Raw genomic sequence first — 43,929 nt, 5'->3', positions numbered from 1 at the left:
CCGGGTGCGGCAGTGTTGTGGCTGAGCGCGCAGTTCCCCGCGCCCCTTCAGGGCGCCATCACAGCCCCGCGCCATCCCGCCCAGGCCGGACACTCGCCACGGCACAACACGCCCGCAGCCGGGTGCGGCAGTGTTGTGGCTGAGCGCGCAGTTCCCCGCGCCCCTTCAGGGCGCCATCACAGCCCCGCGCCATCCCGCCCAGGCCGGACACTCACCACGGCACAACACGCCCGCAGCCGGGTGCGGCAGTGTTGTGGCTGAGCGCGCAGTTCCCCGCGCCCCCGGCGTCGCTCGTCCGCGGGGTCAGACCGTGACGCTCAGCCCTTTCAGGCCCCGGATCACAAAGTTCGCCTTCCGCTCGGGCTCGGCCGCCGGGGCGAGTGTCGGGGCCCGCTCCAGCAGTGCGGTCATCGAGGCCGCCAGCTCGATCCGGGCCAGCGGGGCGCCGATGCAGTAGTGGATGCTGGCGCTGAAGGAGATGTGCGGGTTGTTCTCGCGGGTGAGGTCCAAACGTTCGGGGTCCGCGAAGACGGCCGGGTCATGGTTGGCGGACCCGAAGAGCAGGGCGATCTCCGCGCCCCTCGGAATCGTCGTGCCGTCGATCTCGATCTCGTCCAGCACCCAGCGCTCGAAGAGCTGCAACGGGGTGTCGTAACGCATCAGCTCCTCCACCGCGGACGGCACGAGCGCGCGGTCGGCACGGAGCGCGGCCAGTTGGTCCGGGTTGCGGAACAGCGCCCACCAGCCGTTCACCGTGGCGTTGACCGTCGCCTCGTGGCCCGCGTTCAGCAGCAGGACCGCAGTCGAGATCATCTCCTGCTCGGTCAGCCGCTCACCCTCGTCATGGGCCGCGATCAGCCCCGAGATCAGATCCTCGCCCGGCTCCTTGCGCCGGGCGGCGATCAGCTCCCGCAGATACTCCGAGAACTCGACCGACGCCCGCACCGCCTTCGCCGCCGCCTCCTCGGACGGGTTCAGCTCGTACATCCCGCAGATGTCCGCCGACCAGGGCCGCAGCTGCGCACGGTCCGACTCCGGGATGCCCAGCATCTCGGCGATCACCGCGACCGGCAGCGGCTCCGCGACGTCCGCCAGCAGATCACCGCCGCCCGCCGCCACCAGCGCCGCGACCAACTCGCCCGCCAGCTCATGGACGTACGGCTTCAAGCTCTCCACCGTCCGCGGCGTGAACGCCTTCGACACCAGCCGCCGGATCCGGGTGTGGTCCGGAGGCTCCAGGTCGAGCATCCCGTGGTCGTTCAGCGTGTGGAACGGCTCATGCTCCGGCGCCGGGGCCGCGCGCCCGAACTCCTCGTGCGTGAACCGGTGCTGATACGTCCGCCCGAGCCGACGGTCCCGCAGCAGCGCCGAGACATCCGCGTGGCGCGGGACCAGCCACTGGTTCGTGGGCTCGTAGTAGTGCACCCGGCCCTTGTCGCGCAGTTCGGCGTAGGCGGGGTACGGGTCCGCGAGAAACCCCTGGTCCCAGGGGTCGAAGGCAGCCATCCCGAGACGCTAACCCGGCATCCGCCCCGCTGACCAGGGGTGCTCCTTGAGATGGCCGATGAGGGCGGCGAAGGAGGCGGTAGGGAAGGAGAGGATGGCGCGGGTGGGGAACATGGAGTCGCGTATGGCTATACGGGTGGGGAGAGCGGCGATCTCGACGCAGGTGTCGCCCTCACCGCCGTCCGAGTACATGGACTTACGCCAGTTCATCAGAGCTCCTTCGCCAGACGGTGGATGAAGTCGCGTGACGCCATGGCGTCCAGCGACGCACTCTCCACCCTACGGAGCAGCGCCCGTAGTCGGTGCAGTTGGGATTCAGCATCGATGAACGCGACGCCGGTGGGTGAGTCCCGCATTCCGGTGTCCAGTCGGGGCACAGGTCCTCCCGCATACATCATCGAGGCCCCGGAACCGGCAAAGCCGTCCTGGTCGGTAGGGATCACGCGCACGGCGACATGCCCCTGCTCAACCAGGTCCAAGATCTGCCGAAGTTGAGCACGTGAGGACTCGCGATCGGAGACGCGGCACACCAAGCGCCCGGCCGCCCTTCGGGTGCGCTGGTCGCCGCCGGGGACGCTGCGGCTCGGCGCATGGGACACGGACCCCGAGCCGCTGGAGCCGCCGAGACCGTTCGACCACCTCGCCGATGCCGAGAACGGCCGCGGCCTCGCCCTGGTCCGCGCCTGCGCCGACGTGTGGGCCGGCAGCCGCAGTCCAGGAACGGCACCCAGGGCAAGTACGTCTGGTGCGAGTGCGCCCTGGATGCGTCAACTACCCGTCGCTAATGCGCCGGGCTTGCACAACGGGCGCCACCGGCTGTGGCGCTGCGTTTGCGTCCAGCCCCGCCCCGCTGGCGCGGTATTGGGGCAGGGGGCCGTTGACTGGCCCCGAGCAGTTACGTCGCCGATGCGGGCGGTTCGGTCAGCGAGGCGATGCACGTAGTGAGCAGGCGCCGCATCTGATCTTGTTCGTTGGCATCCAGGTTGGCCAGCATGTCTTGCTCGACGCGGCGAACCGCGGCGCTGGCCATCTCGAGCTGGCGGCGCCCGCGGGCGGTCAGCTCGGTGGGCAGGGCCCTGCCCACGGGTGCCCGTGCTGGCCGGAGGACGAGTCCCTGGCGTTCGAGGGCCTTCAGGAGCACATTCATCGACTGCCGGGTGACGAAGGCGCCGCGGGCAAGCTCGGAGTTCGACAGACCCGGTCGCTGGGCAAGCAGCTCCAGGCAGGAGTAGTGGGTGATCGTCATGCCAAGCGGACTCAGCACTGCCTCCAGGGCGGAGTGCAGAGCGCTCGCGGCCGCCTTCAGCATGTACCCCAGCGATGTGTCCAGCTCGATTCCGGGCTCACCTTGACTCATGTCAGTAGTCTGACATACATTGCGGCATGTCAGAAGACTGACATGCAATGAGGAGGTAAGAATCGTGGCCGTTACCGGACCCGACTTCATTTCACTGCAGGTGCGCGACCTGGAGCGCTCTGCCGTTTTCTACGAGCAGTACCTGGGGCTGAAGCGCTCTGACGCAGGACCGCCGCATGCTGTCGTATTCGACACCAAGCCGATCGCGTTCGCCGTCCGCGACGTTGTCGCGGACGTCGACCTGGACGCGATCGCGCAGCCGGGCCAGGGGATGGCGCTGTGGCTGCACGCCCCCGACGCGCAGGACATCCACGACGCCCTCGTCGCCGCCGGCACGACGATCGTCTCAGCGCCCGTCGACGGGCCGTTCGGCCGCACTTTCACGTTCGCGGACCCCGACGGCTATCAGGTGACCCTCCACGACCGCGGCTGAGCCGGGCAGCCTGGTCTCCGGCGCGGCAGGCGCCCTGAGCGGGCTTCTCACAACGGCAGGCCAGCCGCCAGGGACACGGCAAAGCCGCTCATGCAGTGTGAAGCAGCTTTGGCGTTCGCTGCGGGGCGCGAGCGTGGTGGCGGTCAACGGCGGCGATGTCGGCCTGGCCGTCCAAGCGCAGCAGGCTGATGGCCAGGCCCCGCGGCGAGGCCATCACACGGGGCGCGTTTCCGGTCCTGACCAGCGATTTATCCTCCTGATAAGTCACGTCGCGGACCCTGTGAAGCCGGTTTTGTATCTCCCAGTGACCGCGGACACCCGGATGCGATTCATCTCCACCCTGAAGCCGTGGAGTTCCTCGCAAGAGCATGCTGAACTGAGCTGCAGGTCGGAGCCCTGGGGATCATGGTCACGCACCCAGGAGCGCACTCCCAGGAGAGCCGCTCCGTGAGGGGCCTACGACTGGCTCGGCCCAGGCGACTGTCGTACGGGCGCCGGGAGACCAACCCGGCATCCGCCCCGCTGACCAGGGGTGCTCCTTGAGATGGCCGATGAGGGCGGCGAAGGAGGCGGTACGGAAGGAGAGGGTGGCACGGGCGGGGGCCTTGGAATCGCGTATGGCTATGCGGGTGGGCAGGGCGGCGATCTCGACGCAGGTGTCGCCGTCGCCGCCATCGGAGTACGGGGACTTCCGCCAATTCATCAGAGTTCCTTCGTCAGTCGGTGAATGAAGTCACGCGACGGCCTGCGACTACCCCGGTGTCACCAGGCGGGCCTCGTAGGCGAATACCGCTGCCTGGGTGCGGTCGCGTAGGCCGAGTTTTACCAGGATGCGGCTCACATGGGTCTTGATCGTCGACTCAGCCACCACCAGGCGCTCGGCTATCTCCACGTTCGACAGGCCCTGGGCGATGAGGACCAGTACCTCCGTCTCCCGTTCGGTCAGATCGCCGTAGGCGGCCTGTGCGGTGGGGGTCAGGCGCGGGCCGTCGGACAGTTTGGAGAACTCCGTGATCAGCCGCTTGGTGACGGAGGGGGCGAGCAGCGCCTCGCCGGCCGCCACCACCCGTACGCCGTCCGCCAGTTGCCGGGCCGAGGCGTCCTTGAGCAGGAAGCCCGAGGCTCCCGCGCGCAACGCTTCGTAGACATACTCGTCCAGGTCGAACGTGGTCAGCACCAGTACCTTCGCCGTGCCGTCCGCGGCGACGATCTCCCGAGTCGCCTCGATGCCGTTCAGCTCGGGCATCCGGATGTCCATCAGCACCACATCGGGGGCGAGTTGCCGCACCCGCTCGACCGCCTCGCGGCCGTTGACGGCCTCGCCTACGACCTCGATGTCCGGCATCGCGTTGAGCAGGACCGAGAAGCCCTCACGCACCATCATCTGATCGTCCGCGATCAGCACGCGGATCGTCATGCCTCACCTTCGCTCACCATGGCGACCGGCAGGAACACCGTCACCTCGTAGCCTCCGTCGACCGGGCCCGCCGTCATCTCGCCGTCCAGCATGGAGACGCGCTCCCGCATGCCGGCGATGCCGTGCCCGGCGCCGGGCGAGGGCTTCACCAGAGCGGTCACGGGCGGCGGGCCGTTGACTATGCGCAGGCCCAACCCGCCGAGGACGTAACCGATCTCGACCCGCGCGCTCGCCCCCGGCGCGTGCCGCAGGGTGTTGCTCAGCGCCTCCTGGACTATCCGGTACGCCGACAGCTCCACGCCCTGCGGGAGTTCGCGCACCGCGCCGGTCACCGCCTTCTCGACGTCGAGCCCCGTCTCCCGCACGTTCGCAAGCAGCGCGTCCAGGTCGGCGAGTGTGGGCTGCGGGGTCTCGGGCGCCTCGTAGTCCTCCGCGCGGACCACCCCGAGGACCCGGCGCAGCTCGGTCAGCGCCGCCACCGCGTTCTCCCGGATCGTGGCGAATGCCTTCTCCAGCTCCGGCGGCGGGTTCTCCACCCGGTAGGGGGCGGCCTCCGCCTGGATGGCGACCACCGACATGTGGTGCGCGACCACATCGTGCAGCTCACGGGCGATGGTGGTGCGCTCCTCCAGCAGGGTGCGGCGGGAGCGCTCGTGCGCGGTCACCGTCTGTTGGGCGGTCACCTCCTGCTTGGCGTCGCGGCGTATGTGCCAGACGGTGACGCCGAGCAGAAGCAGCGCGGAGAGGAGCAGCATGGGGCCGATGTTCGGGCTGTAGCCGCCGCTGAGGACGGTGCCGGCCACGAAGCCGTAGGCCGCCGTCGTCAGCCACATCCAGGCGGCGGTGCGGGGGCGGGTGCGTATCGCCACCACCGTGAGCACCGTCAGATGGGCGAGGAAGCTGCCCGGTAGCCATGGCCAGTCGCCCCAGTTCGGGCTGAAGTTGGCGACTGCTATGGACGCCGGGAACGACAGCCAGAACGCTCCGACCGGCCGGACCAGTGTCAGCAGGACCGGGCCCAGGGTGAACAGACAGCACACCAGGCCCGTCATGCCGAAACCGCAGTACCCGAGGGAGATGAGCATCGCCAGCCCGCCAACCGCAGCCACCACCGCGTGCGGGGTCCAGGACGCGTACTCCCGCAAGCGGCCGGAGAGCCGTCGGGTCAGCGGGCCGTCGACGCTCATGGGGGCCAGCGGACGGTACGCGAAGGCGTCGTGGAACAGGTCCTGCCGCAGCCCGCGCAGGGCGTCCATCGCCGCCCGGACCTCCGGGCTGCGCGGCTTGTACGCGTCGTAAGGGCCGTCCGCCGGGGCGGTCTGCGTGTGCGTCGTCTCGGTCACGTACAAAACCGTAGGCCGGGCCGGGGGCCGGGGGCGTCACCTGTGAGAGGGGTCATTCGGCATCCGTCTCAGGTACTACGGGCACCCCCGCGGCCGACGGGCGGGACGGGAGGCCCGGGAGCGGGGCTCGGGGAGCGGGGGAACGGGGGGCAGTTCAGTGGGCTCCGGGACGGACCAGGCCCGACTCGTAGGCGAACACCGCCGCCTGGGTGCGGTCGCGCAGGCCCAACTTCACCAGGATGCGGCTCACATGGGTCTTCACGGTCTGCTCGGCCACCACCAGATGCTCGGCGATCTCCGCGTTCGACAGGCCCTGCGCGATCAGGGCCAGCACCTCCGTCTCGCGTTCCGTCAGATCACCCACGCGCTGCTTCAGCGGAGCGCGACGGGTGCCGCGCAGCCGGGAGAACTCGACGATCAGACGGCGGGTGACACCCGGCGCGAGCAACGCGTCCCCGGCGGCCACCACCCGGACCGCCTCGGCGAGCTTGTCCGCGGACGCGTCCTTCAGCAAGAACCCGGAGGCGCCGGCCCGCAGCGCCTCGTACACATACTCGTCCAGGTCGAACGTCGTGAGCACCAGCACTTTTATGTTCGGGTTCTCCACGGTGATGCGGCGGGTGGCCTCGATGCCGCCCAGTTCGGGCATGCGGATGTCCATCAGCACCACATCGGGGGCGGCCTCCCCGACCTTGGCGACCGCGTCCAGGCCGTCCACTGCCTGCGCGACCACCTCGATGTCGGGCTGGGTGTTGAGCAGCACGCTGAAGCCCTGCCGGACCATCTGCTGGTCGTCGGCGATCAGTACGCGGATGGGGCCGGTGCCGGTGGTCATGGTCCGTTTCCTCTTTCGGGTTCGGGATCGGGATCGGGATCGGGTGCGAGTTCGGGAGCGGGGCGGGGCGGAGTCGGGGGCGGGGGCGGAGTCGGGCGTCCGTGGTGCCGTGGATCAGTCCCGGGGGAGGAACGCCGTCACGACGAAGCCACCGTGCAGCGTGGGCGTCGCGGTGACGCTGCCGCCCAGCATGGTGGCGCGCTCCCGCATGCCCAGAAGGCCATGGCCGGTGCCCGGCGAGGGCGGAACGGGATGACGGGCAGCGGAGTTGATGATCCCCAGGTGGAGGCCGCGCGGGAAGTGGGTGACCTCGACGCGGACCGTGGAACCCGGAGCGTGCCGCAGGGCGTTGCTGAGCGCCTCCTGGACGATCCGGTAGGCGGACAGCTCCACGCCGGGCGGATAGCCGTGGAACTCGCCCTTGATGTCGGTGACCACGTCCAGGCCCGCCGCCCGCGTGTTCTCGATCAGGACGTCGAGACGGTCCAGGGTGGGCTGGGGGGCGTTGGGGGCGTGGCCCGTGCCGGGGTTGCCGAGGCCGTACGGATCATTCTGGTCCTCGGGGTTCTCGGAGCGCAGCACGCCGAGGACGCGGCGCAGTTCGGTGAGCGCCTCCAGCGCGTTCTGTCGGATGCCGGCCAGGTTCTCCTTCAGCTCCTCGGAGGGGTCCTCGACCAGGTGCGGGGCGACCTGGGCCTGGATGGAGATCACCGACATGTGGTGCGCGACCACGTCGTGCAGCTCGCGGGCGATACGGCTGCGCTCTTCGAGGAGCGTGCGGCGGGCGCGTTCCTCAGCGGTGATCGTCGTCTGTGCGACGAGTTGGGTGCGGGCCTCGCTCCGGCCGCGCAGAGCGGTGCCGACCAGGACCGGCACGGCGAACAGGACCACGGACACGAAGCCCGTGGAGGTGTAGCGCTGGGCCCCCAGAGCGCCTTGCAGGAGGTAGGTCGTCAGAGCGGTCCCGGCCAGTGCCGCGAGCGCGCCGCTCACCCGCACGCGCAGCGCGAGCAACAAGAGGACCGCCATGTGCGCCAGCAGAGTCGGCGTCCCCCAGGGCCAGTTGGGGCCCGGGAGCGGGCCCGTCGCCAGGCCGGGGCGGGCCGCCAGCGCCGTTACCACTGTGCCGGTCAGGGCGAGGCCCCAGGCGGGCACGGGGCGCCACAGGGCGAGGACGACGGCGGCGCCCTGCACGGCCCCGGCGAGCAGTCCCTGCACCGTGGAGAAACGGTAGTCACGGGCGATCTCCTCGCCGCCGGCCAGCGTGATGCCGAGGGCGACATAGCCGATGATCAGGTAGGTCAGCAGTCGGCGCCAGCGGTACCGGGAGAAGGGGGGCGACTGGGGCGACGGGGCATCGCCCAGCCAGCCGCCCAGGCCGCGCAGCCGCGCCCGGAACCGGGGCAGCGGGGTGTCGCGCGCGGGGGCGGGGGCGGGGGGTGGCTCGCGCCCCGGGTCCGGGTACGGGGTAGCGCCCGCAGGGCCGGTGCCACCCTTGTCGTCGGGTACGGGTGGCCCCTGCGGGGCGTTCTCGCCGTCGGCGTCCGCGGGATTCACGCGATCAACCCTAGGCACCGCGCGCCGCCTTGGATTCGGGGCGGCGGGGACGGTGCAGACGGATCACCCGGGAGGGGCGAGGCGCGGTACGGCGGGTCCCCTGTTCGTGGGAGCGGAACGCCGTCCAGCACACGGCCAGGGCCAGGGCGAAGACCGGGAGCCAGCCGAGGCGGGCCGCGAGCCAGGCCAGGTCGTCGGGGTGGGTGTGCAGGCCGGGCAGGCGGCCCGCCGGCAACCCCACGGCCGTCGTCGCCATGAGCGCCGTCTGATGCCAGAGGAAGATCGTCATCGCGGAGAGGTTGACCACGGCCACGGCCGCCCAGGCGACGGGGCGGCGCAGCGCACGGCGCAGCCGGTCGCGCAGCAGCAGGGCGAGCCCGCACTGGGCGAGGCCGAAGGTGACCGCCGCCAGGGTCGGCGGGTTCAGGTTGGACACCGGCGCGCCGGGGACGCCCACCATCGACGCCGGATATCCGGCCCATGCGATCAGCGCGGCCGTGGCCGCCGCGCCGCCGGTGAACAGCACCAGCCCTGCGCGGCGGCCCTCCAGCTCGCCCCGCGTCCAGGCCGCGCCGAGGGTGTAGGGCACCAGCCAGCCCGCTGCCAGGTTCATCCAGCCGAGCCAGGACGGAGCGCCGCCCAGGCCGAACCGCAGCAGGTCCACATGGAGGACGACGGCCAGCGGCCACAGCGGATTGAGCCGGGCCACGAGCGGCGTCGCCGCCGTCAGGACGGCGAAGACCAGCAGGAACCACAGTGGGGACAGGGCCAGCTTGACCAGGGTGCGGACCGTTTCGAACGGTGCGTCCAGGAGGAGCAGTGCCGTCGCCGTCACCATCCACAGGACCACCACCGCGATCACCGGCCGGAACAGCCGGGACAGCCGACGGCGCAGCCACCGGGCGTACGTCGTCCCACGGGCCCGGGCAAGCGCGTGGCTCCGGGTCGCCATATGGCCGCCCACCAGGAAGAAGACGGCGAGGGTCTGGAAGACCCAGGTGATGGCGGCCAGCCAGGGCAGGTGCCGCAACGGGCTCGCCGCGTGCAGCGCGCCGCCGTCCGCCACCAGGGCCGTGACCAGCCAGTGGCCCAGGACGACACCGAGGATCGCGAAGGCCCGCAGGGCGTCGACCGCGCGGTCACGGGAGGCGGGCGTGGCCGCGTCCACGCGGCGGGCGCCCTCGCGCAGGCCCTTCAGCGCGGCCGGCAGGAGGCCGTCACGCATGGGTCACCTCCGGCGTCTCGCCGAGGGCGATCCGGGCCAGGTTGACCAACGCGGTCGAGCCCGGTGTGAAGTAGCCGCTGTGGTCGGCGTCGGCGGCGTCGAAGACATGGGCGCCGAAGGCCGGGGAGACCGGATCGGTGCCGAAGCCGATGGTGGTGCCGAACAGCTCCGCCTTGACATGGGGTACATCCGCCATCCAGTCGGCGGCGCCGCGCGTTGCCCAGACCCGGGCGGGCGTGTGCAGCGCCGCAGCCGAGTCGGCGCCCGTGCCGGGGCTGCCGACGAGGGCGAGCGCGTCGACGTCCAGGCCCGCGGCGGCCCGGCCGCAGACCACCGAGCCGTACGAGTGGCACACCACGGTGAGGTGCGCCCGTCCGCCGGTGACCCGGCGCACGTCCCCGACCAGCGCGCGCAGCCGGGGTGCGGCCTGTGCGGCGCGGCCGGCGGTCAGGACCGTGGTGCTGACCGTGCCCGGAGTGTCGTAGCCGAGCCAGGCGAGGACGGCCGGGTGGCTGCCCGGGGGTGCCCCGCGGACCAGTTCGCCGTACAGGGCTGCCGCGGCCCGGTGGAAGCGGTCGTAGGTGTCTATGGAGGTGTCGGAGCCGGGGACCAGGACCGCCACCCGGTCGGCGTGGGCGAGGTCGCCGAAGACCTCCGTGGCCCGGCCGAAGCCGCGGCCGTCGAAGACGAGGAACCGGCGGGTGGGAGCGGCTATCGAGCGGTCCGCGGCGGCGCGGCGGTCGTCGCCGTGAGCGGCTGCCATGCGGGCGGCCTCCGCGGCGTTGGCCCGGTTCGCCGCGTACGCCTCGGACAGCGTCCGTGCGGTCGGCGGGGCGAGCGCGGCCGGGGCCGGCGCCGGGACCTCCGGTCGGGCGGCGGCGGAGAGCGGGACCACCACGGCGGCGGTGATCAGCCCGGCGAGCAGGGCCCTCACCCAGCCGGCTCCGCGCCTTCGCCGCCCTCTCCGCAACCCGACGCCGCCCGGCACGTCAGCACCCCGCCCAGCACCGCCCGACTCATCGGCACCCGGCCCGGCACCACCCGGACCTTCGGAGTCCGGCCCGGCACCGCCCGGCACATCGGCACCCGGCGCAGCATCGCCCGAACCGGAAGAGCCCGGCTCATGGGAGCCCGGACCTGCGGAGTTCGGCTCATCGGAGTCCGGGCTGGTATCACCCACGGCGCCCAGCTCGGCGGCGCCCAAAGCGACGGCACCCGATGCGACAGCGCCCGAAACGACGGCACCCGAAGCAACAACGTCCGAAGCCGCTGCGTCCGAAGCGGTGGCGTCCGGATCGATCGGCTCTCGTTGGTCCACGGCCGGTCCCGGCCCACGCCCCGCCATCGTCTTCCTCCCCGTCCGCCCGGCCATCGGGCGTTCTGACAAGGAAGGTAGAAATCGGGGCCCGTCGTTCGCGTCCCACCGGAGAGCTGTTCTCCGCCGTAGCTCTCAGGTATTACGGGTATGAGCGGGACAGCGGGACCCTCCCAGGGGCCCGTGTCACCACGCCAGTCACCACGCCAGTTGTGCGATCTCCTCCGCCACCACCGCGCACGCGTCCGCCACCGGATCGATCAGCGGGAAGTGACCCACGTCCTCCAGGAGCGTGAGGCCCACCACCTCGCCCGCCTTGGCCGCCGCCTCCGCGTACGACTCGGCGACCGCCTGCGGCACGACCACGTCCGCACGGCCCTGGACGAGCGCCGTCGCGATGCCCGTCGGCAGCAGCAGGGCCGGGTCGGCGTACGGCCTGCGCACGCTGAACTCGTCCTGCCCGCCGAGCAGTTGAAGCGCCGCGTTGCCACAGACGTTCAGCTTCTCCGCCATCGCGAAGTCCGCGATCGGGGCGAGGGCGACCACTCCACGCAGCGGAGCGGGCCGGTCCGTGCGCCAGGGGGAATCTGCGGGCAGCACATGGCGGGCCGCCGCCCAGAGGGCCAGGTGACCGCCCGCCGAGTGTCCGGTGAGCACCGTACGGCGCAGGTCGCCCTGCGGAAGTGCCTCGCGGGCCAGCGCGGGCAGCGCGTCCAACGCGGCTGCGACGTCGTCGAAGGTGTCCGGCCAGCGGCCGGCGACCGGGCCCGCGCCGCCCCCGGCCGGGGCAGGACCGCCGCGCCGGTACTCCACGTTGGCGACGGCGAAGCCGCGGCCGGCCAGGAAGTCCGCGAACGGCGTGATGTGGCGCCGGTCGTACGGCGCGCGCCAGGCCCCTCCGTGCAGGATGACGACGAGCGGGGCGCCGGAGCCCGGTGTCGAGGGCTCCGTGCCGCGCGGGGCGTAGAAGTCGATCACCTGGTCGGGGTGGTCGCCGTACGCGGCCGTGACGTCCGGATCGACGGGCGGGTGCGAGAAGGCCGACTCCTCTTCGGCAGCGGCCCGGGCTGCGGCGGCGTCGTCCGGCATGCTCCAACCTCTCAGCGACGTAACGGTTTTGGCGGACCAGGGGAGATGGCAGCCGTTGGCGGGGACGGTATCAGGCCGGTGACGTGCGGGGACACGTGGATGTCACGCTCGGTGAGGGGCAAACGGTTCCGTATCGCACGAGCCGGACAGGCGGCGCGGACAGCCGGTGTGAACCGGCACCGCCGCCCGACCCCGCGCCCACCGCACGACCCGGACACCCGGTACGCGCCCAAACGATCTACGCGCTAAGCCACCGCGCCCAGCCACCCCCGCACCCCGGACGCTACCCCGCCGCCCCCTCTCTCAGCACAGTCCCCGGCGCATTCCCCAGCACGTTCCCCAGCGCATCCCCCAGCAGCCGCGCCGCCCGCTCCACGTCCGCGAAGCCCACATACAACGGTGTGAAGCCGAAACGCAGGACGTCGGGATGCCGGAAGTCCCCCACCACCCCGCCCGCGATCAGCCGCTTCATCACGTCCCCGGCGGCGGGGCAGCGCAGGGCCACCTGACTGCCCCGCTCCTCGTGGACCGTCGGTGTCAGGGACTCGACCAGCCCCTGGGGGACGTACGCCGTCACGCACTCCAGGAAGAAGTCGGTCAGGGCAAGGGACTTGGCCCGCACCACCGCCACCGACACCCCGTCCCAGACGTCCAGCGCGGCCTCCAGGGCCAGCATGGACAGAATGTCCGGGGTGCCCACCCGCCCGCGCAGGGCACCCGGCGCGGCCTCGTAGTCCGGACGCATGCCGAACGGCTCGGCATGGGAGGTCCAGCCGGGCAGCGGGGAGTCGAAGCGGTCCTGGCGGGAGCGGCGCACGTACAGGTACGCCGGTGCGCCCGGGCCGCCGTTCAGGTACTTGTATGTGCAGCCGACCGCCAGGTCGACGCCGTGTTCGTCCAGGCCCACCGGCAGCGCGCCCGCGCTGTGGCACAGGTCCCAGACCGACACTGCGCCCGCCGCGTGCACCGCCGCCGTGAGCGAGGGCAGGTCGTGCAGCCGGCCGGTGCGGTAGTCGACGTGGTTGAGCAGCACCGCGGCCGTACGAGCGCTCAGGGCCGCCGGCACCTCGGCCGGGCTCACCGGGCGCAGGGTGCGGCCGGTCAGCCGGGCCGCCGACTCGGCGATGTAGCCGTCCGTGGGGAAGGTCGTCGCGTCGACCAGGATCTCGTCCCGGTCCTCCCCCGCCAGCCGGACGGCACCCACAAGTGCCTTGAAAACGTTGACACTTGTCGAGTCACCCACCACGATCTGCCCGGGCGCCGCGCCGACCAGCTCAGCGATCCGGTCGCCGATCCGCTCGGGCGCCGTCCACCAGCCGCTCTCGTCCCAGGAGCGGATGCGCAGTTCGCCCCACTGCCTGCGCACCACGTCCGCGACCCGGTCGGGGACGTTCGCGGGCAGCGCGCCCAGCGAGTTGCCGTCCAGGTACACGACGTCGTCGAGGACGAAACGGGAGCGCAGCGGGGCCAGTTCGTCCGCCGCGTCCAACCGTTTCGCGGTGACGGCCGGTGCGGCCGGTTCGGTGGTGTCAGACATGGGACCTCGCCGTCCACAGCTCGGGGAACACGTTCCTCTGCGCGCGCTTCTCCAGCCAGGTGACCCCGGCGGAGCCGCCCGTGCCGGGCTTGGCGCCCATCGCACGGCGGGTGGCGACCAGATGGTCGTTGCGCCAGCGCCAGACCAGCTCGGCCACATCCGTCAACACCTCGCCCAGACACGCGAGTTCAGCGTTCTGATCGGCGTTCTGATCGGCGTTCTGATCGGCGTTCTGATCGGCGTTCTGATCGGCGTTCTGATCGGCGTTCTGATCGGTGTTCTGATCGGTGTTCTGATCGCCGGAGTAGACCGCCGCCCAGGCCGCCTCGACGGCCTCCGAGGGCTCGTGGCGCAGGGACACGTCCCGCTGCAGCACCTCCCGCGGAACGGCGTGGCCGCGACGCGCGAGCAGCCGTACCACCTCGTCGTACAGGCTCGGCTCGTGCAGGGCCTTCGCCAGCTCGGCGTGGACGCGCGGCGCGCCCCGGTGCGGGACGAGCATCGACGCGGACTTCTCGCCGAGCAGGAACTCCATCCGCCGGTACATCGCCGACTGGAAGCCGGAGCCCTCGCCGAGGGCGGAGCGGTACGCGTTGAACTGGGCCGGGGTCAGCGCAGCGAGCGGCTTCCAGGAGGCGTTCAGCGCCTCCAGCTCGCGTACGGACCGCTTCAGCGCGCCGATCGCGACCGGAACTCGGTCCTCGCGCAGCGCCCGGGCCGCCGTCTCCCACTCGTGGACGAGGACCGTGAACCACAGCTCCATCACCTGGGTGGTGACCAGGAAGACCATCTCTCCGGGGTCGTCGGAGAGGGTGTGCTGAAGATGGGTGAGCACGTCCGCCCTGACGTAGTCCTCGTACGGCGTCGTACCGGCGAAGTCGAGATGCGGGGTCTCGGGCTCAGCGGCCTCGGAAAGGGGGTGAGCCGGTTGGGACATCGCTGTCTCCTGTTGTACTCCGGGTGGCGGTCCGCCCCTGCCGATGCCGACACGGGGGCCCCGGTCCCCACCGGCATCCTCCGCAATCACCCCCGCCGCGGCAAGCCAGGCCGACCCGGCCGCGGGACCGCGAGGCCGGCCGCCCTCGGGGCCGGGCGCCGGGCCACCGGTGGCACACTGCATCCATGACGACCCACACGAACCTGCTCGGCGGACCCGACCCGACCTACCTCCCCGCGAACGAGGAGGCATTCCGGCTGCTGGACGCGGAGTCCCTGCCGCCGGCCGAGGTCGCCGCGAAGCACCCGACGTTCTCGCCGGCGTGGGCGGCGCTCGCCGAGGAGGCGTTCTCGGCCGGCCGGGTGATCGAGTCGTACGCCTACGCCCGTACCGGTTACCACCGCGGACTCGACGCGCTGCGCCGAGCCGGCTGGAAGGGCCACGGCCCGATCCCCTGGAGCCACCGCGCCAACCAGGGCTTCCTGCGCTGCCTGGCCGTGCTCGCGCGGGCCGCCGAGGCGATCGACGAGAAAGACGAGACCGAACGCTGCCGCCAGTTCCTCCGCGACAGCGACCCCGAGGCATACGCGGAACTCCTCGGCTGACCGCACCACCCGACCGGGCCCGCCCACCCCACCGGGCCCGCCCCCGCGAACGGGCCCACCACCGCGAACGGGCCCACCACCGTGGACGGGCCCACCCCGCGAACGGGCCCGCCCTCGTGGACACGCCCACTACCGCGGACGGGCCCATCACCTCCCACCCTCCCGGTTCGCCCGACCGCCCCGGCCGACGACGCCCCGGCCATCCCCCGGCGTCGTCCCATCACCGTGTCGCCCCGCCTCACCAGCGGCCCCGGCAACCCTCGCAATCCCCCGGCAACCCTCGCAACCCCGGCCTCACCCCGCCCCGCCGTCTCCCATCCTCCTGTCTCCCATCCCCCCGTCCCCTGTCCCCCCGTCCCCCGGCATCGCGCCGCCCCGCATCCGCCCCGCCTCCAGGGGAGGGGTCGTGATGTTGCCGTGGGTGCGGCATTTCGGACGGTCGCAGTCCGGGGGCGGGCGGCGGACCGCGGCGAAGGCCAGGGCCGCGCCCACCACCAGGATCGCCGCGCACAGCGGCATCGCCCGCCGGAACGACGCGTCGAAGGCGTCCGGCGAGCGGTACGCCTCCGGGCCCATCCCGGCCAGCAGCGGCAGCGCGGCCACCGCGATCAGCCCGGCGGCGCGGGCCGCGGCGTTGTTGATGCCGCTGGCCAGCCCCGCCCGCGCCGTGTCCACGGAGGCGAGCACCGTCGCGGTGAGCGGGGCGACCAGGGTGACCATGCCCGCGCCCATGACCAGCAGCGCGGGCAGCACGTCCGGGAGATAGTCGGCGCCCTTGCCCACCCGCAGCATCAGCAGCATCGCGACCGCGCAGAGCAGCGGCCCGACGGTGAGCGGGATGCGCGGCCCGATGCGGTCGGCCAGCGCGCCCGAGCGCGCCGAGAACAGCAGCATCAAGGCGGTGGTCGGCAGCAGCGCCGTACCGGCCTGGAGCGGCGAGTAGCCCACCACGACCTGGAGTTGCAGCGCGGTCAGGAAGAAGAAGCCGCCGAAGGCCGCGTAGACGCACAGCGTGACCAGGTTGACCACCGTGAACTGCCGGGACGCGAAGATGTCGAGCGGCATCATCGGGTCGGGGTGGTGCTTCTCGACGTACACGAAGGCTACGCCGGCCGCGACCCCCGCCACCGCCGTGACGGCGACGACGAGGGAGCCCTGGCCGGCCTCGATCAGGGCGTACGTCACCAGGGCCAGGGCGAGCGCGCCGAGGGCCGCGCCCAGCACATCGAAACGGCCAGGAGCGCCCACCGCGCCACCATCGTCGGCCCCCGCCGCACCCCCCACTCCGGCGCCCGCCCCGCCACCCTCGGCCCCGCCCGGCCGGAACTCGCGCCCACCGGACTCGGGGACGTGCCGCACGGCGATGGGGGCGCACAGCAGCGCCAGCGGAACGTTGAGCAGGAACACCCAGCGCCAGCCGGGGCCGTCCACCAGCCAGCCGCCCAGGAAGGGCCCGACGGCCGCGCCGATGCCCCCGAACCCCGACCACAGGCCGACCGCCCTGGCCCGGTCGTCGGGATGGAGGGATGCCTGGATGAGCGCGAGGGAGCCGGGGGTCAGGAGGGCGCCGCCGATGCCCTGGAGGGCGCGGGCGCCGACGAGGACACCGGCGCTCGGGGCGAGCCCGCACAGCAGGGAGGCCGACGCGAACCAGACGACCCCGATCACGAAGACCTTGCGCCGGCCGTAGCGGTCACCCAGCGAACCGCCGAGCAGGATCAGCCCGGCCAGCGTCACCAGGTACGCGTTGACCGTCCATTGAAGGGCCGCCAGGTTCACGTTCAGGTCGCGGCCGATGCGCGGCAGCGCCACGTTGACGACGGTCGAGTCCAGCATGGCCATGCTGGATCCGAGCACCGTGGTGAGCAGAATCCACTTGCCCTGGGGCGAGGACAGCCGGACGTCGGGCATGTCCCAGGTATACAGCGAGCCCGGCCCCACGGCGGGCCGGGCTCACGGAAAACTGAGGCACCGAACGGAGCCACCAAACGGAGTCACCGAACGAAGGCACCGAACGAAGTCTCCTATCGGAGGCACCTATCGAGGTCACTCATCGGGGTCACCGGAGACGTCTCGCCGACGGCCGCCGGATGAGCCGCCCGAGCTACTTGATCTTCGTGCCGGCCGACCGCAGGTTCTGCGTGGCCTCGACGACGCGCCGGGCCATCGACGCCTCGGCCAGCTTGCCCCAGGTGCGCGGGTCGTACGTCTTCTTGGAGCCGACCTCGCCGTCGACCTTCAGGACGCCGTCGTAGTTCTTGAGCATGTGGTCGGCGACCGGACGCGTGAAGGCGTACTGGGTGTCCGTGTCGATGTTCATCTTCACGACGCCGTTCTCCAGCGCCGTCTGGATCTCCTGCTCGGTGGAGCCGGAGCCGCCGTGGAAGACGAAGTCGAACGGAGACGGCTTGCCGTACTTCGCGGCGACGCCGTCGTTCAGCTCCTTCAGCAGCTCGGGGCGGAGCACCACGTTGCCCGGCTTGTACACGCCGTGCACATTGCCGAAGGACGCGGCCAGCAGGTAGCGGCCCTTCTCGCCGAGACCGAGCGCCTCCGCCGTGCGGATCGCGTCCTCGACCGTCGTGTAGAGGGAGTCGTTGATCTCGTGCGAGACGCCGTCCTCCTCGCCGCCGGTCGGGGTGATCTCCACCTCAAGGATGATCTTGGCGGCGCGGGCGCGCTCAAGGAGTTCCTGCGCGATGGTCAGGTTGTCGGCCAGCGTCTCGGCGGAGCCGTCCCACATGTGGGACTGGAACAGCGGGTTCTGGCCGGCCTTCACGCGCTCCTCGGAGATCGCGAGCAGCGGACGCACATACCCGTCGAGCTTGTCCTTCGGGCAGTGGTCGGTGTGCAGGGCGACCGTCACCGGGTACTTCTCGGCGACGATGTGCGCGTACTCGGCCAGGGCCACCGCGCCGGTCACCATGTCCTTGCTGTACTGACCGCCCAGGAACTCGGCGCCACCCGTGGAGATCTGGATGATGCCGTCGCTCTCCGCCTCGGCGAAGCCGCGCAGAGCAGCGTTCAGGGTCTGGCTGGAGGTGACGTTGATGGCCGGGTAGGCGAACTTGCCTGCCTTCGCCCGGTCGAGCATCTCGTTGTAGACCTCGGGGGTTGAGATGGGCATCTGTCCGCTCCTTGGGTGTGCGGGTCGGCGATCTGCGTACTACGGCCCTGACCTAGACCTTGAGGGTGACGTCATCGTCGTTCCCATCTTTCCAGACATGAGCCCGTGCTCGGCGCCCCGGCCGCGCGGCCACCGGGTCGTGGTCGACGCCGTGCGTCAGTCCAGCCCCAACTCGTCCTTCGAATAGGCGAACAGGTAGGGCACGCCCGCGCCCTCCCTGATCTTCTCGGCGGCACCCGTCGCCCGGTCCACGATGGTCGCGACGGCGACGACCTCGGCGCCCGCCTCGCGCACCGCCGCCACGGCGGTGAGCGGCGAGCCGCCCGTGGTGGAGGTGTCCTCGACGACCAGCACCCGGCGGCCCTTGATCTCGGGGCCCTCGACCCGCCGCTGCAGGCCGTGCGCCTTGGCCGCCTTCCGTACGACGAACGCGTCCAGCCGGCGGCCCCGCGCGGCGGCGGCGTGCAGCAGCGCGCCGGCGACCGGGTCGGCACCCATGGTCAGCCCGCCCACGGCGTCGAAGTCGAGGTCCGCGGTGAGGTCCAGCAGCACCTGCCCGACCAGCGGGGCGGCCTCCCCGTCGAGGGTGACGCGGCGCAGGTCGACGTAGTAATCGGCTTCCAGACCCGACGACAGGGTCACCTTGCCGTGCACCACGGCCTTGTCCTTGATCTGCTGCAGCAGCGCGCCACGTACGTCCGTCATGCCGACCAGCTTAGAGGCGGCGCCAGCGCCAGGTGGTCGTGGCCTCCAGCGGCTCCAGCGGCGTGACCAGGCGCGGCAGGGTGTTGAGCCCGTTGGGCGGGCCGGTCTGCGGCTCGACGCAGACGGCGGCCTCCTGCTCGTCGTAGACGACGACCCACTGCTCCGGGCTGGTCACCGTCAGCTCCAGCCATCCGGGCCAGGTGAGCGTGACGTCGACGCCGTCGGGCATGCCGAAGCAGTCGTCCCAGGGGCCGGGGCGGGGGTCGACGCGGTTGCCGGTGGGCAGCTGGTCGGCGCCGCGCTCCTCCTGCCAGGCGGGGCTGAAGTCGAGCCGCACGTCCTCGCCGCCCAGGTTTCGGTTGAACCACGGATGCCAGCCGAGCTGCGCCGGGAAGGACGAGTCATACGTCTCGACGGACAGGGTGAGCGTCAGGGCGTCCTCGGCCAGGGCGGCGATCTGGGTGACCCGGCCGGGGTAGGGCCAGGGCTCGACCAGGTCATACGTGAGGACTACCTCGTCGGTGCCGACGCGGGCGGTGCGCCAGGCTCCGTCGCGGGCGGTGCCGTGGATGGCGTGCGGCGGGGAGTTGAGCGGCATCTGGTGCGCGGTGGCGCCGTTCAGGAAGCGGCCGTCCCTGATCCGGCCGCACCAGGGGACCATCGGGAAGCAGCCGAAGCGGTCGCCCTGCCGGAGGAGTTCGGTACCGGCGATCCGGAGCCCTGCGACCCGGCCGCCGTTGTCCGGCCGCAGGCTCACTTCCGCGTCGCCCGCGGTCAGCGTGATCGGTTCATTGCTCACGGGACGACCCTACTGGGGCGATCAAGAGTGTGTTCGTTCCGCGACGGCGGTGAGGGTGGGGTGGGGATGGGGGTTTGGGGTCGGCGACGGCCGTCAGCGGCGGCAGTCCGGGTCCGAGGCCGGGACCACCGTCAACGGCGACGGTCCGGGTCCGAGGCCGGAGCCACCATCAGCGACGGCGGTCCGGGTCCGGAGTCGGGACCACCGTCAGCTGCGGCAGTCCGGGTCCGGAGTCGGGACCACCGTCAGCTGCGGCGGTCCGGGTCCAAGGTCGGCGACGGCCGTCAGTGGCGGCGGCGCAGCGCCCGGCCGACCACGATCGCCGACGCCAGCGCGAGTGCCGCCGCGGGGGCGGCCCACCGCAGCGTCGAGTGCCCGCCGACGGTCTCCGGGGCCGGTACGGGGGCGTAGCGGCCGCGCGGCGGGGCGTGGTCCACCTCCTCCGCGCTGCGGCCGATCATCGTCCGGCGCGCGTGCGCCGCCTCGGCGGGCGGGCCGTCGGCGGGCGATCCGTCGGCGGCGGCGAAGCCCGCGGAGCCTTCCTCGTCGGCCTCGGTCTCGAACGCGGAGGCCGCGCCCTCCTCCTCGGGCTCCTCCTCGGGCCGGCTGGCGGCCGCGCCATCGGATCCCCGATCGGCCTCGGCCTTGGGCCCGTGCCCGGACCGGGGCCCGGGTCCACCGTCGGCAACGGCCCCGGCCTCGGGTTTGGCGCCGCCCGCTTCTTCGGCCTCCGGTGCGGGCCCGGGATAGTCGTCCGGTGTCGTCGCCAGGGCCTCCACGAAGCGGTTCAGCAGCCGGATCGCCGCCGAACTCACCGTGTCCGCGGGCAGTTCGGCGATACGTCCGTCCGCGGAGGCGGTGCCGTCCACGGTGACCGCGGTGCCGTCGTCGGCGTCCCGGAGGCGGAGGGTGAGGGTGAGGGCGAGCTTGACCGTGCCGGTGCCGCGGGCCTCGGTCGCCTCGCCCTCGACGGCGTACGACCCGTCGTCGCGCGCCAAGACGCGCAGCGACCCGCGGTAGGTGATGGAATGACCGCCGACGCGCAGCTTCAGCCGCCCGGCGACCGGCTCGGCACCGGCGTCCTGCTGGAGCCCGGGAACCGCCCGGGCGATGCGCGCGGGCTCGGCGAGCGCCCGCCTCAGCCGCTCGACCGGAACCGGAACCACGACCTCATGCCCCATGTCGGCTGAGCCTACCCACGAGCGACCGGTACGTACCCTCCTGCGCGCGGTCCGGTCGTCCATACCGCGGATCGTCAATACCGCGGATCGTCAATACTGCGAATCGTCAATACCGCGGATGCACCAGCGTCGAGGGCGGCACCCCTCTGATCCGCGTACGGGCCGCCGCGCGGGCGTTCGCCGCGAGGTCCTGTGGTGTCAGCGTGCGCGGCCGTGGTCCGGACGGGTCCAGGCGCAGCGGCGGCGCGGCGGGGCCCGACCCGGCCAGCACAAAACCCCAGTCGTACGGGGTGCGGGAGGCGCCCGTGGAGCGGTCGGGCCCCGCCGTTGAACCGGTGTCATGGCCGGTGTCGTGGCCGGGCACGCGGTACGGGCTGGTGCCGAGGCCGGCCGCGCGCATCGTGGCCTCCACCGTCCAGAAGACGCGGGGCCGGGCCGCCACCGGTCCCGCGTGCACCGCCAGCCGGCCGTCCTTGGCCAGCACCCGCCGGGTGAGCCCGTAGAACTCCTCCGCATACAGCTTCGTACTCGCCGTGATATCGGGGTCGGGCAGATCAGCGATCACGACGTCGTACGCCCCCGTGGGCGCCCCGCGCAGCCAGCGGAACGGGTCCTGGGTCGTGACATGGACGCGATGGTCGAGGTACGCGTGGCCGTTGAGCGCGGACAGCCCCGGGTCGCGGCGGGCCAGCCGGACGAGGCCCGCGTCGAGTTCGACGATGTCGACCCGCCGCACGTCCGGGTAACGCAGCACTTCCCGCGCCGCCAGCCCGTCCCCGCCGCCGAGGATGAGCACGCGCGCGTGCGGGCCGGCCATCGCGGGATGGACCAGCGCCTCGTGGTAGCGGCCCTCGTCCCGGCCGCCGACCCGCAGTCGGCCGTCCAGGTACAGATCGAGCGGGTGTCCGCCGGTGCCGCCGGTGAGGACCACCTCCTGGACGTCGGTCTGGACGGCCACCCGTACGTCCCCGCCGTACACCGCCTGCCGGGCGAGGCGTTCGAAGTCGTCGACGAGGACGGCGGCGGAGGCGAGGACGCCGAGCACGATGAGGTTGGCGAGCAGCAGCAGCCAGCGGGCGCGGCGGGTCAGGTCGCGGCGGAACAGGCCGAGGACCAGGGCGCCGCCCGCGAGGGCGTTGACCGCTCCGGTGAGCAGCGCGCCGGTCAACTGGCCGAGGAACGGCAGCAGGAGGAACGGGAAGGCGAGGCCGCCGACGAGCGCGCCGACGTAGTCCGCCGCGAACAGGTCGGCGACCGCGCCGCCCGCGTCCTGCCGCCGGATACGCTGGATCAGCTCCATCAGCAACGGCACCTCGGCGCCGATCAGCAGGCCGATGGCGAGCGAGAAGGTGACGAGCAGACAGCGGGGGCCGTTGGCCCACAGGCCGCCCCAGTCGCCGGTCCAGGCGAACACCGCGTAGAGCGCCATCGCGCTGCAACCGCCGACCAGGGCGAGGCCGGCTTCGACGGCGCCGAAGGCAGCTGCAGCGTGCCGGCGCAGCCGCTTCGCGGCGAGCGAGCCGAGTCCCATCGCGAAGACCATGACGGACAGCACGACGGATGCCTGGGTGACCGAGTCGCCTATCAAGTACGAGGCGAGGGCGACCAGTTCGAGTTCGTAGACGAGTCCGCAGGCCGCGCAGACGAAGACGCCCGCGAGGACCAGGAACCGTCCGGTCGTCGGCCGGACGGACAGCCGTGCGGGCCCGGCCCGGAGCAGCGGGGCACCCGGAGGGGCGGGGGCGTGCGGTTCGATCACTCTGCGACGTTACGTCACATGACGGGCACGCTTCGTCACCCACACGTGTGGAACTGCCCGCGCATGACGCACAGGGTGTTTATCCCGCCACGAAGGGTGTTTATCCCGCCACAATCGGTGCGGCGCCCGGACCGGGTTCCGCCGAGGGCATCGGCACTCGCACGCCCACCCGGGTTCGTGTGGCCACCAGTTGGCCGTCCTGCGGATACGCGTGCCAGGTGCGCCAGTGCACCTGGCCCTCGTGGCGCTGGGCGAGCATCGCCGTGAAGGCGTACGGACTGCCGGGGAAGACGCCGACGAGACCGCAGGGATGGTCGGAGACCAGGGCCAGCAGTTCCTGGGCGCGGCCCGCGAAGGAGCCGGGCGCGAGGGACTCCACGCGGGCCGCGAACTCGTACTCCCAGTCGCCGACGCGCTTGGCGACGCCCAGCGGCAGCGGCGTGCTGGATCCCGGAATGCACGCCACCGTCTCCGAGCAGGCGCCCTGCTCCTCCTCAAGGAGTACCTGGTGGGACGCGCCGAGCAGTCTCATCTGGAGCTTCGCCCCGGTCAGTTCGAGGTCGAGCGTGGCGAGGGCGGGGAGCGGCTCGCGCCCCAGCGTCCAGGCGAGGTCGGCCGCGCACGTGTCGGTGTAGGAGGTGGTGAGGGTCGTGAGCATGGGTCGGCTCCGCTAGCACACAAGGAAGAAGAGGGAGTGTGGTCCGGCACACCCCGGTCGACACCGGGAGACAGGCCACATCAGCCCGGTCGGCCCAGCCGGCCCAGCCAAGGAGTGGGCTGTCCGCCGGACGTCCGAGGGGCTGCGTCGGTGATTTAGAGGGAATCACGAACTGTGGTGCCGCCACAGCGTTTTTACCCAAGTTCATGGGGTTTCCATCCCTCAGAGGGCTCTACAGCTCAATTGTTCAACTACGGCGTACGCGGGGCGCGTTCTGGATATGGCTGAGCGCCCGTCGGATGCCTTCACCCGACGGGCGCCCGGTACGCGGCCCGGACCGCGGTTCGTGGTGCGGCCCGGACCGCGGTTCGTGGTGGTGCGGTTCGTGGTGGTGCGGTTCGTGGTGCGCGGTGAAGCTCGGCTGCCCCGTGTCAGCTGCCTCCGCCGCATCCACCCCCGCCGCCGCACGACGAGCCACCACCACAGGAGTGGCCGCCGCCGCACGAGTGCCCTCCATGCCCGCCATGTCCGCCATGTCCGCCCGAGGACGAGCCGCCCGAGTCACCGGCCCACCAACTCCCCCCGGCGTCGGACGAAGACGAGGATGAGGATGAGGATGAGGACGAACGGGCCCCCCGACCACGACGGTTCCTGACCTGCGCCCCCTTCTTCACCTGCCCGCCCGTCCCGGCCGTTGCCCCCTTCTTGTTCTTGCCCTTCTTCCGTTTGCGCGATCCGCCCGCCACGGACCCGATGAACAGGATCACGATCACCGCCAGGATGATGCCGAAAACCATGGCGCCACCCTCCTTCCGTTCCCCCGAAGCGACCCCCCGTGGGCGCCTCGCGTGCGGCGTGACTGCCGTGTGCACGAGGGATGCCCGGCCGCCCGGAAGGCCAAAGCAGAGTTGAGGAACTCCAGAGCTTCGGCGCAGGATGACCGGCATGACATCCAGCGCACGCCCACTGCTCAACCGTCGGCTCGCCGAGTTCGGGACGACGATCTTCGCCGAGATGTCCGCCCTGGCGGTGCGGACCGGATCGATCAACCTGGGCCAGGGCTTCCCCGACACTGACGGCCCCGACGAGGTACGGGAGGCGGCCGTGCGCGCGTTGCGCGAGGGCCGCGGCAACCAGTACCCGCCGGGGCCCGGCATCCCCGAACTGCGGACGGCCATCGCCGCGCACCAGGAGCGCCGCTACGGCCTGGCCCACGACCCCGACACCGAGGTGCTGGTGACGGCGGGCGCGACGGAGGCGATCGCGGCGACGCTGCTCGCGCTGCTGGAGCCCGGGGACGAGGTCATCGCGTTGGAGCCGTACTACGACTCCTACGCGGCGAGCATCGCGATGGCGGGCGGCACCCGGGTGCCGGTGACGCTCCGCCCGCACGAGGGCGGCTTCCGCCTCGACCTCGACGAGCTGCGCGCCGCGGTGACGAACCGCACCCGGCTGCTGCTGGTCAACACCCCGCACAATCCGACGGGGACGGTGCTCACCCGCGAGGAGCTGGCCGCGATCGCCGCACTCGCAGTCGAGCGGGACCTGCTGGTGGTGACGGACGAGGTGTACGAGCACCTGGTGTTCGACGACGCGGAGCATCTGCCGCTGGCCACGTTCCCCGGCATGCGCGACCGCACGGTCACCATCGGCTCCGCCGGAAAGACCTTCTCGTTCACCGGCTGGAAGGTCGGCTGGGTGACCGGTACCGCGGAACTCGTGACCGCCGTCCGTTCCGCCAAGCAATTCCTGACGTACGTCGCCTCCGGTCCCTTCCAGTACGCCGTCGCCGAGGCCCTGCGCCTGCCCGACACCTACTTCGATGCCTTCCGCGACGACCTGCGCGCCAAGCGTGATCTGCTCAGCGCGGGCCTCACCGACGCAGGCTTCACCGTCTTCCGACCGAGCGGAACCTACTTCGTCACCACCGACATCCGGCCCCTCGGCGACACCGACGGCCTCGCCTTCTGCCGCGCTCTCCCCGAGCGGGCGGGTGTCGTCGCCATCCCGAACGCGGTCTTCTACGACCACCGCGAGGAGGGCGCGCCCTTCGTCCGGTTCGCCTTCTGCAAACGCACTGAGGTACTGGTGGACGCGGCGGAACGGCTCCGCAAGGCGTTCGCGCACTGACCGCCGCCCCATGAGGCCGGTCGTCGCATTCCTCGTTGCCTGCCGTCCCTCACCCCCAGGGAACTTTCGCGCGGAGGCCGCCCGGTCACGGCCGTCATTCCGGCGCTTGCCACACCACAAGTGCCAACGTACAATTTCTTGTACGTCAAGGAGGGTTGATCGTGAAGACCATGACCTATTCCGAGTCTCGCGCACGGTACGCCGAGGTGCTCAACTCCGTCACCGACGACCGCGAAGAAGTCATCATCACCCGGGCCGGACATGAGCCGGTCGTCATAGTCTCCCTCGAGGACTACGAGTCCCTGAAGGAGACGGCATACCTGCTGCGAAGCCCGGCGAACGCCCGGCGCCTGCTCGCGTCCATCGACGAGCTGGAAAACGGCGGCGGCACCGTACGCGAGCTGGCGACCGACGCATAAGGGCCGCGAGTTGAAGATCACCTTCTCCTCCCGCGCCTGGGAGGACTACCTGTGGTGGCAGCTTCAGGACCGGAAGGTCCTGAAGCGCATCAACACGCTCATCGCGGACACCGCCCGGAACGGCAACGAGGGCATCGGCAAACCGGAACCGCTCAAGCACGGGTTCCAGGCCTACTGGTCGCGCCGCATCAACGACGAGCACCGACTGATCTACAAGGCCACCGAGGACGGCGTCCTGATCGCACAGTGCCGCTACCACTACGAAAGCTGACTCGGGGTCGGACACTTCGAGGTCTTCCGGCCCGTCGGCACGTACTTCATCACCACCGACATCCGCCCACTGGGCGAGAAGGACGGCTTCGCCTTCTGCCGCACCCTGCCGGAACGCGCGGGCGTCGTCGCCATTCCCAACGCCGTCTTCTACGACCGCCGTGGGCAGGGTGCGCCCTTTGTGTGATTCGCGTTCTGCGAGCGGACAAGCGTGCTGGAGGAGGCGGCGGCACGACTCAAGAGCCTGGCCGCATAACAGTCGAGGCTATTCGGTGTCCTTCGGATGCCGCGGGGAGGCATACACAAGGACCACAGTCGAGGTGTCCGGGCTGACCAGGTAGCGGACCCGGCCGCCGCTGGTGATCTCGTACTCCCGCTGCTCCAGCTCAGAGCCCTTCCATTCCCTGGTGGCGTGCCTGCCTCGGAGCTGGTGCCGGCGGTTCCAGTTGGACCGCGACAGCGGGTCCGCACGAAGGGTCTCCAGGCAGCGATGCGCGTTCGGCAGCGCCACCCGGCACAGTTCCTCCCAGCCGTTCGCGGCCTCTGTCGTCCCGTGAGCGACGTTCCAGCCGCTCAGCGGAGGGACGCTGACCCGATCGCCTTTCTTCGGGCTCACTCGTGCACCTCGACGGGGCCGAGGTCGATGTCGCCAAGCGGACGGAGCGCTTCCCTGAGCTGGTCCGGGTCGGCGTTGATGCGGGCGGTTGCCTGCCACGAGACGATCGCTCGGTGCACAGCCTCCCTGGCGCCCAGTTCAGCGGCATCGGACAGCGCGCCCAGAAGCTCGACAGTGAATTCCCGGACCTCTTCAGCGTCCAGATGGCGCACCCACGGGAACACCTCGGGCAGCGCGAGCAGAAGCGACTTGGCACCGTCGTCCTGCTTCATCAGGGCAAGGAACAGCCGGGACGCCGTAGTCAGGTTCTCCTCGGTGCGCTCTGCGTGTATGGCGGTGGTCAGCACCATGTCGGGCGCGTCTCGGTGCGTGACACGCAGGCATCCCAGGGCGGCGGCCCTGGCGGCGATGCCCTTCGGGTTCCGGGACAGATCGGTGAACGAGACAGATTCCGAGTCGAATGCCGAGTGCACGATGCTCATACTCAGACTGTATTCTGATTTTTCTCTGATTTCGAGCGTTGCCGGGGGCCGAGTCGGTGCGTGGCAACGTTCTCGTTGCGGCGTCGGCGGGCGGCGGTGACCATCCGGCACGGGGATCGGGCGGGTGAGGGCCGGGCCCAGTTCTGTCACGTCGCCACGCCGATGGCGGCCGAAGCGAACCCACTCGGGCGCACACTGCTCGCGTCCCCGGGCTCACCGCTGCAAGCTGCGGAAATGTGAGCCACGCCAGTTCCACCCTCGCCCCTGCCGCTGCCGCGGCGTCCCAGGAGCCCGGTCCCCGGGAGCGCGCCCGGACCCGGCTGTCCCCCCTGACGGCGAGCGGGGTCGCGCTCGGGGTGTTCGCCATCGCCCGGCTCGCCGGGATCGCCGTGCTCGCCATGGCCGCCTGGGCCAGGGACCAGCAGCCGCTGGCACTGCTCGGCCGCTCCTGGGACTCCGTCTGGTACCTGGGCATCGCCGCGCACGGCTACGGCCGCACCCTGTTCTTCGAGCCGACGGTCATCCACAGCGACCTGGCGTTCTTCCCGCTGTATCCGGCCCTGGTGCGGGTCGTGACGGCCCTGACGCCGCTCGGCGGGGGCGCCGCGGGACTGCTGGTGTCCTGGGCCGCGGCCGGGATCGCCGCCTGCGGCATCCACGCGGTGGGGGCCCGCCTGTACGGGCCCGGCGTGGGCATCACGCTGGTGGTGCTGTGGGGGCTGCTGCCGCACTCCGTCGTGCTGTCGATGGCCTACACGGAACCCGTGCTCACCGCGTTCGCGGCCTGGTCCCTGTACGCCGTACTGGCCGGGAACTGGATGTGGGCGGGCGGCCTGGCCACGCTCGCCGGGTTGTCCCGGCCCAACGGCATCGCGGTCGCCGCGGCCGTGCTCGCGGCGGCGGTCTGTGAGGCGTACCGGATCCGCCGGCGTCGCGGCCGGTTTTCCCACAGGCTGTGGACGGGCGCCGCGGTCGCGCCCCTGGGCTGGACGGCCTATGTGCTCTGGGTGGGCCGGCGCAAGAGCGACCTGCTCGGCGGGTACTTCGAGGTGCAGCGGCTGTGGGGGTCGAGGTTCGACCTGGGGCGCGGCTCGCTGCACTTCGTCCGGGGGCTGCTGATGCAGGGCAACCGGCTGGTCTTCCCCATGGTGCTGTTGATCATGGTGGCGGCGGTCCTGCTGTACGCACTGCTCGTCGTGGACCGCGCCCCGCTCCCGCTCCTCGTGTACAGCGGCGTCCTGCTGCTGATCGCGCTCGGCGGTTCCGGCTTCTTCGAGTCCAAGCCGCGCTTCCTGCTGCCCGCGTTCCCGCTGCTGGTCCCGCTGGCCCGGGCACTGGTGCGGACGGCGAGAGCCCGGCCCTGGCACGCGACCGTGGTGGTCTGCGGCCTGGCCGGGCTCTCCTTCGGCTACGGCGCCTACCTCGTCGTGATCGCTCGCACGCCACTGTAGCCGCCACGCCGCCCTGCCTCACGCGCGGGACGCCATGCGTCACCGTGCGGGACGAGGTGTCACTCCTCGTCCTCGGGCGTGTCCGCCTCGTTGACCTCCTGTTCGAGGCCGAGCTGTTCCACCAGCCACTTGTCGAACTCGATCGCGGCCCGCACCCAGCTGACCGTGGAGGAGACGAAGTGGTTGAGGTCGACGCCGGTGCCGATCAGCATCTGCGCCTCGCCGATGAGGCGGACGGTACCGTCGTCGTGGGTGTGCGTGTACACCTTGGGCCACAGGGTCCTGCGGTTCCAGTCGTCGATGGACTCCAGGAGCTGCGGCTTCTCGTCGATCTTGTGGGGCCGGTCGTAGAAGGTCCGCACGGAGAAGACCGTCTGTTCGGCCTCCCCACGAAACATGAAGTACGTACGGAACTGCTCCCACGGCGCCGCGAGGTCACCCTCGTCGTCGACGACGTACTTGAGCTCCATCTGGTCGAGGAGCTGCTTCACGAGGTCCTGATCCGGGACGACGGGGCCCGCCGGTCCTTGGGGCTGCGGCTCGGGCTGGCCCCCGAAGTTCGGAATCGAGGACGGGTCGATGCTCACCGTGATTTTCCCTTCGTGCGGATTCCGCCATCCTCCCCCATGCGGGGAGGGGGGTGGCAAGCCCCGGCGTGGCCTGTCAGCGCTCGGCTGACATGTTCTGCCCGGTCGATGACATCCAGGTGAGCGGACGGCGGCACCCGGCAGCACGATGACGGACGCGCGGGCCGACCGGGGCGACCAGGGCGACCGGGCCACCCGGGGCCGGGCCAGGTGGGTCCCGACCAGGTGGGTCCGGACCAGGTGGGGTCTGCGCACCGCGGTCACGTACCGCCCGCGCTGTTGCCGACGGCGCTGATCACAATGACGGGGTGCACGACGCGCGGTGCACGCCTGCAGACCCGGGGCACGCCGCAGACCTGGCTGGACACGAACTGTCACACCGAGTTCCGGCAGAGCCCGGAGCCGTACGACCGCACGCTCCCGGTCGCCGAATCCATCCTCCTGCCCCCTACCGAGTTCTGCGAGCACGGCGCCCATCTCGACCTGAACCGGAGCCGTCGGACGCGCCGCACAGCCCCACCCCGCCCGGCGCCGCAGCCGCAGCCGCAGCCAAGGGCCACCGACCAACCGCCCGCCCGCGCAAAACGCTCGGCTGGGAAACCCCAGCCGAGCGCCCGCTGAGCTCCTGGCCACAGCCAGTTGATCACTCGTGTGGCACCGCCCCCGGAATTCGCCGGCGTGGGGCGGACCGTCGGCCTGCGAAAGGCGGTCGCAGCTCTTAGAGCGTCTTGCCGGTGGCCGGGCCGACCAGGAGGCCGTCGCCGAAGGCGTCCACCCGGACCGTGTCGCCGTCCTTGACCTCCCCGGCGAGGATCTCCTTGGCGAGACGGTCACCGATGGCGGTCTGGACCAGGCGGCGCAGCGGCCGGGCACCGTAGGCCGGGTCGTTGCCCTCGTCCGCGAGCCAGGCCAGTGCCTCGGGGGTGACCTCCAGGGTGAGCCGGCGTTCGGCCAGGCGCCCCGCCAGCCGGTCGATCTGGAGCCGGGCGATCCGGGCCAGCTCGTCCTTGCTCAGGGCCGAGAAGACGACCAGGTCGTCCAGCCGGTTGAGGAACTCGGGCTTGAAGGAGGCGCGGACCATCTCCAGCACCTGCTCCTTCTTCTCCGACTCGCTGGTGGTCGGCTCGACCAGGAACTGGCTGCCCAGGTTCGAGGTCAGTACGAGGATCGTGTTGCGGAAGTCGACCGTACGGCCCTGTCCGTCGGTCAGCCGGCCGTCGTCCAGCACCTGGAGGAGGATGTCGAAGACCTCGGGGTGCGCCTTCTCCACCTCGTCCAGCAGCACCACGCTGTACGGGCGGCGGCGCACCGCCTCGGTCAGCTGGCCGCCCTCCTCGTAGCCGACGTATCCAGGAGGCGCGCCGACCAGCCGGGCCACGCTGTGCTTCTCACCGTACTCCGACATGTCGATGCGGATCATGGCCCGCTCGTCGTCGAAGAGGAAGTCGGCGAGCGCCTTGGCGAGTTCGGTCTTGCCGACGCCGGTCGGGCCGAGGAACAGGAAGGAGCCGGTGGGCCGGTCGGGGTCGGCGATGCCGGCCCGGCTGCGCCGCACCGCGTCGGAGACGGCGCGCACGGCCTCGGTCTGGCCGATCAGCCGCCGTCCCAGCTCGTCCTCCATGCGCAGCAGCTTCTGTGTCTCGCCCTCCAGCAGGCGCCCGGCGGGGATGCCGGTCCAGGCGGCGACGACGTCGGCGATGTCGTCGGAGCCGACCTCGTCCTTCACCATGGTGTCCTTGGCGGCCTCCTCCTCGGCCTGAGAGGCGGCCTCCAGTTCCTTCTCCAGCTGGGGGATCTCGCCGTACAGCAGCTTGGAGGCGGTGTCGAAGTCACCGTCGCGCTGGGCGCGTTCGGCCTGGCCCCGCAGGTCGTCCAGCCGTTCCTTCAGCTCGCCGACCCGGTTCAGGGACTGCTTCTCCTTCTCCCAGCGGGCGTTGAGGCCGCGCAGTTCTTCCTCCTTGTCGGCGAGGTCGCGGCGCAGCTTCTCCAGGCGGTCCCGGGAGGCCGGGTCGGTCTCCTTGGCCAGCGCCAGCTCCTCCATCTTCAACCGGTCGACGGCACGCTGGAGTTCGTCGATCTCGACGGGCGAGGAGTCGATCTCCATGCGCAGCCGGGAGGCGGCCTCGTCCACCAGGTCGATGGCCTTGTCGGGCAGGAAGCGGGAGGTGATGTAGCGGTCGGAGAGCGTGGCGGCGGCCACCAGCGCGCTGTCCGCGATCTGCACCTTGTGGTGGGCCTCGTAGCGGCCCTTGAGGCCGCGCAGGATGGCGATGGTGTCCTCGACGGTCGGCTCGGCGACCAGCACCTGCTGGAAGCGCCGCTCCAACGCCGGGTCCTTCTCGATCCGTTCGCGGTACTCGTCGAGGGTGGTGGCGCCGACCATGCGCAGCTCGCCGCGGGCGAGCATCGGCTTGAGCATGTTGCCGGCGTCCATGGCGGAGTCACCGCCGGCCCCGGCCCCGACGACGGTGTGCAGCTCGTCGATGAAGGTGATGATCTGCCCGTCGGAGTCCTTGATCTCGGCGAGGACCGTCTTCAGCCGCTCCTCGAACTCGCCCCGGTACTTGGCGCCCGCGACCATCGCGCCGAGGTCGAGCGCCACCAGCCGCTTGTCCTTCAGCGACTCGGGCACGTCGCCCTTCACGATCCGCTGGGCGAGGCCCTCGACGACCGCGGTCTTGCCGACGCCGGGCTCGCCGATGAGCACGGGGTTGTTCTTGGTGCGACGGGACAGCACCTGGACGACCCGCCGGATCTCGTGGTCCCGCCCGATGACGGGGTCCAGCTTGCCGTCCCGGGCCGCCGCGGTGAAGTCGGTGCCGAACTTCTCCAGGGCCTTGTACTGGCCCTCGGGGTCGGCGGTGGTCACCCGTCGCCCTCCCCTCGCCTTCTGGAAGGCCGCCTGCAGCTTCTTGGCATCGGCGCCCTGCCGGGACAGCACCTCGCCGGCCGCGCCGCCCTTCGCGGCGATGCCGATGAGCAGGTGCTCGGTGGAGAGGTAGTCGTCGCCGAGTTCCTTCGCGCGCTTGGCGGCGTCGGCGAGGACGGCGAGCAGTTCGCGGTTGGGCTGCGGGGGTGCGACGGTGGACCCGGTCACGCTGGGCAGTCCGGCGAGCACCCGCTCGGTCCCGGAGCGCACGGCGGCCTGGTCGGCGTCGACGGCGGCGAGCAGGTCGGTGATGTTCTCGTTCGCTTGATTGCCTCGCCCTTGGAGCAGGGCCAGCAGCAAGTGAGCAGGCGTGAGGTCGGGGTGACCGTCGGTAACGGCCCTGTTGCTGGCCGCGTTGATCGCGTCCCGGCTCCTGTTGGTCAGCTCGGCGTCCACGTTCGCGTTCTCCTCCTCGGCGTCGGCTTGTCGGCCACGTCTCCCAGTGCTGACTTAACCAACGTACACAAAGTTGAGTCTATTCCACTCAAGGCAGTACTCGGGAGCCTCCGGGGGATACCTTCCGGATCCATGAGCCGACCCGCCGTGGAATACGCCGTGGACCTGGACGCCCCGCACACGTCGTACCTCGCCTTCTGGCGGGAGCGCCACCTGTGCACCCTGACGACCCTCCGCCCGGACGGCACCCCGCACGTCGTGCCCGTCTCCGTGACCTTCGACCCCGCGGCCCGGCTGGCGCGGGTGATCACGAACGGGGCGAGCGCCAAGGCGGCGCATGTCGTCGCGGCCGGCCCTGGCGGTGCCCGGGTCGCCGTCTGCCAGGTGGACGGCCGCCGCTGGGCCACCCTGGAGGGCCGGGCCCTCGTCCACACCGACCGGGAGCGCATCGCGGAGGCGGAGCGGCGTCATGCCGAGCGGTACGAGCGGACGCCGTCGCCGAATCCGTCCCGCGTGGTGATCGAGATCCGGGTGGAGCGGGCGCTGGGGCGCGGGTGACGCCGGAGCCGGGTCCGCCGGACCCGGCCGCGCCGGGTCGAGCAGAGCCAGGCCATGCCGCATCATTTCAAACCTCGCCGGGGCGAACCGCACCGGGTCAAGCCCCATTCCCGGCCGAGTCCGCAGGCGGCCGCAAGCGGTTTTCGGCCAGCATGAGAACGCGATGATGTCGCGAAATTTCCCCTGAAACTGCAGCGGCGTCACCGTGTTCAGGTCACGGTGACGCCGCTGCTGGGGGAAGCGCCTGAGCGATCTTTTACGACGGGGGAATCGCGTCAGGCACTGCGGGGGGTGGCCGAGAGGGTCCTCAGATCCGACACCTCCGGCTCGGCGAGCCGGTGGTCCCGTTGGTCCAGGTTCACAAAGATCATTCCGTACCGGATGGCACATCGCACGGGTTGCGGCGCCCCTCGGGGCTTCCTCAGACACCGGTACGCCCGCACGTCCTCGTCCTCGTCCCTCGTGACGACGACCGGCTCGCCGAACACGGTCACCATCAGCGAGTCACCGTTGTGGGGGATGGCGGTGACCAGGTCGATGAAGTGCCAGCCGGAGCGATAGGCGGTCGCCATCTCACGGCGGAAGGATCGGTCGTCGGGTGGCGTGGTCACATCAGCTCCCGGCTCCATCTGCCGGCGGGAGCGGCCACGAGGTGTTGTCCTCGCCCATCACGATGCTCGGCCAGCTGGTGTTCGCCCGAGCCTCGCCCTTCTCGCCGGAGAAGCCACCCAACGCACCGACGGCCACGAGGGCGGAGAAGGCGGCGACAAGCACCGAGCGAAGCATTTTCTTACGCATAGTCGGCTTCGTCCTCACTTGAAGGTCCCCTTTTCCCCCGTCGGGTACGACGATGGCTTATTCGGGCACGTCATGGCCACACAATCGGTGCATCATGTTCCTGCATGTTCAGGACCCTGGGGGGTGGAGATTTGGAAACGAATCACGCAAAAGCGACACATCCCCATGCTGTGACGGAACTGTGCGAGGACGGTGGCCGCATCTACGCCGCCGCTCTACGCACGGGACGCGTCGCGCGCACAGATGTCGAAGCCGCCCCCTGCCTTGTGGAGTTCGGCCTGCTGCACCCGGACCCGGACGATCCGGACCGGCTGCGTCCGGTGCCTCCCGCGGTCGCCCTGGCGCAGCGGCTCAGCCCCGTCGAACGTGAGATATCCGAGCGCCGGCGGCTGACCATCGAACTGGCCGACACCTTCGAGCCGTTCATGACCCTGAGCACGCAGGCCACGACGAGCAGTGACTCGATCACCCTGCTGGAGGGCAGCGAACGGATCAACGCCGCGCTCAACCTGGCCACCGAACAGTGCCGCACGGAGGTGCTCACGGTCCAGCCCAGCGACCGCATCTCCGAACGGAGCGTGCTCAAGGGCCTGGAGCGCGACCGGCCGCTGATCGAACGCGGCGTCCGGATCCGCACCCTGTACCAGCACACCGCCCGCCACAACCCGGAGAAGCTGGCCTACGCCGCGCGCCTCGCCTACGGCAAGGCCGAGTACCGCACCATCGACGAACTGGTGGAGCGCCTCATCATCTGCGACGACACCGTCGCGTTCATCCCCATCCGCGACGACCAGCAGGTGGCCCTGGAACTGCGCCAGCCGGGCCTGGTCCGCTACTTGGTCAAGGTCTTCGAGTTCATGTGGAGCCGCGCCGTCCCGCTGAGCACGGACGGGCCCTACGAGGCCGCCCCCGACGGCATCACGGACATCCAGCACTCGATCGCCAAGCTCCTCGTCGAGGGCCATGTCGACGAGGCCATCGCCCGCCGCCTCGGCATGAACGTACGCACCTGCCGCGCCCATATCGCCAAGCTGGCCCAGGCCCTGGGCAGCGGCAGCCGCGCCCAACTCGGCTATCTCATCGCACGCTCGGGGATCCTTGATCAGGAAGACTGAGCGGACCGACGCCCGCGGTGCGCGGCGGACCGTCCAGGCCCACCTGGGCGATGCGCACGCCCAACTGGGTACGGCTGGCCGCGCCGAGGGTCTCCGACAGCCGGGCGATATGGGCACGGCAGGTACGGACGCTGATGCCGAGGCGCTCCGCGATCACCGCGTCCTGGTGGCCCTCCGCGAGCAGCGCGGCGATGGACTGCTCACGGTGCGAGATGCCCTCGATGCCGGTGTCCGGGAGCGGGGCGGTCAGCGGGATCGCCAGCCGCCACAGCCGTTCGAACACGGTGACCAGATACCCGACCAGCGCCGGGTGACGCAGCTCAAGCGCCATCGTGCGGTCGGTGTTGGCCGGAATGAAGGCGACCGTGCGGTCGAACAGGATCAGCCGGTCGATGACCTCGTCCAGGGTGCGGGCCTGCACCGCATCGCCCATCAGCTCAAGGTAGTTGAGCAGCCCCTGGCCGTGCCGCGCCACATGCGTGTACAGGTCGCGCATGCGCACGCCCCGGCCGCGCAGCGCCAGCGCCCGGTGCAGACCCTCGGTCAGCTCGGCCTCCCGCCGGATGCCGCCGGGCTGCACCGTCAGCACCTCGGTGGTACAGGCGTTGGTCGCCTCGTCCATCGCCGCCTGGATCCGGGACAGCCCGTCCAGGACCCGGATCGCGCCGCCCTCGGCCGGGGCGGACGAGAGGGCCCGGAGCTGGCGGCCGATCCCCGCGTACCGCTCGAAGGCCGCCACCGCCGAGCCCACCCGCCGCTGGCTCTCCCTGACCTCGTCGTGCACCCCGCGCAGCAGCCGGGTCATGACCTCCTGCGGCGAGGTCGGCACCAGCCAGTCCATGTCGTCCGGGTCCGGGTGCAGCAGGGCGAGTTCCAGCAGACAGGGCACCGGCTCGGCATCCGTGCGCGGCACCCGGCCGCGCCGTACGGCCCGGGAATACACGCGGTCCCCGACTTCGCACAGACGATCCGCACCGTGTGGATGCTCCTCCGTTCCCCACCCGGCCATCGCGCATTCCACCCCCGGTTGCTGCCACTTCCGCAGCGCAACTATGCGCGGCCCCGACCGGCACCGCAACACGGCACTCCCCGCCGTGCCCAGGGAAAACCACCGGTATCTCCTGCTTCCTCCCGGCGTCCTCCGCGCCCCTGAACACCCCCTCCGCGGCCCTCCGCGCCCCTGCGTGAGAAGCTGCTGCCCACCCCGCCCGGCACCCGCGCAGCGACCAACCCCCACCCGACAACCCCGACCCGTCCCTCCACCGACAGCACGCCCGTCAGCGGGATGAGCAGGGCGTGTTCAGGCAAAACCGGGCGTGGACGCGCACACCCCGCACCGGCAAGCCCCGTGCACGCCACGCACCGGCCCCTGGACGGCCGCTCCGTCACCCCGGGCAACAACGCCCCCGGGCGAACACCCCAGGAATCCCACAACAGGCGTCAGCCCCCAGGGACATGGCCCGCCCCACCCGCCCGAGTGAATACAGCGCACTGCATCTTGACCGCGCCATACGCGGTCGGGTAGGCGCAATGGGCGCGACGGTCCGAGCCCGGACCGCCCGCTCTCGGACGCGTGCGTCGGCGGCCTTGAGCGCCTTGATGGCGCCGCCCGCCATAGCACCCGCGTCAAGCGGAACTGCTGAACTGCTGAACTGCTGAACTGCCCAACGAGTACGCAACACCAAGTCCACCCGCCCCTGTGAAAATCTGGCGGAGACCATGCCGGACACCCTCTACCGGCTCTCCACCAAAACTCTCTGTACCGGCTCTCCGTCAACGGGAGTTCGAGCAAAGGGAGTTCGGGTGAAAGCCGTCAGTCGTTCTGCTGCCGCTTCGGCCGCCACACCACGAGCGCGCTGGTCTGCTGGACCTCCTGGTACGGCACCAGGTCCCGGCGGTAGGAGGCGTGGACGGCGGCCTCGCGCTGCCGCATGGTCGCCGCCGCGCCGTCCAGGGCCGCCTCCAGTTCCGCGACGCGGGACTGGAGGGCGGCGACCTGGTTCTCCAGTTCGATGATGCGCTTGATACCGGCCAGGTTGATGCCCTCGTCCTGCGACAACTGCTGCACCTGGCGGAGCAGTTCGATGTCACGGGCCGAGTAACGGCGGCCCCGTCCCGCGGTGCGGTCCGGGGAGACCAGGCCGAGCCGGTCGTACTGGCGCAACGTCTGCGGGTGGAGTCCGGAGAGCTGGGCCGCCACCGAGATGACGTAGACCGGGGTCTCCTCGGTCAGTTCATACGGGTTACGTCGACGGCCGTCCATCACTCTCAGGCTCCCTTCGCGGCCTCGAACAGCTCCGCCCGCGGGTCCTCGCCCACGGTCGCCTCGCGATACGCCTCCAGCGCGTCACGAGCCTTCCCCGTCAGGCCCTTGGGAACACTCACCTCGACGGTGACCAGCAGGTCCCCACGGGTGCCGTCCTTGCGGACCGCGCCCTTGCCCCGGGCCCGCATGGTGCGGCCGTTGGGCGTGCCCGGTGGCAGCTTCAGCGTGACGGTGGGACCGCCCAGGGTGGGCACCCGGACCTCGCCGCCGAGCGCCGCCTCGGCGAACGTCACCGGGACGGTCACCGTGAGGTTGTCGCCCTTGCGGCCGAACACCGCGTGCTCGCCGACGTGCACGACCACGTAGAGGTCGCCCGCCGAGCCGCCCCGCTCGCCGGGGGCGCCCTTGCCGCGCAGCCGGATCCGCTGCCCGTCCGTCACCCCCGCGGGGATACGGACCTGCATGGTCCGGGACGACTTGGCGCGGCCGCTGCCCTTGCACTCCAGGCAGGGGTGCTCGGCGATCAGACCGCGGCCCTTGCAGTCGGGGCAGGGGTCGGTGAGCGAGAACCCGCCGCCCGAACCCCGCGCCACCTGCCCGGTGCCGACACAGGTCGGGCACACCCGCGGTGTGCCGTTCTTGTCACCGGTGCCGGAGCATGCCTTGCAGGGAGCCTGCGAGGACATCCGGAGCGGCACCGTGGCGCCCTCGATGGCCTCCGTGAAGCTCAGCGTGACCTCGGACTCGATGTCCTGGCCGCGCCGCGGCTGGGTGCGCGTGGTGCCCGTGCCGCCCCGGTTGAACAGGCCCCCGAAGACATCGCCGAAGCCGCCGGCGCCGCCGCCCTGGGCGTTGCCCCCGAAGAGGTCGCCCAGATCGAAGTTGAAGTTGCCGCCGCCCGCGCCCGGCCCCGGGCGGTACCCGCCGTTGCCGAAGAGGGCGCGCGCCTCGTCGTACTCCTTGCGCTTCTTGGCGTCGCCGAGGACGTCGTTCGCCTCGGAGATCTCCTTGAACCGCTCCTCGGCCCGGGCGTTGCCCTTGTTGGCGTCCGGGTGATACTCGCGGGCGAGCTTCCGGTACGCCTTCTTGATCTCCGCCTCGGTGGCGTCCTTGGGGACGCCGAGGACCTTGTAGAAGTCCTTCTCGATGAAGTCCTTGGTGCTCATCCCCGACGTCCCTCCTTCCGACCGGTGCTTACGTCAGCCCTCTTCCGGGCCACCGTTCTCCTTGTCATCGCCGGAGCCGGTGGAGCCGCCGGAACCGGTGGAACCGCCCGACGCACTCTCTTCGCCGTCCTCCGCCTTGGCGGGCTGCGCCCCGGGCTGGGGCTCGGCGACGGCCACCCGCGCGGGGCGGATGGTGCGCTCGCCGATCCGATACCCGGGCTGCAGAATCGCCACGCACATCGTCTCGCTGACGTCCGGCGCGTACGAGTGCATCAGGGCCTCGTGGATCGTCGGGTCGAAGGGCTCGCCCTCCTTGCCGAACTGCTGCAGGCCCAGCTTCGCCGCGACGGTCTCCAGCGATTCGGCGACGGACTTGAATCCGCCGACGAGTTCGCCGTGCTCCCGGGCCCGGCCGATGTCGTCGAGCACGGGCAGAAGCTCGGTCAGGAGGTTCGCGATGGCGATCTCCCGGACCGCGACCCGGTCGCGCTCGACGCGGCGGCGGTAGTTCTGGTACTCGGCCTGGAGGCGCTGGAGGTCCGCAGTGCGCTCGCCCAGCGCCGTACGCACCTGGTCCAGCTGGGCGACCAGGCCGGCGTTCCGGCTTGCGTCCCCTGCCGGGGCCGCCGCCTCCTCCGAGGAGGGAGAGGCGGCCTGCGGCTCGGCGTCTTCGGGGGTGGCGCCTGAGGGGACGTCGGGCTTCTCGTCGAAGCCCGGGGTCTCCTCCGTCACGCGGCACCGTCCTTGCGCTCGTCGTCCACGATCTCGGCGTCGACGACATCGTCGTCGGCCTTGGCCCCGGACGCACCCGGGGTACCGGCGGCGGCCGGCCCGGTCTGGGCGTCGGCGTACATGGCCTGGCCCAGCTTCTGGGAGACGGCCGCGACCTTCTCCGTCGCGGTGCGGATCTCGGCCGTGTTGTCGCCCTCGGCGGACTCGCCCTTGAGCTTCTCCTTCAACTCGGCGACGGCGGCCTCGACCTCGGTCTTGACCTCGCCCGGGACCTTGTCCTCGTTGTCCTTGAGGAACTTCTCCGTCTGGTAGACCAGCTGCTCGCCCTGGTTGCGGGTCTCGGCGGCCTCGCGGCGCTTGTGGTCCTCCTCCGCGTAGCGCTCGGCCTCCTCGCGCATGCGGTCGACCTCGTCCTTCGGCAGCGAGGAGCCGCCGGTGACGGTCATCTTCTGCTCCTTGCCGGTGCCGAGGTCCTTCGCCGTGACATGCATGATGCCGTTGGCGTCGATGTCGAAGGAGACCTCGATCTGCGGGACGCCGCGCGGCGCCGGGGGCAGACCGGTCAGCTCGAACATACCGAGCTTCTTGTTGTAGGCCGCGATCTCACGCTCGCCCTGGTAGACCTGGATCTGCACCGACGGCTGGTTGTCCTCGGCCGTGGTGAAGATCTCCGAACGCTTCGTCGGGATCGTCGTGTTGCGCTCGATCAGCTTGGTCATGATGCCGCCCTTGGTCTCGATGCCGAGGGACAGCGGGGTCACGTCGAGGAGCAGGACGTCCTTGACCTCACCCTTGAGGACACCGGCCTGGAGCGAGGCGCCGATGGCGACGACCTCGTCCGGGTTGACGCCCTTGTTGGCCTCCTTGCCGCCGGTCAGTTCCTTGACCAGTTCGGCTACGGCGGGCATACGCGTGGAACCGCCGACGAGGACGACGTGGTCGATCTCGCTGAGCTGGATGCCGGCGTCCTTGATGACGTTGTGGAACGGGGTCTTGCAGCGCTCCAGCAGGTCCGCGGTCAGCTGCTGGAACTGGGCGCGGGTCAGCTTCTCGTCCAGGTGCAGCGGGCCCTCGGCGGACGCGGTGATGTAGGGCAGGTTGATCGAGGTCTCGGTGGACGAGGACAGCTCGATCTTCGCCTTCTCCGCAGCCTCACGCAGACGCTGCAGAGCCATCTTGTCCTTGCTCAGATCCACGCCGTGGCCGGACTGGAACTGCTTGACCAGGTAGTCGACGACGCGCTGGTCCCAGTCGTCACCGCCGAGGTGGTTGTCGCCGTTGGTGGCCTTCACCTCGACGACGCCGTCACCGATCTCCAGGAGGGACACGTCGAAGGTGCCGCCGCCGAGGTCGAAGACGAGGATCGTCTGGTCGTCCTTGTCGAGGCCGTAGGCGAGCGCGGCCGCCGTGGGCTCGTTGACGATGCGCAGGACGTTGAGGCCCGCGATCTCACCGGCCTCCTTGGTGGCCTGACGCTCGGAGTCGTTGAAGTACGCCGGGACGGTGATGACCGCGTCGGTCACCTTCTCGCCCAGGTACGACTCGGCGTCCCGCTTCAGCTTCTGCAGGATGAAGGCGGAGATCTGCTGCGGGTTGAAGTCCTTCCCGTCCAGCTGGATCTTCCAGTCGGTGCCCATGTGGCGCTTCACCGAGCGGATGGTCCGGTCCACGTTGGTGACCGCCTGCCGCTTGGCGACCTCGCCGACGAGCACCTCGCCGTTCTTGGCGAAGGCGACGACGGACGGCGTGGTCCTGGCACCCTCGGCGTTGGTGATGACGGTGGGCTCGCCGCCCTCCAGAACGCTGACGACGGAGTTAGTCGTGCCCAGGTCGATGCCGACCGCACGTGCCATGGTGATTTCCTCCAGCTGACTTGAGTGGAACGGACTCAAGTGTGCACGAGGCAGGCCACCGGGTCAACAGACCTGAGTCAGCCGGACTCAACTCTTATCCGCTCCTTACACGCAACTGGGTGCTGACCTGCGAAGACGTAACACGCCGGGACCCATACACCGGAACACGCAGCAGCAGGAGAACGACGACCAGCGCACCGCCCGCCACCCACAGCACGCTCTCCTCGCCCGCCCACCCGGTGTGCGCGAGCACCCCGACGAGCACCCCGGAGAACGCCCCGGCCGCCGCCAGCACGGTGGCCCCCTGCGGGGTGAGCCCGAGCCGCCGCAGCCGGTGCGCCACATGGTCGCGGCCCTCGCGCAGCAGCGGCCGGCGGGCCATCCGCCGCGACACCACCACGAGCACCACATCGGCGCCGGCGAGGGCCGTCAGCGAGAACAGCACCCCCGCGCTGGATCCGATCCCGTACCCGGCCCGGGTGACCACGCCCGCCGCGGCCAGCAGGAACCCCGTGAACAGCGAGCCGCAGGCGCCGAGCCCGATCCGCGCGGGATGCCAGTTGTGCATGAGGAACCCGGTGAGCGCGGCGGCGAGCACACTGAGCAGCACGGCCAGCCCGTCCATCACCTCGGCGGCGGCACAGGCGCCCACACCGAAGGCGGTCACCACCCCCACGGTCCCCGCGAGCCCGTCGGCGTGGTCCAGGGCCCGGAAGGCGAGCGCCACGAACACGATCCACGCCACGGCCAGCAGCCCGGCGGGCACCCCGGTCTCCTCGTACGGCACGACTCCGGCCGCCGCCACCGCCGTACCGGCCACCAGCACCCGGGCCCGCAGCCGCCACACGTCGGCGATCAGCCCGAGCAGGGCGACCCCGGCGCCCGCGAGGAGCAGCCTGCCGACGCCGTCGCCGAGCGGCGCGACCCGCGTCCACTGCCCGGCACCGGCGACGAGACAGGTGACGAGGACGACGGCCGCGCCGCCGAACAGCGGCACGGGCCGCCGGCACCGCCGGTCGACGACGCGGGCCCGCAGTCCCGGCGCGCGGAGCAGCGCCGCGAGCACGGCGGTGAGCAGCAGGGCGGTGGTGGCGGCGAGGATCCCGTAGAGCACGGATCCAAAGTAGGCGCAACCGGAGCAATTCAGTACGAATAACACGATCTAATCACCTGTCGGATGGAATCACCTGCCGGATGGAGCGGACCCGGTGAACCGGCGGCGCCGGGTGACGCCGGGCTGGGCCGTTCGGCGCCGTTCGGCGCTCCCGTGGGAGCGAAGGAGTGACCCGGCCGCAAGACCAGGCCGCTGCGGGCGGCTGCCGAGCCGGGCGGGGCCGCAGGCCCGAACATGATCACCCCGGCCGAACAATGACCGCCGCCGCCCTCCGACAACCGGCCCACACAGCGCACGGGGCCGACTCACCACACGAACCGCCGCCTGGGGGCACCGACCGCGGCCAGAGACACCGTCGCGGACGCGGTCGCGGTGGCGGCGCACAGCGTCGCACCCCTCACCCGTCACGGCGCCCCGCCGAGCCCGCGACGCCCCCACCTCGCCGCCGACCTCAGCCATCACCCCACCCCACCGGGCCCACCCCACACCCTCACCCGTCACCGCACCCCGCCAAGCCCCCATGCCCGCATTCCCCCCTCCCCGTCCCGCCACCGAGTCCTGCCCGCACCCCGCGCCACCTGGCCCGCGTCCGCCTCCGGGCCGCAGCCATCACCCCCGCTCCTCCGCCTCGCCGACCACCCCACTCAGGGGCCCCTCAGCGACTCAGATCACCCCGCACCCGGCTACAGTGCGAAGCAAGATGGGGGTAGTCTCAGACGAACTGCATAAGTTACCGCTTAGTAATTTCGAGGCCGCCGCACAGGAGCCCCAATGCAACTCGCCGCGATCATCGTGTCGCTGGTCCTGATCGTGGTCGGCGTGGCACTGTTCGGCCGCGCCCTCCTCCAGCTCTACGCCTTCATGCGCCTCGGCCAGCCGGTACCGGCCGGGACCAGGACCAACAACCCCAAGCAGCGCACCATCACCGTGGTCAAGGAGTTCCTCGGCCACACCCGGATGAACCGCTGGGGCATCGTCGGCGTGGCGCACTGGTTCGTGGCGGTGGGCTTCTTCTCCCTGCTGTTGACGATCGTCAACGCGATCGGGCAGCTCTTCCAGGCGGACTGGGTCCTGCCGATCATCGGCGACTGGGCACCGTACAACGTCTTCGTCGAGTTCCTCGGCACGATGACCACGCTGGGCATCCTGACCCTGATCGTCATCCGCCAGCTGAGCAAGCCGAACCGGCCTGGCCGCAAGTCCCGCTTCGCCGGCTCCAACTTCGGCCAGGCCTACTTCGTCGAGGCCGTCATCCTCATCGTCGGCGTCTGCATCTTCATGCTGCACGCCCTGGAAGGCGCCCAGCACCACGTGGACGGCTACGAGGCGTCCTTCTTCATCTCGTACCCGGTCGTCTCCTGGCTGGGCGGCATGGACGTCGCCACGCTCCAGAACCTCACCTACTTCTTCGCCGGCCTGAAGATCGCGACCTCCTTCATCTGGATGATCACGGTCGCCCTGAAGACCGACATGGGTGTGGCCTGGCACCGTTTTCTGGCGTTCCCGAACATCTGGTTCAAGCGTGACGCGGACGGCGGTACGGCTCTCGGTGCCCTGCAGCCCATGGCGTCGGGCGGCAGGCCGATCGACTTCACCGACCCCGGCGACGACGACGTCTTCGGCGTCTCACAGGTCGAGCAGTTCTCCTGGAAGGGCCTGCTG

General features: G+C 71.1%; 39 protein-coding genes and 4 pseudogenes. 10 read left to right on the top strand and 33 right to left on the bottom strand.

The features are described 5' to 3' along the window. Window positions 1-303: 303 nt before the first annotated feature. The 4 genes and pseudogenes from ACWEKM_RS29350 to ACWEKM_RS29335 all read right to left on the bottom strand — a co-directional run bounded on the left by ACWEKM_RS29350 (window position 304) and on the right by ACWEKM_RS29335 (window position 2,863). Window positions 304-1,506, bottom strand: coding sequence for a cytochrome P450 (locus ACWEKM_RS29350; protein WP_451624269.1), 1,203 nt, complete (start codon window positions 1,504-1,506; stop codon window positions 304-306). Window positions 1,507-1,515: 9 nt separating this feature from the next. Next, on the bottom strand, window positions 1,516-1,716 hold the full coding sequence (locus ACWEKM_RS29345; RefSeq protein WP_451624268.1) for a DUF397 domain-containing protein: 201 nt from the start codon (window positions 1,714-1,716) through the stop codon (window positions 1,516-1,518). Then, window positions 1,716-2,030: pseudogene (locus tag ACWEKM_RS29340) on the bottom strand (Scr1 family TA system antitoxin-like transcriptional regulator); the annotation flags it as partial. The pseudogene ACWEKM_RS29340 and the gene ACWEKM_RS29345, both read right to left, overlap by 1 nt. A gap of 371 nt (window positions 2,031-2,401) precedes the next feature. Further along, complete coding sequence (locus tag ACWEKM_RS29335; RefSeq protein ID WP_451624267.1) at window positions 2,402-2,863, bottom strand: MarR family winged helix-turn-helix transcriptional regulator; 462 nt, start codon at window positions 2,861-2,863, stop codon at window positions 2,402-2,404. 64 nt (window positions 2,864-2,927) lie between these two features. Here ACWEKM_RS29335 and ACWEKM_RS29330 point away from each other — a divergent pair, with 64 nt between their 5' ends. Beyond that, window positions 2,928-3,296: a VOC family protein gene (locus tag ACWEKM_RS29330; RefSeq protein ID WP_451624266.1), complete on the top strand. Its 369-nt coding sequence runs from the start codon at window positions 2,928-2,930 to the stop codon at window positions 3,294-3,296. A gap of 535 nt (window positions 3,297-3,831) precedes the next feature. Here the strand turns inward: ACWEKM_RS29330 and ACWEKM_RS29325 are convergent. From ACWEKM_RS29325 to ACWEKM_RS29280, 10 genes and pseudogenes are all read right to left on the bottom strand, one after another. Beyond that, window positions 3,832-3,999: pseudogene (locus ACWEKM_RS29325) on the bottom strand (DUF397 domain-containing protein); the annotation flags it as partial. 48 nt (window positions 4,000-4,047) lie between these two features. Beyond that, window positions 4,048-4,713, bottom strand: coding sequence for a response regulator (locus ACWEKM_RS29320; protein WP_451624265.1), 666 nt, complete (start codon window positions 4,711-4,713; stop codon window positions 4,048-4,050). Next, complete coding sequence (locus ACWEKM_RS29315) at window positions 4,710-6,056, bottom strand: sensor histidine kinase (RefSeq protein ID WP_451624264.1); 1,347 nt, start codon at window positions 6,054-6,056, stop codon at window positions 4,710-4,712. The genes ACWEKM_RS29320 and ACWEKM_RS29315 overlap by 4 nt, the downstream gene beginning before the upstream one ends. Before the next feature lie 154 nt (window positions 6,057-6,210). Continuing rightward, entirely contained in the window at window positions 6,211-6,891 is a 681-nt protein-coding gene (locus tag ACWEKM_RS29310; protein WP_451624263.1) for a response regulator, read from the bottom strand. Window positions 6,892-7,005: 114 nt separating this feature from the next. Next, window positions 7,006-8,448 carry a sensor histidine kinase gene (locus tag ACWEKM_RS29305; RefSeq protein WP_451624262.1) on the bottom strand — a complete coding sequence of 481 codons (1,443 nt, stop codon included), beginning with the start codon at window positions 8,446-8,448 and terminating at the stop codon, window positions 7,006-7,008. A 10-nt stretch (window positions 8,449-8,458) separates the two neighbouring features. After that, window positions 8,459-9,673, bottom strand: a complete 1,215-nt coding sequence (locus ACWEKM_RS29300; RefSeq protein WP_451624261.1) for an acyltransferase family protein — start codon at window positions 9,671-9,673, stop codon at window positions 8,459-8,461. Then, the gene (locus ACWEKM_RS29295; RefSeq protein ID WP_451624260.1) at window positions 9,666-10,607 is read right to left on the bottom strand and encodes an alpha/beta hydrolase; all 942 of its coding nucleotides are present in this window, start codon (window positions 10,605-10,607) and stop codon (window positions 9,666-9,668) included. The genes ACWEKM_RS29300 and ACWEKM_RS29295 overlap by 8 nt, the downstream gene beginning before the upstream one ends. Before the next feature lie 579 nt (window positions 10,608-11,186). Further along, a complete protein-coding gene (locus tag ACWEKM_RS29290; protein WP_451624259.1) occupies window positions 11,187-12,077 on the bottom strand; it encodes an alpha/beta hydrolase in 891 nt (296 codons plus the stop codon). A 283-nt stretch (window positions 12,078-12,360) separates the two neighbouring features. Further along, on the bottom strand, window positions 12,361-13,614 hold the full coding sequence (gene kynU, locus ACWEKM_RS29285; protein WP_451624258.1) for a kynureninase: 1,254 nt from the start codon (window positions 13,612-13,614) through the stop codon (window positions 12,361-12,363). After that, window positions 13,607-14,551: a tryptophan 2,3-dioxygenase family protein gene (locus ACWEKM_RS29280; protein ID WP_451624257.1), complete on the bottom strand. Its 945-nt coding sequence runs from the start codon at window positions 14,549-14,551 to the stop codon at window positions 13,607-13,609. The genes kynU and ACWEKM_RS29280 overlap by 8 nt, the downstream gene beginning before the upstream one ends. 185 nt (window positions 14,552-14,736) lie before the next feature. Between ACWEKM_RS29280 and ACWEKM_RS29275 the strand changes: the two genes are divergently transcribed. Further along, the gene (locus ACWEKM_RS29275) at window positions 14,737-15,156 is read left to right on the top strand and encodes a DUF3151 domain-containing protein (RefSeq protein WP_451624256.1); all 420 of its coding nucleotides are present in this window, start codon (window positions 14,737-14,739) and stop codon (window positions 15,154-15,156) included. Window positions 15,157-15,450: 294 nt separating this feature from the next. On the opposite strand, the gene ACWEKM_RS29270 is transcribed toward ACWEKM_RS29275, so the two are convergent. The 7 genes from ACWEKM_RS29270 to ACWEKM_RS29240 all read right to left on the bottom strand — a co-directional run bounded on the left by ACWEKM_RS29270 (window position 15,451) and on the right by ACWEKM_RS29240 (window position 23,385). Beyond that, window positions 15,451-17,067 (bottom strand): MFS transporter, encoded by a 1,617-nt coding sequence (locus tag ACWEKM_RS29270; protein ID WP_451624255.1) that lies wholly within the window; start codon window positions 17,065-17,067, stop codon window positions 15,451-15,453. Between the two features lie 193 nt (window positions 17,068-17,260). Then, window positions 17,261-18,283, bottom strand: a complete 1,023-nt coding sequence (gene fbaA, locus ACWEKM_RS29265) for a class II fructose-bisphosphate aldolase (RefSeq protein ID WP_451624254.1) — start codon at window positions 18,281-18,283, stop codon at window positions 17,261-17,263. A gap of 156 nt (window positions 18,284-18,439) precedes the next feature. Continuing rightward, window positions 18,440-18,988: an orotate phosphoribosyltransferase gene (pyrE, locus tag ACWEKM_RS29260; RefSeq protein ID WP_451624253.1), complete on the bottom strand. Its 549-nt coding sequence runs from the start codon at window positions 18,986-18,988 to the stop codon at window positions 18,440-18,442. A gap of 10 nt (window positions 18,989-18,998) precedes the next feature. Then, window positions 18,999-19,787 (bottom strand): aldose epimerase family protein, encoded by a 789-nt coding sequence (locus ACWEKM_RS29255; RefSeq protein WP_451624252.1) that lies wholly within the window; start codon window positions 19,785-19,787, stop codon window positions 18,999-19,001. 284 nt (window positions 19,788-20,071) lie between these two features. Continuing rightward, entirely contained in the window at window positions 20,072-20,968 is an 897-nt protein-coding gene (locus ACWEKM_RS29250; RefSeq protein ID WP_451624251.1) for an SRPBCC domain-containing protein, read from the bottom strand. Between the two features lie 106 nt (window positions 20,969-21,074). After that, window positions 21,075-22,727 carry a polyamine aminopropyltransferase gene (locus ACWEKM_RS29245; RefSeq protein ID WP_451624250.1) on the bottom strand — a complete coding sequence of 551 codons (1,653 nt, stop codon included), beginning with the start codon at window positions 22,725-22,727 and terminating at the stop codon, window positions 21,075-21,077. Window positions 22,728-22,827: 100 nt separating this feature from the next. Beyond that, window positions 22,828-23,385: a DUF2617 family protein gene (locus tag ACWEKM_RS29240; protein ID WP_451624249.1), complete on the bottom strand. Its 558-nt coding sequence runs from the start codon at window positions 23,383-23,385 to the stop codon at window positions 22,828-22,830. A gap of 936 nt (window positions 23,386-24,321) precedes the next feature. Between ACWEKM_RS29240 and ACWEKM_RS29235 the strand changes: the two genes are divergently transcribed. The 4 genes and pseudogenes from ACWEKM_RS29235 to ACWEKM_RS29220 form a co-directional block, all read left to right on the top strand. Further along, window positions 24,322-25,515: a pyridoxal phosphate-dependent aminotransferase gene (locus ACWEKM_RS29235; protein WP_451624248.1), complete on the top strand. Its 1,194-nt coding sequence runs from the start codon at window positions 24,322-24,324 to the stop codon at window positions 25,513-25,515. Between the two features lie 161 nt (window positions 25,516-25,676). After that, window positions 25,677-25,934: a type II toxin-antitoxin system Phd/YefM family antitoxin gene (locus tag ACWEKM_RS29230; RefSeq protein ID WP_451624247.1), complete on the top strand. Its 258-nt coding sequence runs from the start codon at window positions 25,677-25,679 to the stop codon at window positions 25,932-25,934. A gap of 10 nt (window positions 25,935-25,944) precedes the next feature. Then, window positions 25,945-26,205, top strand: a complete 261-nt coding sequence (locus ACWEKM_RS29225; RefSeq protein WP_451624246.1) for a Txe/YoeB family addiction module toxin — start codon at window positions 25,945-25,947, stop codon at window positions 26,203-26,205. 15 nt (window positions 26,206-26,220) lie between these two features. Further along, window positions 26,221-26,460, top strand: a pseudogene (locus ACWEKM_RS29220) (aminotransferase); the annotation flags it as partial. Between the two features lie 9 nt (window positions 26,461-26,469). On the opposite strand, the gene ACWEKM_RS29215 reads toward ACWEKM_RS29220, so the two are convergent. Together ACWEKM_RS29215 and ACWEKM_RS29210 are read right to left on the bottom strand one after the other, a co-directional pair. Beyond that, a complete protein-coding gene (locus ACWEKM_RS29215) occupies window positions 26,470-26,820 on the bottom strand; it encodes a hypothetical protein (RefSeq protein WP_451624245.1) in 351 nt (116 codons plus the stop codon). Then, window positions 26,817-27,302 (bottom strand): prevent-host-death family protein, encoded by a 486-nt coding sequence (locus ACWEKM_RS29210; protein ID WP_451624244.1) that lies wholly within the window; start codon window positions 27,300-27,302, stop codon window positions 26,817-26,819. The genes ACWEKM_RS29215 and ACWEKM_RS29210 overlap by 4 nt, the downstream gene beginning before the upstream one ends. Window positions 27,303-27,538: 236 nt before the next feature. Between ACWEKM_RS29210 and ACWEKM_RS29205 the strand changes: the two genes are divergently transcribed. Continuing rightward, window positions 27,539-28,753 (top strand): hypothetical protein, encoded by a 1,215-nt coding sequence (locus ACWEKM_RS29205; RefSeq protein WP_451624243.1) that lies wholly within the window; start codon window positions 27,539-27,541, stop codon window positions 28,751-28,753. Between the two features lie 59 nt (window positions 28,754-28,812). Here the strand turns inward: ACWEKM_RS29205 and ACWEKM_RS29200 are convergent, their stop codons facing one another. Both ACWEKM_RS29200 and clpB read right to left on the bottom strand, forming a co-directional pair. Next, a complete protein-coding gene (locus ACWEKM_RS29200; RefSeq protein ID WP_451624242.1) occupies window positions 28,813-29,340 on the bottom strand; it encodes a YbjN domain-containing protein in 528 nt (175 codons plus the stop codon). Between the two features lie 718 nt (window positions 29,341-30,058). Then, window positions 30,059-32,665, bottom strand: coding sequence for an ATP-dependent chaperone ClpB (clpB, locus tag ACWEKM_RS29195; protein WP_451624241.1), 2,607 nt, complete (start codon window positions 32,663-32,665; stop codon window positions 30,059-30,061). 132 nt (window positions 32,666-32,797) lie between these two features. Here clpB and ACWEKM_RS29190 point away from each other — a divergent pair, with 132 nt between their 5' ends. Further along, window positions 32,798-33,223 carry a pyridoxamine 5'-phosphate oxidase family protein gene (locus ACWEKM_RS29190; protein ID WP_451624240.1) on the top strand — a complete coding sequence of 142 codons (426 nt, stop codon included), beginning with the start codon at window positions 32,798-32,800 and terminating at the stop codon, window positions 33,221-33,223. A 275-nt stretch (window positions 33,224-33,498) separates the two neighbouring features. On the opposite strand, the gene ACWEKM_RS29185 is transcribed toward ACWEKM_RS29190, so the two are convergent. Continuing rightward, window positions 33,499-33,834, bottom strand: coding sequence for a hypothetical protein (locus ACWEKM_RS29185; protein ID WP_451624239.1), 336 nt, complete (start codon window positions 33,832-33,834; stop codon window positions 33,499-33,501). A gap of 1 nt (window position 33,835) precedes the next feature. Continuing rightward, the gene (locus ACWEKM_RS29180) at window positions 33,836-34,021 is read right to left on the bottom strand and encodes a hypothetical protein (protein WP_451624238.1); all 186 of its coding nucleotides are present in this window, start codon (window positions 34,019-34,021) and stop codon (window positions 33,836-33,838) included. Between the two features lie 104 nt (window positions 34,022-34,125). On the opposite strand from ACWEKM_RS29180, the gene ACWEKM_RS29175 reads away from it, so the two are divergent. Then, a complete protein-coding gene (locus ACWEKM_RS29175; protein ID WP_451624237.1) occupies window positions 34,126-35,136 on the top strand; it encodes a helix-turn-helix transcriptional regulator in 1,011 nt (336 codons plus the stop codon). Here the strand turns inward: ACWEKM_RS29175 and ACWEKM_RS29170 are convergent. From ACWEKM_RS29170 to ACWEKM_RS29145, 6 genes are all read right to left on the bottom strand, one after another. Further along, complete coding sequence (locus ACWEKM_RS29170; protein WP_451624236.1) at window positions 35,099-36,145, bottom strand: LuxR C-terminal-related transcriptional regulator; 1,047 nt, start codon at window positions 36,143-36,145, stop codon at window positions 35,099-35,101. The genes ACWEKM_RS29175 and ACWEKM_RS29170 overlap by 38 nt on opposite strands. An 804-nt stretch (window positions 36,146-36,949) precedes the next feature. Beyond that, entirely contained in the window at window positions 36,950-37,399 is a 450-nt protein-coding gene (locus tag ACWEKM_RS29165) for a heat shock protein transcriptional repressor HspR (protein WP_121891550.1), read from the bottom strand. A 5-nt stretch (window positions 37,400-37,404) separates the two neighbouring features. Continuing rightward, window positions 37,405-38,568, bottom strand: a complete 1,164-nt coding sequence (dnaJ, locus tag ACWEKM_RS29160; protein WP_451624235.1) for a molecular chaperone DnaJ — start codon at window positions 38,566-38,568, stop codon at window positions 37,405-37,407. Window positions 38,569-38,601: 33 nt separating this feature from the next. After that, window positions 38,602-39,300: a nucleotide exchange factor GrpE gene (gene grpE / locus ACWEKM_RS29155; protein ID WP_451624234.1), complete on the bottom strand. Its 699-nt coding sequence runs from the start codon at window positions 39,298-39,300 to the stop codon at window positions 38,602-38,604. Beyond that, window positions 39,297-41,153, bottom strand: a complete 1,857-nt coding sequence (gene dnaK, locus ACWEKM_RS29150) for a molecular chaperone DnaK (protein ID WP_451624233.1) — start codon at window positions 41,151-41,153, stop codon at window positions 39,297-39,299. Before dnaK ends, grpE begins: the two co-directional genes overlap by 4 nt. Before the next feature lie 94 nt (window positions 41,154-41,247). After that, complete coding sequence (locus ACWEKM_RS29145) at window positions 41,248-42,267, bottom strand: MraY family glycosyltransferase (protein ID WP_451624232.1); 1,020 nt, start codon at window positions 42,265-42,267, stop codon at window positions 41,248-41,250. Between the two features lie 771 nt (window positions 42,268-43,038). Between ACWEKM_RS29145 and ACWEKM_RS29140 the strand changes: the two are divergent. Continuing rightward, a pseudogene (locus tag ACWEKM_RS29140) lies at window positions 43,039-43,929 on the top strand (Fe-S oxidoreductase); the annotation flags it as partial.

The organism is Streptomyces sp. NPDC004752 (genome assembly GCF_053601275.1).
The sequence above is the reverse complement of the archived record's forward strand: the minus strand, read 5'-3'. Positions and strand labels throughout refer to the sequence as shown.

What these genes read in the sequence shown, in the direction of transcription:
- dnaJ (WP_451624235.1), bottom strand. Translation starts at nt 38,568, where the DNA reads ATGAGCACCAAGGACTTCATCGAGAAGGACTTCTACAAGGTCCTCGGC.
- ACWEKM_RS29280 (WP_451624257.1), bottom strand. Translation starts at nt 14,551, where the DNA reads ATGTCCCAACCGGCTCACCCCCTTTCCGAGGCCGCTGAGCCCGAGACC.
- ACWEKM_RS29240 (WP_451624249.1), bottom strand. Translation starts at nt 23,385, where the DNA reads ATGCTCACGACCCTCACCACCTCCTACACCGACACGTGCGCGGCCGAC.
- ACWEKM_RS29170 (WP_451624236.1), bottom strand. Translation starts at nt 36,145, where the DNA reads ATGGCCGGGTGGGGAACGGAGGAGCATCCACACGGTGCGGATCGTCTG.
- ACWEKM_RS29210 (WP_451624244.1), bottom strand. Translation starts at nt 27,302, where the DNA reads ATGAGCATCGTGCACTCGGCATTCGACTCGGAATCTGTCTCGTTCACC.
- kynU (WP_451624258.1), bottom strand. Translation starts at nt 13,614, where the DNA reads ATGTCTGACACCACCGAACCGGCCGCACCGGCCGTCACCGCGAAACGG.
- ACWEKM_RS29190 (WP_451624240.1), top strand. Translation starts at nt 32,798, where the DNA reads ATGAGCCGACCCGCCGTGGAATACGCCGTGGACCTGGACGCCCCGCAC.
- ACWEKM_RS29350 (WP_451624269.1), bottom strand. Translation starts at nt 1,506, where the DNA reads ATGGCTGCCTTCGACCCCTGGGACCAGGGGTTTCTCGCGGACCCGTAC.
- pyrE (WP_451624253.1), bottom strand. Translation starts at nt 18,988, where the DNA reads ATGACGGACGTACGTGGCGCGCTGCTGCAGCAGATCAAGGACAAGGCC.
- ACWEKM_RS29165 (WP_121891550.1), bottom strand. Translation starts at nt 37,399, where the DNA reads ATGGACGGCCGTCGACGTAACCCGTATGAACTGACCGAGGAGACCCCG.
- ACWEKM_RS29320 (WP_451624265.1), bottom strand. Translation starts at nt 4,713, where the DNA reads ATGACGATCCGCGTGCTGATCGCGGACGATCAGATGATGGTGCGTGAG.
- ACWEKM_RS29275 (WP_451624256.1), top strand. Translation starts at nt 14,737, where the DNA reads ATGACGACCCACACGAACCTGCTCGGCGGACCCGACCCGACCTACCTC.
- dnaK (WP_451624233.1), bottom strand. Translation starts at nt 41,153, where the DNA reads ATGGCACGTGCGGTCGGCATCGACCTGGGCACGACTAACTCCGTCGTC.
- fbaA (WP_451624254.1), bottom strand. Translation starts at nt 18,283, where the DNA reads ATGCCCATCTCAACCCCCGAGGTCTACAACGAGATGCTCGACCGGGCG.
- ACWEKM_RS29180 (WP_451624238.1), bottom strand. Translation starts at nt 34,021, where the DNA reads ATGCGTAAGAAAATGCTTCGCTCGGTGCTTGTCGCCGCCTTCTCCGCC.
- ACWEKM_RS29250 (WP_451624251.1), bottom strand. Translation starts at nt 20,968, where the DNA reads ATGGGGCATGAGGTCGTGGTTCCGGTTCCGGTCGAGCGGCTGAGGCGG.
- ACWEKM_RS29175 (WP_451624237.1), top strand. Translation starts at nt 34,126, where the DNA reads ATGTTCAGGACCCTGGGGGGTGGAGATTTGGAAACGAATCACGCAAAA.
- ACWEKM_RS29290 (WP_451624259.1), bottom strand. Translation starts at nt 12,077, where the DNA reads ATGCCGGACGACGCCGCCGCAGCCCGGGCCGCTGCCGAAGAGGAGTCG.
- ACWEKM_RS29345 (WP_451624268.1), bottom strand. Translation starts at nt 1,716, where the DNA reads ATGAACTGGCGTAAGTCCATGTACTCGGACGGCGGTGAGGGCGACACC.
- ACWEKM_RS29300 (WP_451624261.1), bottom strand. Translation starts at nt 9,673, where the DNA reads ATGCGTGACGGCCTCCTGCCGGCCGCGCTGAAGGGCCTGCGCGAGGGC.
- ACWEKM_RS29235 (WP_451624248.1), top strand. Translation starts at nt 24,322, where the DNA reads ATGACCGGCATGACATCCAGCGCACGCCCACTGCTCAACCGTCGGCTC.
- ACWEKM_RS29270 (WP_451624255.1), bottom strand. Translation starts at nt 17,067, where the DNA reads ATGCCCGACGTCCGGCTGTCCTCGCCCCAGGGCAAGTGGATTCTGCTC.
- ACWEKM_RS29310 (WP_451624263.1), bottom strand. Translation starts at nt 6,891, where the DNA reads ATGACCACCGGCACCGGCCCCATCCGCGTACTGATCGCCGACGACCAG.
- ACWEKM_RS29335 (WP_451624267.1), bottom strand. Translation starts at nt 2,863, where the DNA reads ATGAGTCAAGGTGAGCCCGGAATCGAGCTGGACACATCGCTGGGGTAC.